51 protein-coding genes, 5 tRNA genes and 1 pseudogene are annotated in these 51,589 nt (G+C 67.6%); 31 read left to right on the forward strand and 26 right to left on the reverse strand.

Annotation, left to right across the window (positions count from 1 at the left end):
• Positions 1 to 39: 39 nt before the first annotated feature.
• The 7 genes from yhjD to UK23_RS20535 form a co-directional block, all read right to left on the reverse strand.
• Positions 40 to 1,026 (reverse strand): inner membrane protein YhjD, encoded by a 987-nt coding sequence (gene yhjD, locus UK23_RS20505; protein WP_045313195.1) that lies wholly within the window; start codon positions 1,024 to 1,026, stop codon positions 40 to 42.
• A 24-nt stretch (positions 1,027 to 1,050) separates the two neighbouring features.
• Positions 1,051 to 2,076 (reverse strand): tryptophan--tRNA ligase, encoded by a 1,026-nt coding sequence (gene trpS / locus UK23_RS20510; protein ID WP_045313196.1) that lies wholly within the window; start codon positions 2,074 to 2,076, stop codon positions 1,051 to 1,053.
• Between the two features lie 27 nt (positions 2,077 to 2,103).
• Entirely contained in the window at positions 2,104 to 2,295 is a 192-nt protein-coding gene (locus UK23_RS20515) for a hypothetical protein (protein ID WP_045313197.1), read from the reverse strand.
• Positions 2,296 to 2,418: 123 nt separating this feature from the next.
• A complete protein-coding gene (locus tag UK23_RS20520; RefSeq protein ID WP_082114825.1) occupies positions 2,419 to 4,941 on the reverse strand; it encodes a bifunctional FO biosynthesis protein CofGH in 2,523 nt (840 codons plus the stop codon).
• 62 nt (positions 4,942 to 5,003) lie between these two features.
• The gene (locus tag UK23_RS20525; protein WP_045313199.1) at positions 5,004 to 6,662 is read right to left on the reverse strand and encodes a TIGR03767 family metallophosphoesterase; all 1,659 of its coding nucleotides are present in this window, start codon (positions 6,660 to 6,662) and stop codon (positions 5,004 to 5,006) included.
• Positions 6,663 to 7,242: 580 nt separating this feature from the next.
• Positions 7,243 to 8,043: an exodeoxyribonuclease III gene (locus UK23_RS20530; RefSeq protein ID WP_045313200.1), complete on the reverse strand. Its 801-nt coding sequence runs from the start codon at positions 8,041 to 8,043 to the stop codon at positions 7,243 to 7,245.
• Between the two features lie 11 nt (positions 8,044 to 8,054).
• On the reverse strand, positions 8,055 to 8,261 hold the full coding sequence (locus UK23_RS20535) for a hypothetical protein (protein WP_156213256.1): 207 nt from the start codon (positions 8,259 to 8,261) through the stop codon (positions 8,055 to 8,057).
• Between the two features lie 180 nt (positions 8,262 to 8,441).
• Between UK23_RS20535 and UK23_RS20540 the strand changes: the two genes are divergently transcribed.
• Positions 8,442 to 8,756, forward strand: a complete 315-nt coding sequence (locus UK23_RS20540; RefSeq protein WP_045313202.1) for a hypothetical protein — start codon at positions 8,442 to 8,444, stop codon at positions 8,754 to 8,756.
• 22 nt (positions 8,757 to 8,778) lie between these two features.
• Here UK23_RS20540 and UK23_RS20545 read toward each other — a convergent pair whose 3' ends face one another.
• From UK23_RS20545 to UK23_RS20560, 4 genes are all read right to left on the reverse strand, one after another.
• Entirely contained in the window at positions 8,779 to 11,409 is a 2,631-nt protein-coding gene (locus UK23_RS20545) for a helix-turn-helix transcriptional regulator (protein ID WP_082114826.1), read from the reverse strand.
• A 153-nt stretch (positions 11,410 to 11,562) separates the two neighbouring features.
• A complete protein-coding gene (locus tag UK23_RS20550) occupies positions 11,563 to 11,844 on the reverse strand; it encodes an SH3 domain-containing protein (protein WP_156213257.1) in 282 nt (93 codons plus the stop codon).
• Between the two features lie 235 nt (positions 11,845 to 12,079).
• On the reverse strand, positions 12,080 to 13,303 hold the full coding sequence (locus UK23_RS20555; protein ID WP_045313205.1) for an NADP-dependent isocitrate dehydrogenase: 1,224 nt from the start codon (positions 13,301 to 13,303) through the stop codon (positions 12,080 to 12,082).
• A gap of 89 nt (positions 13,304 to 13,392) precedes the next feature.
• The gene (locus UK23_RS20560; RefSeq protein WP_045313206.1) at positions 13,393 to 14,235 is read right to left on the reverse strand and encodes an SDR family NAD(P)-dependent oxidoreductase; all 843 of its coding nucleotides are present in this window, start codon (positions 14,233 to 14,235) and stop codon (positions 13,393 to 13,395) included.
• Positions 14,236 to 14,349: 114 nt separating this feature from the next.
• Between UK23_RS20560 and UK23_RS20565 the strand changes: the two genes are divergently transcribed.
• The 4 genes from UK23_RS20565 (at position 14,350) to UK23_RS20580 (ending at position 18,190) form a co-directional block, all read left to right on the forward strand.
• Positions 14,350 to 15,156 carry a metal-dependent hydrolase gene (locus UK23_RS20565; RefSeq protein WP_045313207.1) on the forward strand — a complete coding sequence of 269 codons (807 nt, stop codon included), beginning with the start codon at positions 14,350 to 14,352 and terminating at the stop codon, positions 15,154 to 15,156.
• Between the two features lie 92 nt (positions 15,157 to 15,248).
• A complete protein-coding gene (locus UK23_RS20570; protein WP_045313208.1) occupies positions 15,249 to 16,757 on the forward strand; it encodes a PHP domain-containing protein in 1,509 nt (502 codons plus the stop codon).
• Positions 16,754 to 17,236, forward strand: a complete 483-nt coding sequence (locus UK23_RS20575) for a hypothetical protein (RefSeq protein ID WP_231114592.1) — start codon at positions 16,754 to 16,756, stop codon at positions 17,234 to 17,236. The genes UK23_RS20570 and UK23_RS20575 overlap by 4 nt, the downstream gene beginning before the upstream one ends.
• Positions 17,237 to 17,245: 9 nt before the next feature.
• Positions 17,246 to 18,190, forward strand: coding sequence for a ribose-phosphate diphosphokinase (locus UK23_RS20580; RefSeq protein WP_045313209.1), 945 nt, complete (start codon positions 17,246 to 17,248; stop codon positions 18,188 to 18,190).
• Here UK23_RS20580 and UK23_RS20585 read toward each other — a convergent pair.
• A complete protein-coding gene (locus UK23_RS20585; RefSeq protein WP_196777800.1) occupies positions 18,187 to 18,807 on the reverse strand; it encodes a TetR/AcrR family transcriptional regulator in 621 nt (206 codons plus the stop codon). The two genes, UK23_RS20580 and UK23_RS20585, sit on opposite strands and share 4 nt — an antisense overlap.
• A gap of 103 nt (positions 18,808 to 18,910) precedes the next feature.
• On the opposite strand from UK23_RS20585, the gene UK23_RS20590 reads away from it, so the two are divergent.
• The 3 genes from UK23_RS20590 to UK23_RS20600 are packed head-to-tail and all read left to right on the forward strand — an operon-like array spanning position 18,911 to position 20,903.
• Positions 18,911 to 19,954 carry a medium chain dehydrogenase/reductase family protein gene (locus tag UK23_RS20590; protein ID WP_045313211.1) on the forward strand — a complete coding sequence of 348 codons (1,044 nt, stop codon included), beginning with the start codon at positions 18,911 to 18,913 and terminating at the stop codon, positions 19,952 to 19,954.
• Positions 19,951 to 20,382: a TetR/AcrR family transcriptional regulator gene (locus UK23_RS51750; protein WP_052684853.1), complete on the forward strand. Its 432-nt coding sequence runs from the start codon at positions 19,951 to 19,953 to the stop codon at positions 20,380 to 20,382. The genes UK23_RS20590 and UK23_RS51750 overlap by 4 nt, the downstream gene beginning before the upstream one ends.
• On the forward strand, positions 20,379 to 20,903 hold the full coding sequence (locus UK23_RS20600) for a hypothetical protein (protein WP_045313212.1): 525 nt from the start codon (positions 20,379 to 20,381) through the stop codon (positions 20,901 to 20,903). Before UK23_RS51750 ends, UK23_RS20600 begins: the two co-directional genes overlap by 4 nt.
• A 6-nt stretch (positions 20,904 to 20,909) precedes the next feature.
• On the opposite strand, the gene UK23_RS20605 is transcribed toward UK23_RS20600, so the two are convergent.
• Complete coding sequence (locus UK23_RS20605; RefSeq protein WP_045313213.1) at positions 20,910 to 21,245, reverse strand: nitroreductase/quinone reductase family protein; 336 nt, start codon at positions 21,243 to 21,245, stop codon at positions 20,910 to 20,912.
• A 61-nt stretch (positions 21,246 to 21,306) separates the two neighbouring features.
• Here UK23_RS20605 and UK23_RS20610 point away from each other — a divergent pair, with 61 nt between their 5' ends.
• The gene (locus UK23_RS20610; protein WP_045313214.1) at positions 21,307 to 21,921 is read left to right on the forward strand and encodes a TetR/AcrR family transcriptional regulator; all 615 of its coding nucleotides are present in this window, start codon (positions 21,307 to 21,309) and stop codon (positions 21,919 to 21,921) included.
• 109 nt (positions 21,922 to 22,030) lie between these two features.
• The gene (locus UK23_RS20615; protein WP_156213258.1) at positions 22,031 to 24,088 is read left to right on the forward strand and encodes an AAA family ATPase; all 2,058 of its coding nucleotides are present in this window, start codon (positions 22,031 to 22,033) and stop codon (positions 24,086 to 24,088) included.
• Between the two features lie 39 nt (positions 24,089 to 24,127).
• Here the strand turns inward: UK23_RS20615 and UK23_RS20620 are convergent, their stop codons facing one another.
• The 4 genes and pseudogenes from UK23_RS20620 to UK23_RS20635 all read right to left on the reverse strand — a co-directional run bounded on the left by UK23_RS20620 (position 24,128) and on the right by UK23_RS20635 (position 26,239).
• A complete protein-coding gene (locus tag UK23_RS20620; RefSeq protein ID WP_045313216.1) occupies positions 24,128 to 24,388 on the reverse strand; it encodes a hypothetical protein in 261 nt (86 codons plus the stop codon).
• Positions 24,375 to 24,797, reverse strand: coding sequence for an MmcQ/YjbR family DNA-binding protein (locus UK23_RS20625; protein ID WP_156213259.1), 423 nt, complete (start codon positions 24,795 to 24,797; stop codon positions 24,375 to 24,377). Before UK23_RS20625 ends, UK23_RS20620 begins: the two co-directional genes overlap by 14 nt.
• Before the next feature lie 8 nt (positions 24,798 to 24,805).
• Entirely contained in the window at positions 24,806 to 26,026 is a 1,221-nt protein-coding gene (locus UK23_RS20630) for a glycoside hydrolase family 18 protein (protein ID WP_045313218.1), read from the reverse strand.
• A 138-nt stretch (positions 26,027 to 26,164) separates the two neighbouring features.
• Positions 26,165 to 26,239 (reverse strand): annotated as a pseudogene (locus UK23_RS20635).
• 106 nt (positions 26,240 to 26,345) lie between these two features.
• On the opposite strand from UK23_RS20635, the gene UK23_RS20640 reads away from it, so the two are divergent.
• The gene (locus tag UK23_RS20640) at positions 26,346 to 27,461 is read left to right on the forward strand and encodes a J domain-containing protein (protein ID WP_045313219.1); all 1,116 of its coding nucleotides are present in this window, start codon (positions 26,346 to 26,348) and stop codon (positions 27,459 to 27,461) included.
• On the opposite strand, the gene UK23_RS20645 is transcribed toward UK23_RS20640, so the two are convergent.
• Both UK23_RS20645 and UK23_RS20650 read right to left on the reverse strand, forming a co-directional pair.
• On the reverse strand, positions 27,458 to 27,859 hold the full coding sequence (locus tag UK23_RS20645) for a hypothetical protein (protein WP_045313220.1): 402 nt from the start codon (positions 27,857 to 27,859) through the stop codon (positions 27,458 to 27,460). The genes UK23_RS20640 and UK23_RS20645 overlap by 4 nt on opposite strands.
• A 23-nt stretch (positions 27,860 to 27,882) precedes the next feature.
• Positions 27,883 to 28,491 (reverse strand): rhomboid family intramembrane serine protease, encoded by a 609-nt coding sequence (locus UK23_RS20650; RefSeq protein WP_082114827.1) that lies wholly within the window; start codon positions 28,489 to 28,491, stop codon positions 27,883 to 27,885.
• An 85-nt stretch (positions 28,492 to 28,576) separates the two neighbouring features.
• On the opposite strand from UK23_RS20650, the gene UK23_RS20655 reads away from it, so the two are divergent.
• The 8 genes from UK23_RS20655 to UK23_RS20690 all read left to right on the forward strand — a co-directional run bounded on the left by UK23_RS20655 (position 28,577) and on the right by UK23_RS20690 (position 34,904).
• Entirely contained in the window at positions 28,577 to 29,146 is a 570-nt protein-coding gene (locus UK23_RS20655) for an HhH-GPD-type base excision DNA repair protein (RefSeq protein ID WP_045313221.1), read from the forward strand.
• A gap of 93 nt (positions 29,147 to 29,239) precedes the next feature.
• The gene (locus tag UK23_RS20660; RefSeq protein WP_156213260.1) at positions 29,240 to 30,166 is read left to right on the forward strand and encodes a hypothetical protein; all 927 of its coding nucleotides are present in this window, start codon (positions 29,240 to 29,242) and stop codon (positions 30,164 to 30,166) included.
• Positions 30,167 to 30,204: 38 nt separating this feature from the next.
• Entirely contained in the window at positions 30,205 to 31,575 is a 1,371-nt protein-coding gene (locus UK23_RS20665; RefSeq protein WP_052684858.1) for a serine/threonine-protein kinase, read from the forward strand.
• A 99-nt stretch (positions 31,576 to 31,674) separates the two neighbouring features.
• Complete coding sequence (locus tag UK23_RS20670) at positions 31,675 to 32,397, forward strand: ABC transporter permease (protein WP_231114593.1); 723 nt, start codon at positions 31,675 to 31,677, stop codon at positions 32,395 to 32,397.
• Positions 32,390 to 33,187, forward strand: a complete 798-nt coding sequence (locus UK23_RS20675; RefSeq protein WP_045313224.1) for an ABC transporter permease — start codon at positions 32,390 to 32,392, stop codon at positions 33,185 to 33,187. Before UK23_RS20670 ends, UK23_RS20675 begins: the two co-directional genes overlap by 8 nt.
• The gene (locus tag UK23_RS20680) at positions 33,184 to 34,155 is read left to right on the forward strand and encodes an ABC transporter ATP-binding protein (protein WP_045313225.1); all 972 of its coding nucleotides are present in this window, start codon (positions 33,184 to 33,186) and stop codon (positions 34,153 to 34,155) included. Before UK23_RS20675 ends, UK23_RS20680 begins: the two co-directional genes overlap by 4 nt.
• A 46-nt stretch (positions 34,156 to 34,201) precedes the next feature.
• Positions 34,202 to 34,549, forward strand: coding sequence for a hypothetical protein (locus tag UK23_RS20685; protein WP_045313226.1), 348 nt, complete (start codon positions 34,202 to 34,204; stop codon positions 34,547 to 34,549).
• Positions 34,550 to 34,712: 163 nt separating this feature from the next.
• Positions 34,713 to 34,904 (forward strand): DUF1918 domain-containing protein, encoded by a 192-nt coding sequence (locus UK23_RS20690; protein ID WP_045313227.1) that lies wholly within the window; start codon positions 34,713 to 34,715, stop codon positions 34,902 to 34,904.
• On the opposite strand, the gene UK23_RS20695 is transcribed toward UK23_RS20690, so the two are convergent.
• Both UK23_RS20695 and UK23_RS20700 read right to left on the reverse strand, forming a co-directional pair.
• The gene (locus tag UK23_RS20695; protein WP_231114594.1) at positions 34,901 to 35,713 is read right to left on the reverse strand and encodes an inositol monophosphatase family protein; all 813 of its coding nucleotides are present in this window, start codon (positions 35,711 to 35,713) and stop codon (positions 34,901 to 34,903) included. The genes UK23_RS20690 and UK23_RS20695 overlap by 4 nt on opposite strands.
• A 20-nt stretch (positions 35,714 to 35,733) precedes the next feature.
• Positions 35,734 to 36,714, reverse strand: coding sequence for a malate dehydrogenase (locus tag UK23_RS20700; protein WP_045313228.1), 981 nt, complete (start codon positions 36,712 to 36,714; stop codon positions 35,734 to 35,736).
• 140 nt (positions 36,715 to 36,854) lie between these two features.
• On the opposite strand from UK23_RS20700, the gene UK23_RS20705 reads away from it, so the two are divergent.
• Positions 36,855 to 37,406 (forward strand): pentapeptide repeat-containing protein, encoded by a 552-nt coding sequence (locus UK23_RS20705; protein WP_045313244.1) that lies wholly within the window; start codon positions 36,855 to 36,857, stop codon positions 37,404 to 37,406.
• On the opposite strand, the gene UK23_RS20710 is transcribed toward UK23_RS20705, so the two are convergent.
• Entirely contained in the window at positions 37,392 to 40,010 is a 2,619-nt protein-coding gene (locus UK23_RS20710; RefSeq protein WP_045313229.1) for a TNT domain-containing protein, read from the reverse strand. The genes UK23_RS20705 and UK23_RS20710 overlap by 15 nt on opposite strands.
• Positions 40,011 to 40,149: 139 nt before the next feature.
• Between UK23_RS20710 and UK23_RS20715 the strand changes: the two genes are divergently transcribed.
• Genes UK23_RS20715 through UK23_RS20725 form a run of 3 tightly spaced genes read left to right on the forward strand, consistent with a single transcriptional unit; the run spans position 40,150 to position 42,219 of the window.
• On the forward strand, positions 40,150 to 41,067 hold the full coding sequence (locus UK23_RS20715) for a DMT family transporter (protein WP_156213261.1): 918 nt from the start codon (positions 40,150 to 40,152) through the stop codon (positions 41,065 to 41,067).
• Positions 41,064 to 41,912 carry a bifunctional methylenetetrahydrofolate dehydrogenase/methenyltetrahydrofolate cyclohydrolase gene (locus UK23_RS20720; protein ID WP_045313231.1) on the forward strand — a complete coding sequence of 283 codons (849 nt, stop codon included), beginning with the start codon at positions 41,064 to 41,066 and terminating at the stop codon, positions 41,910 to 41,912. The genes UK23_RS20715 and UK23_RS20720 overlap by 4 nt, the downstream gene beginning before the upstream one ends.
• Positions 41,899 to 42,219 (forward strand): DUF3017 domain-containing protein, encoded by a 321-nt coding sequence (locus UK23_RS20725; RefSeq protein WP_330770165.1) that lies wholly within the window; start codon positions 41,899 to 41,901, stop codon positions 42,217 to 42,219. Before UK23_RS20720 ends, UK23_RS20725 begins: the two co-directional genes overlap by 14 nt.
• On the opposite strand, the gene UK23_RS20730 is transcribed toward UK23_RS20725, so the two are convergent.
• A complete protein-coding gene (locus tag UK23_RS20730) occupies positions 42,209 to 42,778 on the reverse strand; it encodes a TetR/AcrR family transcriptional regulator (RefSeq protein WP_045313233.1) in 570 nt (189 codons plus the stop codon). The genes UK23_RS20725 and UK23_RS20730 overlap by 11 nt on opposite strands.
• Before the next feature lie 128 nt (positions 42,779 to 42,906).
• Between UK23_RS20730 and UK23_RS20735 the strand changes: the two genes are divergently transcribed.
• From UK23_RS20735 to UK23_RS20760, 6 genes are all read left to right on the forward strand, one after another.
• Positions 42,907 to 43,470: a dihydrofolate reductase family protein gene (locus UK23_RS20735; RefSeq protein WP_045313245.1), complete on the forward strand. Its 564-nt coding sequence runs from the start codon at positions 42,907 to 42,909 to the stop codon at positions 43,468 to 43,470.
• Between the two features lie 228 nt (positions 43,471 to 43,698).
• A tRNA-Arg gene (locus UK23_RS20740) sits at positions 43,699 to 43,770 on the forward strand.
• Between the two features lie 106 nt (positions 43,771 to 43,876).
• Positions 43,877 to 43,948 (forward strand) — tRNA-Phe (locus tag UK23_RS20745).
• Between the two features lie 10 nt (positions 43,949 to 43,958).
• Positions 43,959 to 44,046 (forward strand) — tRNA-Ser (locus UK23_RS20750).
• A gap of 11 nt (positions 44,047 to 44,057) precedes the next feature.
• Positions 44,058 to 44,149 (forward strand) — tRNA-Ser (locus UK23_RS20755).
• 1 nt (position 44,150) lies between these two features.
• Positions 44,151 to 44,225: transfer RNA gene (locus UK23_RS20760), tRNA-Arg, on the forward strand.
• 2 nt (positions 44,226 to 44,227) lie between these two features.
• Here UK23_RS20760 and UK23_RS20765 read toward each other — a convergent pair.
• The 3 genes from UK23_RS20765 to UK23_RS20775 are packed head-to-tail and all read right to left on the reverse strand — an operon-like array spanning position 44,228 to position 49,818.
• Positions 44,228 to 47,515 carry an error-prone DNA polymerase gene (locus UK23_RS20765; protein ID WP_045313234.1) on the reverse strand — a complete coding sequence of 1,096 codons (3,288 nt, stop codon included), beginning with the start codon at positions 47,513 to 47,515 and terminating at the stop codon, positions 44,228 to 44,230.
• A gap of 60 nt (positions 47,516 to 47,575) precedes the next feature.
• Positions 47,576 to 49,078 (reverse strand): DNA polymerase Y family protein, encoded by a 1,503-nt coding sequence (locus UK23_RS20770; RefSeq protein WP_045313235.1) that lies wholly within the window; start codon positions 49,076 to 49,078, stop codon positions 47,576 to 47,578.
• The gene (locus UK23_RS20775; RefSeq protein ID WP_045313236.1) at positions 49,075 to 49,818 is read right to left on the reverse strand and encodes a hypothetical protein; all 744 of its coding nucleotides are present in this window, start codon (positions 49,816 to 49,818) and stop codon (positions 49,075 to 49,077) included. The genes UK23_RS20770 and UK23_RS20775 overlap by 4 nt, the downstream gene beginning before the upstream one ends.
• Positions 49,819 to 50,148: 330 nt before the next feature.
• Here UK23_RS20775 and UK23_RS20780 point away from each other — a divergent pair, with 330 nt between their 5' ends.
• Both UK23_RS20780 and UK23_RS20785 read left to right on the forward strand, forming a co-directional pair.
• Complete coding sequence (locus UK23_RS20780; RefSeq protein WP_045313237.1) at positions 50,149 to 50,856, forward strand: hypothetical protein; 708 nt, start codon at positions 50,149 to 50,151, stop codon at positions 50,854 to 50,856.
• Complete coding sequence (locus tag UK23_RS20785; RefSeq protein WP_045313238.1) at positions 50,853 to 51,560, forward strand: hypothetical protein; 708 nt, start codon at positions 50,853 to 50,855, stop codon at positions 51,558 to 51,560. The genes UK23_RS20780 and UK23_RS20785 overlap by 4 nt, the downstream gene beginning before the upstream one ends.
• Positions 51,561 to 51,589 lie beyond the last annotated feature (29 nt).

A 51,589-nucleotide genomic window follows, 5' to 3' on the forward strand; every position in this document is an offset into this window, starting at 1 on the left:
GGAGCGGCGATGAGATGAGCCGGCTCGTATCTCGGCGCCCTACCGCTTCCTCCACCGAAGCCCGAGCAATGCCCCGACCAAAGCCCCAGCCCCCAGCATCAACGAAGGCGAAGGCCCACTCCGCACCGAAACCACAGGGGAAATCACCGCGGGAGGCGGCGCCGGCACCACCTCGGGCTCCCGGTTCTCCCGAGCGGTGGCCGTCCAAGCCGTGATGAACAACAGGAACTGCGCCACCAGGTTCGCGAACACCAGAACACCGATGACCGACCCGAAAGCCGCCGACGTGGGCGACCGGGTCACGAACGACAAGAAGATCGTCGCCGCCTGCTTCAAGACCTCGAACCCGATGGCAGCGGCAAAAGCCCCGCGCAAGGCACTCCGCCACCCCACCGCCTTCCGGGGCAGCCGGGCCAGCACCCAGAGGAACACCATCCAGTTGGCCAGCAGCGAGAGGACGATCGACGCGATCCGCACCAGAACGTGCGCCCACCCGGCCTTCTCGAACCCGAGCCAGTCCAGCACGTCCTCGGCGAACCCCGACCCGGCCGCCGTGATGCCGAACGACAGCGCGATCGCGAGCCCGAGTCCGAGCAACGCGACCAGGTCGCGCCACAACGAGCCGAAGAACGGCAGGTTCTCCTTGTCGTGCCCCCATTGCGCCGTCAGGGCGTCGCGGAGGTTGCTCATCCACCCCAGGCCGGAGTAGGCGGCACCGAGCAGGCCGATGATGCCGACCGTGCCCTTGGAGTCCAGCGCGGTGTTCACGGCCTCGTTGATCTGGCCGCGCAGTTCCTTGTCCGGTACCGCCTCGGCGATGCTGTCGCGCAGCGACGCGAGCAGGTCCGGCTGCGACTGCAGCACGAAGCCGGCCACCGCGAAGCCGATCATCAGGATCGGCACCAGCGAGAGCACGCTGAAGTACGTGACCGCAGCCGCGTAGTGGGTGCCGTAGCGCTCCGTGTAGCGCTCGTAGGCCAGCATGATGTGGTCGAGCCACGCGTACTTCCGCCGCCACTTGTCCACGGTGCAGACGCTAGTGCAAGTGCACTACTCGGGCAGAATAAACCCGATCTTGTCGTACGTACGGCGCAACGTGCCGGCCGCGACCTCGCGGGCCCGCTCGGCACCACGAGCCAGGATCTTGTCCAGCGACGCCACGTCGTCGAGGTACATGCGGACGCGTTCCTGCACGGGCGTGACCCACTCGGTGAAGACCTCGCCGAGGTCCTTCTTCAGGTCGCCGTAGCCCTTGCCGTCGTAGTCGGCCACCAGCGACTCGACCGTGCGACCCGTCAGGGCCGAGTAGATCGTCAGCAGGTTCGAGACGCCGGGCTTGTTCTCGACGTCGAAGATGATCTCGCGGCCCGTGTCGGTGACGGCGGAGCGGATCTTCTTGGCCGAGCGCTTCGGGTCTTCCAGCAGCTCGACGACGCCGCCGGGGACCGACTTGCTCATCTTCGCCGTCGGGTCCTGCAGGTCGAAGATCTTGGCCGTGTCCTTGACGATGTACGCCTCCGGCAGCCGGAAGGTCTTGCCGTAGCGCGAGTTGAAGCGGGTCGCGAGGTCGCGGGTCAGCTCCAGGTGCTGGCGCTGGTCCTCGCCGACCGGGACGTAGTGCGCCTGGTACAGCAGGATGTCCGCGGCCTGCAGGATCGGGTAGGTGAACAGGCCCACGCCGACCGCTGCCTCTGAGCGCGAGGACTTGTCCTTGAACTGCGTCATCCGCGACGCCTCGCCGAAGCCGGTGAGGCACTGCATGACCCAGCCGAGCTGGGCGTGCTCCGGAACGTGCGACTGCACGAACAGGGTCGCCCGATCCGGGTCGATGCCCAGCGCGAGGAGCTGGGCGGCCGAGACGCGCGTGTTCTGACGCAGTTCCTTCGGGTTCTGCTCCACGGTGATCGCGTGCAGGTCGACGACGCAGTAGAACGCGTCGTGGGCCTCCTGCAGCGCGACCCACTGCCGCACCGCACCCAGGTAGTTGCCGAGGTGGAACGACCCGGCCGTCGGCTGGATGCCGGACAGGACGCGGGGGCGCTTGGCAGCCTCTACAGGCGCGTTCTCCGTGGACACGGACGAAATCTTCTCAGACCAGGTGAATCAGTTCTGCGCAGCGTCCTGCTGCACCAGGTCGATGCGCTGGTTCGCCGCCACGACCGGAGCGGGCTTGCGCCGCTTCACCAGGCCGTACACCAGACCGCCAATGCCCGCCGTGACCGCTACCAGACCGACAGGACCAGCCGCGGTGTTGGTCATGCTGCTCTCGACCGCCGCACTCAGTACCAGACTCATGCCGTGCACTTGCCGAGCCTCCCCAAGGCACAGATCCACCCCGGAACGGGTGAACCTTGCTGACTGATTGGCCGCCAAGCTACCGATCACCGGTAGCGTCGATGCGCCGAATCAGACTATCGGTCACCGGTGATCGGTTCGCACTCGCCCATATGTCGTAGTCCGCTGACGGGCGTTACGCCCTGCTAGTGAAGCCAGGGTCTCAAGCTCACTCACAGTGCGCGCCGACCCGTGCTCGGACCCTGCCATGCGACTGATGGTCTCCTCCATCAACGTGCCGCCGATGTCGTTCGCGCCGCCGTTGAGGATCTCCGCGGTGCCCTCGTCGCCGAGCTTGACCCACGAGCACTGGATGTTGTCGACGCGCCCGTGCAACGCCAGCCGCGCGAACGCGTGCACGGCGCGGTTGTCGCGGCGGGTGGGGCCGGGGCGGGCGACTCCTGCCAGGTAGATGGGGGCGTTGCGGTGCACGAACGGCAGCGCGACGAACTCCGTCAAGCCACCGGTCTGATCTTGCAGCTTGGCCAGCACGCGGAGGTGCGTGAGCCAGTGGCCGGGGTGGTCCACATGGCCGTACATCATCGTCGACGACGAGCGAATGCCCAGCTCATGAGCCGTGCCGACGACCTCGAGCCAGGTCGCGGTCGGCAGCTTGCCCTTGGTCAGCACCCAGCGGACGTCGTCGTCGAGGATCTCGGCCGCGGTACCGGGAATCGTGTCGAGCCCGGCTTCCTTCAGTTCGCCCAGCCACTCGCGGACGCTCACACCGGCCTTCGCGGCGGCCGAAACGATCTCCATCGGGCTGAACGCGTGCACGTGCATCCCGGGGATGCGCTTCTTGATCGCGCGCACGACGTCGGCGTAGTAGGTGACCGGCAGCTTGGGGTCGATCCCACCCTGCATGCAGACCTCGGTGGCGCCCGTGTCCCACGCCTCCTGCGCGCGGTCCGCGACCTCCTCCGCGGAGAGCCTGAACGCATCGGCGTCGCGTTCACGTTGCGCGAAGGCACAAAAACGGCAGCCGACGTAGCAGACGTTCGAGAAGTTGATGTTGCGGTTGACCACGTACGTGACGTCGTCGCCCACCACCTCTCGACGCAGGTCGTCGGCCAGCTTCACCATCTCTTCCAACGCCTTGCCGTCGGCGGTGAGGAGCGCCATCGCGGCGTCGGTGTCGTCGAGCAACGCGGCCGGGTCGTTCGCGGCGATCTTCAGCCCACGTTGGACGTCTTCGGAAAGCCGTTGGGGTGCAACGGGAATCTTCAGCTCGTCCCAGTCGCCGTAAACCTCGTCGAAGTCGCTGCGGCGGTCGCTCGTGCGGCCCTCCGTGTCGATCGCGGTGTGCAGGTCCGCGCGACCGTAGGTGTCGAGCCCGCCGTCCGGTTCCTGCCACTCGCGTCCGACGACCTCAGCTGATGGGTTCGCCAGGCCGTTTTCCAGTGCCAGCGCGGAAACGTGCGCGGTGAGCCGGGTGTCGATCCACTGCCCCGCCGCCGCGCGGACGTAGCGCGGGTAGACGTTCAGCCTCTCCTGCAACGAAAAACCGGCCTCGCGCGTGATGCCGACGAGCTTGTCGACCTGCGGCCACGGCTTCTCGGGGTTCACGTGATCGGGCGTGATCGGCGAGACGCCGCCCCAGTCGTCCACGCCCGCGCGCAGCATCAGGCCGAACTCCTCGCCGACCAGGTTCGGCGGCGCCTGCACGCTCACGGTCGACGGCATGACCAGGCGCGCAACGGCGATCGTCGCCGCGAGCTCGGTCAGGTCGGCATCGGGCATGCCGCGCATCGCCGTGTCCGGCTTGGCGCGGAAGTTCTGGATGATCACTTCCTGGATGTGCCCGTACTGCTTGGCGACCTGGCGCATCGCGAGCAACGACTCGGCGCGCTCGGTCAGGTTCTCGCCGATCCCGATCAGGATTCCGGTGGTGAACGGCACGTTCACGCGCCCGGCGTCGGTCAGCACCCGCAGGCGAACCGCGGGGTCCTTGTCCGGGCTGCCGTAGTGCGGGCCGCCCTTCTCGCTCCACAACCGCTCGGCCGTGGTCTCCAGCATCATGCCCATGCTGGACGCGACGGGCCGCAGCCGCTGCAGCTCCTCCCAGCTCAGCACGCCGGGGTTGAGGTGCGGCAGCAGACCCGTTTCCTCGAGCACCGCGATGGCGCTGGCCCGCACGTAGTCCAAAGTGGACTCGTAGCCGCGAGCCTCCAGCCACTCCTTCGCCTGGGGCCAGCGGTCCTCCGGCCGGTCACCGAGCGTGAACAGAGCTTCCTTGCAGCCTTGTTCGGCGCCTGCTTTCGCGATCGCCAGCACCTCGTCGCGTTCGAGGAACGCGGCGGGCAGCTTGTGCGGCACGGTCGCGAACGTGCAGTAGTGACACCTGTCGCGGCACAGCCGGGTCAGCGGGATGAACACCGACCGGCTGTACGTGACGACTCCGGGACGCCCCTCGGCGAGCAGATGCGCGTCACGCACGTTGCCGGCCGCGGCTAACAGCGCGTCCAGGTCCTCGCCGCGCGCGTGCAGCAGCACGGCCGCCTCAGTCGCGTCGAGCAAGGCACCGTCAGCCGCCCGGCGCAGCGCACGCCGCATGGCCGCCGCGCTCGGACGGGGCTGCGGTGGGGTTAGCGAGATGTCCACTGCCACGTCAACGACCTTAGGCCGCCGAAATTCCTGATCACCTCGATCAGGGTGTGGGAAGGATCTCCTCAGCGCACGCTGACCAGCAGTTCCGTGTTCCGGTCGAGCGGCGTGCCCAGCGGGTTCGTCCGCGCGTGGATGTCGTTGTAGGTGAACTCCCGGCACAGGCTCGCCAGTGCCGTGTCGGTGCGGTCGTCGTAGTCCACCTGATACGGCGCGTCGGCCTCCAACAGCGTCGTGAACAGCGACAACGTGCCGTCCCCGTTGTCCGCGACCTCGATGACGCGGGCGTGCTGCGGGTAGTCGACGTGCGCGGCGGTGTTGATCTCCCAGAAGCTCCTGGACGCGGTGTCGTGCCGGTGTGGCGTGATCACGTTGCGGTGCGTGTGCCCGTTGACCCACGCCAGCACGTTCGGGAACCGGTGCAGCAGGTTGACGAGCGCGTCGCCGTTCATGCGCGGGTCGAGCGGCCTGCGGCGGTCCGGCAGCACGTTGCCCATCGTCGCGGACGTGTGGTGGCTGAACAGTACGAACAGCTCGTCGGTGACGTTCTGCCTCGTGGCGCGGCCGAGCCAGTCGTAGTAGAGCGAGCTGTTGCGCTTGAGGATCTTCTCGATCCAGTTGAGCTGGTGCAGCCCGATCGAGCCTTCGGAGAAGCCGGCGAGGTTCGTGGTGTCCATGCTGATGCCGGTCACGCCAGGCGCCATCCGGAACGTGTAGAAGACATCCGTGCCGTCCGCGTTGGCGTCCGTGTAGCCGTGGCCGCCCGTTGGCAAGTGCTTGCGCACGAACTCGCCGGTGTCGAACAGGCGTCGCCGTGCGTCTGGCGTGACGGTGCGGATTACGCCGCTGTTGGTGAGGATGGCGAGTGCTTCGGGGATCGCTTTGGCGTCCGTGAAGGCCTGCGCGACCTTGGCGTTCTGCACGGGGTCGCCGAAGCCGACGATCTTCTTGCGGCCGGTGTACCAGTTGTCGAGCAGCCCGTCCGGCAGCGCGCCGACCACGCTGTCGTCGTGGTTGCCGATCGTGGAGAACCACGGGATGTCCAGCCCAGGACTGGTGAAGGTGCGTACTGCCGCGTCGAGCAGTCCGCTGAGCTGCGGGAAGCCTGCTTTCTTGTAGTCGTCCCGGCCGGTCAGGTCCGGCTGCCAGAACGTGCTGATGCCCGCGTTCTGCACGCCCTCGTACCGCGCGTCGCCGGTGTTGGGCGTGATGCGGCCGCCGTTGAGGATCGTGAGGAACCAGTCGAGCTCGATGTTCTCGTGGTTATCCGTGTTGTCGCCGGTCGTCATGAGGAAGTCGAACGGCCTGCCGGTGAGTGGCCCTCTCTTGACGGCGTTCACGCGCTTCACGAGCGACGTCGAACCCTGCGTGGTGAGGGCTTCCTGCGGCCGGTGCGCGCTCGATCCCATGATCGGGTGGAGGTACTCGAAGCGGAGCGGGCTCTGGGCGTCGCAGATGTGCATGTCCGAGAACTGCACGAAGCTGGTCAACGCCTGCCTGCGCGCTTCCCTGTTGGCTTTGGCCTGGATCAGGTCGTTGCGCACGACCGTGGGCCAGCCCGGACCTGCTGCCAGCCTGCGGTAACCGCTGGTGCCGATCGGCGCGGCCGTGACGTCGAGCGTGGTGCCCGCGGTGAACGCAAACGCTTGGCTGTCAAGGAGGGGCACGCCTGCCATGCCCACGCCCACGGCTGTCAGGAAGGTGCGCCGGTTGAACCCCGTCATGAGCCGCCCCCGAATCTCATCGATGGTGAATCATGTTCAGATTCGGGGAGCCGGCAGGCGAAATCGAGCCGTCAGGTGGGGGACAAGAGCGATAAAGGCTGGTCGGGCTGGGTCAGTCGGCGTACTGGAACGACGAATCGGCGATGAGGCTGAGACGTCGCCGGCCATGAGGACGACGATCAAGCCACGGCCGACGACGAGAAGACGTTCGTGTTCCCCGCCGTCAGGCGATCAGGCAGCACCCGCGAGACGCCCAGCTGGCCTTTCCAGGTCCGAGAAGGCAGAACCGCGACAAGTACCGGCCGGGCGCAAGGATGATCGAACCCAAGCCCGAGCAGCCAGCCCGTCCGTCGCCACCTGGTAGTCGATCCGCCACCCGATCGCCGCTTCACACGGCTGTCATGGCGTCTGCAAGTACCACCAACAACTGATCAACAGGCCTGTAACTACTACCAACTCGCCCCGAACCGCGTGCAGCGCGGCGCCGTCCAACTAGGCGCCAGCGAACGAGTTGGTAGTAGCAAGGTGCTCGATGATCTTGGGTTGGTGGTACTTGCAGACGCCAGAACCAGAAGGCGAGTTAGTGGGGCCAGTCGAAGGTGACGGTGACCGGGGCGTGGTCCGACCAGCGTTCCGCGTAGGTGGTGGCTCGTTCGACCACGGCGGACGTCGCTGAAGCAGCCAGGCGGTCGGTTGTGACAACGTAGTCGATGCGCCAGCCCGAGTCGTTGTCGAAGGCCTTACCGCGGTACGACCACCACGAGTACGGGCCGACCGCTTCCGGGTGCAGCGAGCGCATCACGTCGGTGTAGCCCGAGGAGAACACCGAGGACATCCACTCGCGCTCGTAGGGCAGGAAGCCGGACGACTTCTGGTTCGTCTTCCAGGCCTTCAGGTCCTCCGCACGGTGCGCGATGTTCCAGTCACCACACACGAGCACCTCACGGCCCGAGACGGCCGCCTTTTCCCGCAACGACACCAGGTACGGCAGGAAGGCCGCCATGAAACGGTCCTTCTCGTCCTGCTTCTCGGTGCCGACGTCGCCGGAGGGCAGGTACAGGGAGGCCACGACGACGCCCGGGAGTTCGATCTCCACGTAGCGGCCCGACGACTCGAACTCCGCGGTACCGAAACCGATGCGCACAGACGAAGGCTCAACGCGCGACATGATGCCCACGCCCGCGCGGCCCTTCACCGACGACGGGGCGTAGACGCCGTGCCAGCCGGAGGGCGAGTGGACGTCCGCGGGCAGTTCGTCAGGTTCCGCGCGGACTTCCTGCAGACACACCACATCCGCGGAAGAAGCGGCAAGCCAGGAGAGGTAGCCCTTCTTGGCGGCAGCGCGCAGACCGTTGACGTTGATCGTGGAGACCGTGAGCACGACCGAACAGCCTACTGGGACGCCAATCCCCACGCCTTCGGGTACTCCGCGCCGCAGCCGGCACACCTGGCCGTCAGGTCGAGATAGCCGACGATCGTGGCCATCTCGTCGCGGGGCAGCGCAAGTTGGCGCTGGCCGTCGATCTCGGTGTAGAGGCCCTGCCACTCGGGTTCGCAGGAGCACGGGACGAGGTCCTTGCCCCGGCCCCACCGAAACATGTTCCGAAACATGGCCACAAGTTTGCCATACGCCACCGAAGTCGTTGACCAATGCAAACCGGCACTTCGGCGCGAACGAACAGTTCAAACACACCACTTGAGCGTGCGGATCGACATGAGCCAGATTTCCGGTGGGCCCAGGAAATCTCCCCAAAGCAGCGAAAGCGTCAAGGAGAAGAAATGAACGCGATCAAGGGTGTTCTCGTCGGTCTCGCCGCCACCGCCGTGCTCTTCGGTGGCGCTGCCCAGGCCATCGCCGCGCCGGCCACGAGCCAGTCGGCCGAGGCGTCGAGCAACGTGACCGGCGAGGTCGTCGCGGTCGTCAAGGGCAAGTCCATCAAGGTGCGCGTCGACGCCTCCACGACGGTGGACGTGGACTACGACCTCAAGAAGACCGTCATCTCCGGCGAGCTGAAGGTCGGCGGCTCGGTCGACGTGAACGGCAAGAAGGTCGGCGGCAGGATCGTCGCGTCGGGCATCATCGTCATCAAGTAGCAGGAAACGGAAAAGGCCGGCCTCACGCGCCGGCCTTTTCCAATGCCGCGGCCAGATCACGCCGGCCGGTAATTCCCAGTTTTCGATAGGCACGCGTCAGATGAAGTTCGACGGCGCGGGGCGTGACGAACAGCTCCGCCGCGATTTGCCGGTTGGTCAGGCCGAGCACGGCGCGGCGCACGATGTGGTCCTCCTGCGCGGTCAGCACCGTGCCCGACGGCGTGCGGGCCGGACGTCCTCCCGCCGCACGCAACTCCCGTGCCGCCATGCCCATCAACGGGATCGCGCCGCACCTCTTCGCCACGTCGTGCCCCTGCCGCAACGCCGCCAGCGCTTCCGGGCCGCGGCCGCACGCACGCAGGGCCACGCCCCAGTCGACCAACGCCCGCGCGAGCTCCAGACGTGCCGAAGAGGTCCGCAACGTCGACACGGCCTCCTCCAGCAGCGGCACACTCCCTGACACGGCACCGGAAACGCGCAGAGCGACACCGATCGGCACGGCGAGTCCCCAGTCGCGCGCCAGTTCCAGTTCCTGCGCCGCCAACCTCAAAGCCTGATCCCGCTCCCCCAATGCCAAGTGTGCCAACGCCGCGTGCGAACGCCACGGTTGCAAGGCCGGGTTGCGCGCGCCACGGCGTTCCATCCGCCAACCGCAGTCGAGATGGTCACGCAATGACGACACTGGATTGCCGAGAGCCATGTGCAGACGGCCGCGCTGATGCAGAAGCGCGTGGTAGTGCGCGTATTCCGGCAGATCGCCGTCCAGCTCCCGTTCGCGCACCAGGCGAAGCGCCGACGCCGTGGCGCCCGTGTCGACCCATGCGCCGACCAGTCCGGCAACAGCGATCACCACGTTGCCGTCCTGGTTGGCCCCCAACGCATCCAGCTTCTCCAGCGCGGTCATGCCGTGCTGTTCCGCAGCGGGCAACGCCCCGAGCCGCCGCGCCACATGACATCGCAGGCCCTGCACCAAAGCCGCGCACACGGCGAGATCCCGCTCGGCCGTCACCCGCAACGCCTCGTCGCACTGCCGGTCGGCCAGCTCGTACTCGTCGATGCCGATCAACGCCACGATCAGGTGCGCGAACGAGAACTGGTCGATCAGGTCGCGCCCGATGTGCAGCGGCAACGACGCCTGCACCCGCCGCCGCGTCTCCCCAGGAGAAACACCGATCGTCGCGCCCCGGTAAGCCAGCAACGTGTTCAGGAACCGCTCGTTGCGCGCCGAGGTCATCCGCGAACCGCTCAGCCGGGCGATCCGCGTCTCGACCTCACCGGAGAAGTACGACTCCTCCAGCCCCAAGGACAACGCGTACAAATCCAGCCGCTGAGCCAGATCCGCGTCAACTCCGGACACCCGCGCGACCACCGACTCGACCTTCGCGACCGCGTCCCGGTACATCCGCCGCCCGGCGAGGTCGTAGGCGAGCAGCAACGCCATCCGTCCCTCCGCGAGCACGTCCATCGACGCCGAAGCCGCCTTGTTCAGCGAGGCGAGAGCAGCGCCCGGATCGACCAGCGCCTGCGCCTCGCTCAGCTCGACCAGCACCTCGCCGCGCAGGTCGTCCGGCAGCGGTTCGCGCAAGAGCCTGCGCAGACAGGCAATCGCTCTGTCCGAACTGGACCGTCGCGCCGCGTTCCGCAGAACGTCCCGCACCCAGTCCTCACCGATCGGCGCGGCCTCCAGCAGATGCGCCGCCACGTCGTCGACCGGCGCCTGGTCGTCGTGCCGGAACCGCGCCGCCCGAGCGTGGATCGCCGCCTTGTCCAACGCGGTCGTGCTCTGCGCCAACGTCGTCAGCACCATCGGCACACCCGCGAAACCCAAGCCGCTCAACGCGCGCGAGGCGTCCACGGCCTCCTCAGGACCGAGACCGGCCGCCGCACCCGCCAATGCCAGATCAGCATCACCGAGCACCGCGAACGACCGGGCCAGCGCCACCACCTGCGGACCCGCGGAAGCAAGCCGCGCGACCAGCTCACCCGAGCGTTCCCCGAGATCGCGAGGGCGCAGCCCCAGGAGATACGGGTTGCCGCAAGTCGCCACCCGCCAGTCGGCGACGACCTCGTCCGTGACACCGCTCGAAAAGATCGTTCGCAGGAACCGGCCACAAGCCGCCTGATCAAGACCGGTCAGCCGAACGCGGACGGCATCTCCGACCACCTCGCGCAGCAACGGCGTCGCGTCCTGAGCGAGCCCCCGCGTCACCACCACCGCGACGGGCAGCTCGCCCAACCGCCTTCGCAGGTACGACAGGAAGTTCAACGACTGCACGTCGGCCTGCTCGAGATCGTCCACCGCCAGCAGCACCGGCGAACCGGCGGACACGTCCCGCACCAGCCGGTGCAGCCGGTGCAGCGCGGCCTGATCAGCATCCCCGAAGAGGATCTCTTCGGCTTCGCTCTCGAAGAGCTGCGCGACCACCCCGAACCGGAACCGCGACTCCGACACAGAGCACTGCGCGCGGAACACCTCGAAACCCAGCGAACGAGCCATTCGCACGGTCTCGGCCAGCACCGTGGTCTTGCCCATGCCCACGCGACCCTCAACGCACACCACCGAAGGCGCGCCCGAGGCGGCTTCCTCCAGCACACGTCGCAGAGCCGTCAGCTCACGCTTGCGGTCAGACGCCACAGAACTCGCGACCGCCACCTGGATACGCCCCTTCGCCGCAACGCAGTTCGAACACGTGGCGGCGCGTTCTGGGCCGTCCTGCCTAGTCCGCCCGGAACCATCCTAGGAACGGCCACGCGAGGTGGAAAGGGCTTTCCAGACCGGGAAACACCTGGAATTTCGGAGCGTCCCTCACGTGCAGGTCGAGTCGCTGGTCAGTGCCACGAACTGCGTGCTCACCCAACGCCGGTCGCTCAGCATCCGGTAGCCGCTCTCGACGCGCGGCTGGGCGTCGGCCACCGCGTCGCGCTGCATCGTCGACACGATCGGCTGCATGTCACCCGGCCCGGACCGGACGTTGAGGATGTCCGCGGTCACCGTGATCTTGCAGATCCCCGACCCCTTGTCGCTGCCGATCGGCTTGCCGCCGTTGACCAGGAACATCACCCCGGCGACGCCGAGCACACCAATCACGATCAGACCCCTGACCGGAATACCCAACATCGCCGCCTCCGAGCTACCACAACTGCCTGGACCAGCAGATATAGCGGCTCAGCGTCCACAGCGGCGGCCTCGGCACAGCAACCACCCGCAAGAGAAACCAACCGGGTGACGCCCAACGCTCGCAGTGACCACCAAACGCCACGCGGGGCGCTTTCGTTCGGCACGACCGAACGAAGGCGCCCCGCGTGGGGTCAAGCAACGAGCGTCAGAACGACGCCATCTTCTTCTTGAGGTTCTCGTCGAGTGCACCGAGGAAGTCCTCGGTGGTCAGCCACGCCTGGTCCTTGCTGATCAGCAGGGCCAGGTCCTTGGTCATCTGACCGGCCTCGACCGTCTCGATCACGACCTCCTCGAGCGCCTCGGCGAAGCGGATCACCTCGGGGGTGTTGTCCAGCTTGCCGCGGTGCATGAGGCCACGGGTCCACGCGTAGATCGACGCGATGGGGTTCGTGGAGGTCGGCTTGCCGGCCTGGTGCTGGCGGAAGTGACGCGTCACGGTGCCGTGCGCGGCCTCGGCCTCGACCGTCTTGCCGTCCGGCGTCATCAGGACCGAGGTCATCAGGCCGAGCGAGCCGAAGCCCTGCGCGACCGTGTCGGACTGGACGTCACCGTCGTAGTTCTTGCACGCCCAGACGTAGCCGCCCTCCCACTTCATGGCAGCGGCGACCATGTCGTCGATCAGGCGGTGCTCGTAGGTGAGGCCCTTGGCGTCGAACTCCGCCTTGAACTCCTCGTTGAACACGCGCTCGAAGATGTCCTTGAAGGCGCCGTCGTAGGCCTTCAGGATCGTGTTCTTCGTGGACATGTAGACGGGGTAGCCCCGCTGCAGGCCGTAGGAGAACGAGGCGCGGGCGAAGTCCTCGATGGACTTGTTGTAGTTGTACATGCCCATCGCCACACCGCCCTCCGCCGGGAACTCGGTGACGACGTGCTCGATCGGCTCCGAGCCGTCTTCCGGCTGGAACGTGATCGTGAGCTTGCCGGCGCCGGGCACCTTGAAGTTGGTGGCCTTGTACTGGTCACCGTGCGCGTGACGGCCGATGATGATCGGCTTGGTCCAGCCGGGGACGAGGCGCGGGACGTTCGAGATGATGATCGGCTCGCGGAAGACGACACCGCCGAGGATGTTGCGGATCGTGCCGTTCGGCGAGACCCACATCTTCTTCAGGCCGAACTCCTCGACGCGGGCCTCGTCGGGGGTGATGGTCGCGCACTTGACGCCGACGCCGTGCTTCTTGATGGCGTTGGCGGCGTCGATCGTGACCTGGTCGTCCGTGGCGTCCCGGTGCTCGATGCCCAGGTCGTAGTACTCAAGGGTGACGTCCAGGTACGGGTGGATCAGCTTGTCCTTGATGAACTGCCAGATGATCCGGGTCATCTCGTCGCCGTCGAGCTCGACGACGGTGCCCTGAACCTTGATCTTGCCCATAACTCCGGGCGCTCCTCTCGCGACGATGCAAGCAAGACAAGCGTACTGGTAAACCGCCGAGGTGTGCCTGCGACCCTGGTTACACCGATTCAGGCGTCTTCAAGATCGAAGTCCGTCGAGCGGCTCACGTGCTCCCACTTGTCGATTTCAGCGTTTCGTGCCTGGTCCGCCATGCGCACCATGTCCACCGCGTCGCCACCCAGCAACAGGCTCAGCGGAGGTTCGTCCATGGCTACCACGTCGAGCATGACCCGCGCCGCCCTGGCCGGATCACCAGGCATGTTGCCGTGCGCGCCACGCATCATGTCGAGGAGTGCCCCGACAGACGGAACGTAGTCCTCTCCCGGCTCGGTCACCACCAGAGAGGGGCCGGTCCAGTCCGTCTGGAACCCACCGCACTCGACGATCGTCGCCCTGACCCCGAACGGCGCGCACTCGGCGGCCAGCGACTCGGTGAAGCCGCGCAGCGCGAACTTCGCCATCACGTACGGCGCGAGCCCACCGCCGAGCGCCGTGTGGCCCGCGGTCGAGCCGATCTGCAGGAAGTGGCCGGAGCGTTGGGCGCGCAGGACCGGCAGCGCGGCCTTGGTGACGTTGACGACGCCCATGAGGTTGATCTCCAGCTGGTCCCGGAAGTCGGCCTCGGAGCACTCCTCGATCGATGTGACGCGACCGGCGCCCGCGTTGTTCACGACGACGTCGAGCCGGCCGAACTCGTCGACCGCGGTCGCGACGGCGTGTCTCGCCTGGGACGCGTCACGCACGTCCAGTGCAACAGATCTGACCCTGTCGCCGTGTTGAGAGACGAGGTCGTCGAGATCGTGCGGGTTGCGTGCGGTCGCGACGAGCTGGTGCCCGGCGGCGAGCACGGCTTCCGCGGTCTTGCGTCCGATACCGCGGGAACTGCCTGTGATGAGCCAAACCTGCGCCATGTCCGTGCTCCATTCGTCAGGGATCAGTTGTCCGGACATATGGAGTTTCGGCACAGGCGCCTGATACCTACGGCTACTGTTCCAACTATCGGGTGATCATCAGAAGGGGCGTAAGTGTCAACTGGGCCAACACATGCGATGAGCGGGCTGCTCGCCTGGAGCGCCGTCACCGCACTCGCTTCGAGTCACCCGATCGGCCACCTTTCGCCGCAGAGCTGGGCTGTTGGAGCCGTTCTCGCTACCGGAGCGGCACTTCTGCCCGACCTCGACCACCCCGGATCGACCATCTCGCGCACGTTCGGAGCATTGAGCGGCGGGCTGTCGGCAGGCATCAACGTGGTGAGCAGCTTCGTTTATCGGACGACACGGCTGAAGAAGGATTCCAAGCGAGACGGCGGACATCGCGGTCTCACACACACGCTCGTCTTCGCGTTGCTCGCCGCCGTCTTCACCACCGCCGTCGTGCAGAACAGCCAGAAGTGGGCGCTGCCGGTGCTGATGTTCGTGTTCGCCGGCCTCGCGGTGCGCGGGATCCTGAACGACTGGAACCCCAAGCAGGACGCGCTGATGATCACCGTGGTGTCCGCGGGGATCACCTGGGCGATGATCGCGTGGACGTCGCAGACGAACGCATCCGCGGCGGCGTGCGGAATCGCGGTCGGCGTCGGGTGCTTCGCGCACTACGTCGGCGACGCGATCACCGAGCAGGGCTGCCCGATGCTGTGGCCGATCCCGATCATGGGCAAGACGTGGTTCCCGGTGGCGCCGCCGAAGATCATGCGGATGAAGACCGGCGGAGTCGTCGAGCTGGCGATCGTCGGTCCGGTCGTCACGATCCTGTCGGTGTGGCTGGGACTCGCCGCGTTGCAGGCCACGGGCGCGTTGCCGTTCCTGGACTGGGTGGACCTGCTCCCGATCTAGGTGTTCTTCCGCCAGCCATTCAACGGCTACCTGCGTCTCACCCGATCGGTCTAGCCTCCACGAACCCCGACCAGTCGCGTGGAGGATCAGCCGTGTCCGAAGTAGCCCGCAGACGTTTCTTGCAGGGCGCGAGTGTGCTGGGTGTGGCGGGGGTGCTGGGCACGGGGCAAGCCTCCGCGTCTTCCCGCTATCACTGGCTTTCCGGCGACCACCACACGCACACGCAGTACTCGTACGACGGCATGTACACGATCGAGCAGCAGATCCGCGGTGCGTTGCGGCACGGCACGGACTGGCTCGTGATCACCGACCACGGCCACGCGTCGCACGAGGCGCACTCGGTCGAGGCGACGGCCGCGGACATCAAGCGGGCGCAGCGGAAGTTCCCGCAACTGCTGCTGTGGCACGGCATGGAGTGGAACGTGCCCGGCGCCGAGCACGCGACCCTCTTCCTCGAGGACTGCCGGGACGAGGCCGGTGTGCTGCGCGACTTCGAGCGGCAGTTCGACTGGCGGCTGAACGGGCAGGAAGCGTCCAGCCCCGCCAACGAGAAGAAGGCGCTGGACGCCGTTCGCTGGCTCCAGACCAAGATCCGCAACGGCACGATGAAGTCCGCTCTGGTGTTCGTGAACCACCCGATGCGCAACGGCCGCGTGGCTCCCCACGAGCTGCGGAACATGCGCGACCTGGCTCCGGACATCGTTGTCGGCATGGAGGGCGCGCCCGGTGCGCAGGGCGACGGCGACCCGTTGCGCGGCCCCGGCGGCCACCGCGGTGGTTACGCGAACAGCCCGGGCTCGAACTCGTACGCGCCGTATCCGGCCGAGGCCTACAAGACGTACGGCGGCTTCGACTGGATGACGGCGCAGCTCGGCGGTGTCTGGGACTCGCTGCTCGCCGAGGGTCTCGGCTGGTGGATCACGTCGAACTCCGACTCGCACTTCAACTCGCGCGACACGGTCGTCCGCGTGCCGGAGCCGGGCGACCAGTTCGACCTCACCGGCAAGCACCTCGACCCGCTCGACGCCGGCCCGCCCCAGGTCCTGCCGCCGTACGTCGACTTCTACCCGTGCGAATTTTCGCGGACCGTCGTGGGCGCCTCGCGGCGGACGCGCGGCGCCGTGATGGAGGGTCTGCGGGCCGGTCGGGCATGGGTTTCGCACGGCGGGCTGGTCGATGATCTGCAATTCGGTGTTTACGCATCCGGCGGATCCGCGACGCTCGGCGAGCGGCTGCGTGTGAGGCGTGGATCCGACGTGACCGTGCTGGTCAAGGCACGTTTGGCGACCCGGCCGAACAGCGCCGGGTTCATCCCCCGGTTGCGCCGTTTGGACCTCATCAAGGGTGCGGTAACCGGTCTAGCGTCACTTGAAACGTTGTCCACGCCACATGTGAAGGTCGAGCGATCTTACGAGCCGCGCTGGCACTATGCGGTCTTCACGCACACGTTCCGCAACGTCCGGGAGCCTTTTTACCTCCGGTTGCGCGGAACCGACGGCAACCGCGGCGCGTTCGAACCGCAGGCGGACACTCCGGGAGCCGCGAACCCGTGGGAGGACCTGTGGTGCTACACCAACCCGATCTTCGTGGAGGTCAGGTGACCAGCACCTTCATCGGCGTCGACGCCGGCTACGAAAACCGCTGGGAAGCGGAGAAGATCGCACTCGAGCTGCACGACACGTTGCTGACCACGGCGCGAACCGTCGTGGTGCACGAGGTCGAGCAGCACCACGCGATGTCCTTCCTGGTGCCTGTCCCCCCGTCGGACGCAGTGGTGAACTCGCTGGTCCAGCAGGGTTTCGGCGTGGCGGTACGCGGTGCGTCATCAGGGCGTTTGGTAGGACCGGAGGCGCTGCGAGTCGGCGCCTCCGTTGCTGCCGAGGCCCACCAATACCGCCGCGAGGGGCGCGCTCTGCGGTACCAGGGCCAACGGTCGTTGCGCGGCCGTCACGGCGTGTCGGACATCCTCGCGTTCACGGCCATAGAGGCCGTTTTACCGCGTGGCACGCACACGGTCGACACGCGCGGGAACCTCACCCCGTTCTTCCAGGACGGCAAGCTGGTCCTGCTGGTCGAGTAGGTTTCGGGTGTGCGTGACATCGCTGTCTTCACCGGTTCCGCCCACCCTCAACTCGCCGCCGAGATCTGTGGTCATCTCGGAGTCGACCTCTCACCCAGCCGCCTGACCCGGTTCGCCAACGACTGCCTCGAGGTGCAGCTGCAGGCGAACTGCCGGGAACGGGACGTGTTCCTGATCCAGCCACTGGTGCCGCCGGTGCAGGAACACCTCGTCGAACTGCTGCTGATGCTGGACGCTGCCCGTGGCGCCTCGGCCGCGCGCACGACCGTGGTGCTACCGCACTACGCGTATGCGCGCTCGGACAAGAAGGACGCGCCGCGGATCTCGATCGGCGGGCGGCTGGTCGCCGACCTGATGGTGGCTGCGGGGGCGTCGCGGGTGCTGGCGATGACGTTGCACTCGCCGCAGGTGCACGGGTTCTTCTCGGTGCCTGTGGATCATCTGCACGCTTTGCGGGAGCTGGCGGCGCACTTCTCCCAGTACGACCTGTCGAACACCGTGGTGGTGTCGCCGGACCTGGGGAACGCCAAGGAGGCCGCGCACTTCGCTCGGATTCTCGGGCTGCCCGTTGCGGCTGGCGCGAAGCAGCGGTTCGCGGACGACAAGGTGCAGATCCAGACGGTGATCGGCGAGGTCGCCGGGCGCGATGTGATCGTGCTGGACGACGAGATCGCCAAGGGCTCGACCGTGATCGAGTTGCTGGACAAGCTGCGCGAGCGCGGGGCTGGGCCGATTCGGGTCGCTTGTACGCACGGGCTGTTTTCCTCTGGCGCCTTGGAGCGGCTCCAAGCGTTCGACGACGTGTTGGAGATCGTCGCGACGAACACCGTGCCGATCCCGGACGAGAAGGTCGTGCCGAAGTTGAAGGTGCTGTCGATCGCGCCGGCGATGGCCGAGGCGATGCGGCGGATCAACGTCGGTGAGTCGGTGTCGACGCTGTTCGAGGCGCCCTAACGCTTCAGGTGCGCCAGCGCGGTGATCAGCCGGTCCGCCACGTCGGACGGGCCTGGCATCTTGCGCACCACGGCTCGTTGGTGCGCAAGGCCGTGCAACCCCAGCCACAACGCCACCGCGTCGCCGTAGAGGTCGTCGCTGCCGTGCGCGATTCCGGCTTCCACACAGGCCTTGAGCACGTCGGCGAGCAGGGTGAGGGCCTCGGCGCCCAGTGAGTCCAGGTCGGCGTCGGTGATCGAGGAGTCGACCGACGGCGTCCACAGGCCGCCGAACATGATCCGGTAGCGCTGCGGATGTTCCTGGGCGAGGTCCAGGTAGGCGTTGCAGACGGAGAAGAGCCGTTCCCGCGCGTCCGAGCCCTTGTCGGCCTCGCGCAGGGCTGCGGCCAGGCGGTCCATCTCCTGCTGGACGACCGCCAGCATGATCGACGGCTGGTCCGCGAAGTGCGCGTAGATCGACGGCGCGGCGATTCCGGCCTTGCGCGCGACCGAACGCAGCGTGACCGCGCGTTCGTCGCCGCCCTCGTCCAGCAGTGCCACGGCCGCGGCGATGATCTCTTCCCGCAGTTTGCCGCCTTCGCCCCGGCGGTTGCGCTTGCGCGGTTCGGTGCTCGTCACACGCGTAACCATACACCTGAAAGTTTATTGGTGTTAGGTCTTGCGTTCCTAGACTTACGATCGTTAGCTTACGTCTGTCAGCACAGCGAAGAGGAGCCAGCAGATGAACGCCACCATCGCCACCACCACCGAGATCGTCCTGCCGGGCATCGTCGAGCCCGACGGCCTTCAGGTGCAGGTCAGGGAGCTGCCCGCGCCGGCTGAGGGCCAGGTCGTCCTGCGAATGGACGCGACCGGCGTCTCGTTCGCCGAGCAGCAGATGCGCCTCGGCAAGTACTTCGACCAGCCGCCGTTCCCGTTCGTGCCCGGCTACGACGTGGTGGGCACGGTCGTCGCCACCGGCCCTGGGGTCGACGCGGGTCTGAAGCTGCACCGGTTCGCCGCGGTCACCAAGGTCGGCGGGTGGGCCAGCCACCTGATCGTCGAGGCCGCCGACCTGGTGCCGGTGCCGGACGGCGTGGACGCGGCCGCGGCGGAAACCGTTGTGGTCAACGGAGTCACGGCGTGGCAGATGATGTACCGGACCGCGAAGGTCAAGCGCGGCGACACGATCGTCGTGCTGGGCGCGAACGGTGGCGTGGGCTCGACGTTGGTGCAGCTTGCCCGCCACGCCGGCATCAGGGTGATCGGCACGGCCTCAGCCCGCCACCACGACGCGGTGCGCGAACTGGGCGCGATTCCCGTCGACTACCGAGACCCGAACATGTACGACCGGATCCGCGAGATCGCGCCCGACGGGGTGGACGCGGTGTTCGACCACGTTGGTGGCGCGGCTCTGCAGGAGTCGTGGAAGCTGCTGCGGAAGGGCGGCTGCCTGGTCAACTACGGCTCGGCCGCGACGAAGGACGAGCCCGGCAACGCGATGCTGCCGGTGCTCAAGCTCTTCGGCCAGCTGATGCTGTGGAACCTGCTGCCCAACAGCAAGCGCGCGGGCTTCTACAACTTCTGGGCCGGCAAGCGCTTCCGTCCCGCCGCGTTCCGCGCGCGTCTTCGTGACGACCTCTCCGCCGTGCTGCGGCTGGTCGGCCAGGGTGTGCTCACGCCGCAGATCGCCGCGCGGATTCCGTTGTCCGAAGCCGCTTCCGCGCTGGCGCTGGCCGAGTCGCGCACCGTTCTGGGCAAGGTCGTCATCGTCCCGGAGCCGTGAGGCAGCTCATCGTCGCGGCGGCGACCGCCCTGGTCGACCGGGACGACGCCGTGACGCTGCGAGCCGTGTCCCGCGAGGCGGATCTCCCCACCTCGTCGATCTACCAGCACTTCCCCGATGCACCGGCGATCCTGCTGGCCGTGTGCCACAAGGCTTTCGCCGAACTCTCCGCCGTTGTTCTCGGTGCTCCCGACGTCCGCACGGCAGGCCTCGCCTACCTGGACTTCGCGGTGCGACACCCTCGCCGCTACCGCGTGATGTTCGGTGCGGCCGACCTCGCCGAACCGGCGGTCCGGTTGTTCGAAGGCAACACCGCGCTCTGGCTGGGCCTGCACGGCCTCGCCCACCAGCGGGCCTCCAGCCGCCGCACAGCTCAGCTCTCCGCAGTCACCACACGCCTGCTCACGTCTCTGGAGGTCTCGCCATGATCGCCGCCTACCTCGGCTTCGCGTTCGCCTACGTCTTCGGCCACGGTTCCGCGCTGCTGTCCAGGTCCGGAGCCCTGGTCATGCCGCCGTGGCTCCCGATCGGGCTTCTCGGCGGCGGCCTCCTCGCCGGCACGATCCTGGCCACGAGGGTGTCGTTGCACGTCCAACGCACAGCGTCACCGGCAGAGCGCCGTGCCGAGAAGCTCGTCGGCACGGCCTGGGTGACCGGGTTCGTGGCGCTGGGGCTGGCGATCACGGGGCTGAGCACCGTGTTCGACGAACCCGAGCTGCAGGCCGTCCTCTGGCCGGCCGGGTCGACGATCGTGGTCGGCCTGATCTACATCGCCGAAGGAGCGGTGCGCCGCAACGCGTTGCACTACAACCTGGGTACGTGGCTGGCGTTGGTCGCCGCGGCTTCCCTGTTCGTGCCCGCCCCCGGCTTGTTCGGCGTGCTGGCGGTGCTGGGCGGCGGTGCCTACCTGGTGGCGGCGATGCTGGAACGTCGCCGCCTTGCCACGTAAGGGTTTCTACAGCTGCACTCGCACCGTGACCTTGCCCTTGTCGTCACGGTGCGATGTCGCGTGTCCGGTCTGCTCGGCGCCGTCGAGCTCAAGCGTCAGCGGACCGCCCTCGCCGTTGAAGTTGCGCCACCACGTCTTGTCGTCCGGCATCATCACCTCGATGCTGACGACATCGCCTTTCCGTTGGTAGCCAACGGGTGTGGAGAAGGTCTTGCCGGAGCGCCGTCCGGTGTAGGACACGACGGTGATCCCCTTGCGCACGAGCTTGCCGACCAGCGGCGCGTTGCGCAGCCCGACGATCGCCTTGTTCATGGTGCGAGCGAATGGCCCCTGGAAGTTCATGCCCTCCAACGTAGCCTGACAAGTGGAGACCCCCGTCCGCTTGGCTCGAAAGTGAGATGAAGTGAGCGCCTCACAGTCTCAGTTGCGCGCCGACGCGGCGGAAAACCGTGCGCGCGTGCTGGCCGTCTCACGGGAACTGTTCGCCGAACGCGGCCTGGAGGTGCCGATGGCCGCGATCGCCCGTCGTGCGGGTGTCGGCGTGGCGACGTTGTACCGGCGCTTCCCCACCAAGGAGTCGCTGGTGATGGAGGCGTTCACCGAGCAGTTCGCGGTGTGCCAGGCCGTGATCGACGAGGCGCTGGCGGATCCGGACCCGTGGCGCGGCTTCCGCACGGTGATCGAGAAGGTCTGCCTGCTGCAGGCGACCGACCGCGGGTTCACGGCCGCGTTCGTCGCGACGTTCCCCGAGATGCACTCCGAGGTGCGGGAACGGACGTGGCACTGCTTCGGCGAGCTGGTGGACCGGGCCAAGGCCAGTGGGCAGCTGCGGGCCGACTTCTCGCCGCACGACCTGACGCTGGTGCTCATGGCCAACAACGGTCTCGCGGGCGTGCCGGTGGAGGTGGCGGTGGCCGCGTCGCAGCGCCTTGTCGCCTACCTGCTGGAGTCGTTCCGAACCGGCACGGACGCACTTCCGCCGCCCGTGCCGCTCAGTTTGGACCTCGTGCTCAGTTGACCCACATTGCTCCGCATGGGTGAACAACCACCAGAGGTGTAATCCTTGCCATCGTCGCCTCGATTGCATAACCGCATGACTGCGGCAGCGCGGCAACAATGTGCCAGCCATGCCAAATGACCGCGCTCAAACAATGTCCTCGCCAAGTTTCGACCGGGCGTCACGAAAGGACAAGAAGGCGATGACTCCACTAGCGAAGCTCATCAACGTCCACGAAGACGTCCGCAGTCAGGTTAGCCAGGACACGATCGCATCCGACTTGGCGCGGTCACTCGAAGGCCTCTTCGAAATAACGAACTACAAACGCTTTCGCGCACTAAAAGGCGAGTACGCCAGCATGTACGCGAAACCGACGAAGACCATTCGGAACTCACTTTCAGTCGAACGCGAAGTACTCGTCCTGATCGCCAACTACAACGCACTGCAGGCAAAGACAATACAGGTCTGTCTCGACAGCATTCAACGCAAGCAGCCTCGACTCCAACCAGATCTGGCGATCGTGCTGCACGCCGATGCCGACGGGGACGAGAACCTGCGCATCTGGGGCAGAGAGTCCAACCTGGTCATCCTTCCAATCTTCCGTCCAATAGCCGGCGCGATGCCTCCCGCCGCGATCGTGCGACAGCGCCTTGCTCGGGAGTTGTTTTCCACCGACAGCTTCCAGATCACCGGACCGGTCAGCGATGACAACGAGTTCTTCGGACGCAGAGAAAAAGCGAACGACCTAGTCCGCCAACTCCAGCACGGACGCATCTCCGCACTGTTCGGCCTGCGCAAAGTGGGAAAGACGTCGATGCTGAATCGAGTGATCGAACTGGCTCGCAGTTCCGGATCTCCACGTGTCGCAATGGTCGACTGTTCCATTCACGGGTTCAACGCGATGAACGCGAGCGACGCACTTCGAGCACTCGCCCGACTGCTCAGACTGGCAAGCCAGCAGGGCTACGCTCACATAAGCCAGACACTCGGCCGCTCCGACCACGACCTTATGACGACGTTCGAAGGACTCTGGCAGGACCCGAACCGCGCGCCGTTGCTCGTCGTGCTGGACGAGGTCGACTACATCACCCCCGACTCACCCACCAGCCCTCATTGGGCCACGGAGTTCAACAACTTCTGGCGCGAGTTCAGGGCCTTGGTTCAGGAATGTCATCGGCATGACTTCTCCCTGAGCGTACTGGTGAGTGGTGTCAGCAGCAAAAGCTTTCGCGTTGCCGAGATCGCGGGGGTGGAGAACTCCGTCCTTCATTTCGTCCCCGAAGACTACCTGAGCCCGTTCGAACTGGGGGCCGCCGATGCCATGATCAAAGCCTTGGCCAGGAGGTGCGGGCTCAACTTCAGCAATGATGCGCGGAACTACTTAGCAGCCTACGCGGCATACCTTCCCTATTGGATACGTATGGCAGGTTCGTACGTCCACCGGCACGTGGAACTGGAGGAGCGACCTGTCGATATCGACCTCGAGGTGACCAAGTCGCTTTGCCGAGAATTTGGCGAGACGGAAGGCGCCGAGATTGCACGCATCGCCTTGCAGAACCTCAAGCGCGTGGACCAACCGATGTACGACCTCTTGGTTCGCTGCAAGGACCGGGGAACGGTCCCGCTTGCTGAGGCGCGCCCCCTTCTTCGTTACGGACTAGTACGTCAGATCGGACTGGATGTTGCAATCACGAGCGACATCGTTCGACTCGGTCTCGATCTGCTGCGAACCGCAAGAAACTCGACCGATTCTAATGCCTCACCGGCGAGCGGCACCGACCTGGATGAGAGCGAGTGGGCGGAAGAGCTGGCCGCAATCAGTCGACGGAGGAACATTCTCGAGCGCAAAACCAGGGAGTTCGTTCGCATCGTGCTCAAGATGACGCTGCCAGCAGGGCGCGACTGGGCAGAGACGGTCACATCGGCGTTGACCGCTCACAGACGCGAAGAATGCGCCAAACTCGCGCCAGACGCCCTCATGGGAAAGCTTTACTGGTTGGAACTGAGCTCCGTGATCAGCCGCGAGTGGAGCAGCTTTTCTCGTTTCTTCAACGACAAGAAGCGCGTGCAGCACGCGTTCGAAATCCTGAACGAGCGCCCGGACGCACACGCAAAGGACGTGGACCTCGCCGATGTCGCACTGCAACGACGTGAACTGACCTGGCTGGAGACTCGCATCGCTCAATGAGTCTGCGATCGTCGAGCCGCCAGCCCAGGTCCGAACGACTCAGCCCGGATGGGCTCCGACGGTGTCGCGGATCTGCGCGCCCAGGTCGTTGGACGCCGAGCGGGCGCAGTGGGCGCAGCAGAAGAAGCGACCCTCCACCTCCACGCCGTGCCCGATCACGCGGCAGTCGCAGTGCTCGCAGCGCGGGGCGAGGCGCTGGATCGCGCACTCGAAGCTGTCGAACGTGTGCACGCCGCCGCCGACGGTGCGCACCTCGAAGGCCATCCAGTACTCGTTGCCACAGACGTCACAGGTCGCCATGCGCGGAAGACTGCGGCAGGTCAGCCGGGTCGGCAACTCGATCGTCGAGTTGCGCGACCAGCGTCTTCGGGGCAATCACCCGATAGGCGTCCTCGACGAGGTCTGCGATCACGTCCCAGTCGACGGGCACGTCGAGCCACACGCCGAGCCAGCCGCGGTGGCCGACATAGGGCGGGCGGAAGTAACTGTCCGGGGCCTGGGCGACGAGGGTTGCCTGTGTGTCGGGACCCGCCGCGCACCAGAATGCGCGCCGGTCGTCGTGGTGGTGGTCGGCGAACATCACGAACGTCTTCTTGTCGCGGACGAACCACGTCGGCTCGCCGTGGCTCAGCCGTTCGGTGACCTCGGGAAGCGCCAAGCAGAGGCGGCGCAGGTGTTCGAGTGCGTCCACCCGAACATCCTGCGCCATTTCGGCTGTCAGCCGATACCGGAACGGATCGCGCTCACCAGCTCGCCGTTGGACGTGTCACCGGAGAGCTCCCAGAAGAACACGCCACCCATGTTCTGCCCGCTCGCCCACGAGATCTTGCTGCGGATCGTGGCCGGGGTGTCGTAGCTCCACCACTGGCTGCCGCACTTGGCGTAGGCGGTACCGGCGACCGTGCCGTTGGCCGGGCAGCGGCCCTTCAGGACCTTGTAGTCCTCGATGCCGGCCTCGTAGGTGCCAGGCGCCGCACCGGTTGCCGTGCCACCGGGCGCCGCCTGGGTGACGCCGGTCCAGCCGCGGCCGTAGAAACCGAGGCCCAGCAGCATCTTGCTGGCCGGGACGCCCTTGCTCTTGAGCTTCTGGATCGCCGCGTCGGTCCAGAAACCCTGCTGCGGGATGCCGCTGTAGGACGTGAGCGGCGAGTGCGGGGCCGTTGGGCCCTGTGCTGCCCAGGCGCCGAAGAAGTCGTACGTCATCGGGTTGTACCAGTTCACGTACTGCGCGGCGCCGGCGTAGTCCGCCTTGTCGATCTTGCCGCCGGTGGACGCGTCCGCGGTGATCGCGGCAGTCACGAGGTTGCCGCTGCCGAAGCGGGAACGCACGGCGGACATCAGGTTCTTGAACGCGTTGGGACCGCTGGTGTCACAGCTCAGACCGCACGCGTTGGGGTACTCCCAGTCGATGTCGATGCCGTCGAACACGTCCGCCCAGCGCGGGTCCTCGACGAGCTTGTAGCAGGAGTCCGCGAACGCGGCCGGGTTCGCCGCGGCCTGGGTGAAGCCGCTCGACCAGGTCCAGCCGCCGAAGGAGAAGAGCACCTTGAGGCCGGGGTTCAGCTTCTTGAGCTTGCGCAGCTGGTTGAAGTTGCCGCGCAACGCACCCGCGTCCCAGGTGTCGCTCGTACCGTCCACAGAGGACGCGGCGTCGTAGAACTTGTCGTAGTCGGCGTAGGTGTCGCCGAGAACGCAACGGCCGCCGGAGACGTTGCCGAACGCGTAGTTGATGTGCGTCAGCTTGCTCGCCGAGCCGGACGTGCGGATGTTCTTCACGTGGTAGTTGCGTGCGTAGACGCCCCACTGCACGAAGTAGCCGACGACTCGGCTGGTGATCGCCTGCGCGCCGACGTCTTGTGCTGCTTGGGATGCGGGTGCCGCGATGGTCGCTGCCGTTAAGAGAGCTGTCGCGGCCGCGATGATTCTGCGCCTGAACATGCGGTCTCCTCTGGGGGTGACGGCGCGGCGGCGCTTGCTCTCAAGCTAGGTGGACTAGACCACTGCCGTCAATGGGTGAACCGGGAACACGGCCGGTCCGTAGAGGAGAAACGGGAGAGCCAGGGAGGTGGACTCTCGCGGGACCGGCCGGATTCGAACCGGCGTGTTCCCTCTCATCTGGGAGGGCGCGACAACCACTGCGCTACAGGCCCCTTCGCACTGCGTAGGAACACACTAGACCGCATATGACGGGCCGTATGCCCTGCGAAAGTGTTGGACCCAATAAGGTTCATGCACCAACCTCGGACTGGACGGTGTCGTGCCAGGGATCGACTACTACGAGTTGCTCGGTGTCAGCCGGGGCGCCAGCGCCTCGGAGATCAAGTCGGCCTACCGGTCGCTCGCCAAGGTCATGCACCCCGACGCGGGTGGGACGTCTGGCGGCTTCCGCCTGCTCCAGGAGGCCTACGAGACGCTGAAGGACCCGGTCCGCCGCGCCGACTACGACCGCCCCACGGTCGTCGTGCCGCCGGTCGTGCGTCCACAGGCACGCCCGCGACCTCGTCGAACAGGCCGCACGGGCAGGCTGCGCGACTTCGGCGACGACCCGAACTACACGGCGCCGCGCCCCCGCGTCGACCTCGGTTCGATGGACTGGTGGCACCGCATCGATCTGGGCGCACGGGTCCGCTACGTCCCCGCAGCAGGTCTCGGTCACGCCCCCGCGGCCGCCGCGATCGGCGGATGGTTCGTCCTGCTGATCCCGTTGACGCTGCCGTTGTCGCCACTGTTGATCGCCGTCTGGCTGCCCCTGGTGGCGGCCGCCGGTTACGGCGCGTTCCGACTGGCACGCCGGTATCTCGCCGTCGCGAGGGCCGAACGGGCGTTCGCCGGTGAGTACGACGGGAACACGATTTTCGGCCGTCCGGGTGAAAACAGACGCGAACGGCTGACCGCCGGACTGCTGACCGAGTACCTGACGCAGCTACCGGGCGTACGCATCTTCCACGGCCTCGCCTGGCCCGGCTCCGTCTTCACCGACGTCGACCACGCATTGCTGTGCGGCAGGCGGCTCGTGCTGATCGAATCGAAGTCGTGGCTGCCCGGCCACTACTACTGCGACGAGGACGGCGAGCTCTGGCGCAACGGCCACCCGTTCCGCGGCGGCGGCTCCCAGCTGCTCGACGGCGTCGAACGCTTCGCCGAGCTCCTGCCGTGGCTGGAGATCCGCGGCGCCCTGATCATCTACCCGAGCCGGGCCGGCGAGGTCACGTGCGACGACGACCTCGACTTCGAGATCCCGCCGATGACCCCCGACCAGTTCGTGCGCGAGATCGGCGACTGGCTGGCCGACGACCCGGCCACCGTCGACCGCGAGGCACTCCGCGTGCTGGTGCGCCAGGTGGTCTCCGAAGTCCGGGTCGCCGGGGCCTAGTGGCGACAGCTCGGCGGCGCCGCGTTCTCCTGCCGTGTGCCGCTGCACAGGTTCGTGTCGACCTTCCCGTCCGACGAGTCACCGGTGGCGTAGATCAGGTAGTCCTTGCCCACGGCCAGGTCGACCCCGCACATCCCGCCGTTGTCGTAGGTGACGACCCCGACCTCGTCCGGCACGTCCCCTTTGCGCTCCTCCGCGACCGCGACCCGGTACCGCACCTTCTGCGGCGCCTCCACGACCTTCTCCAGCACCCGCCCCTGGAACACGTGGTCCGCCCGGGCCAGCAACTGCTCCTCGGTCGCGGGCGCACAACTGCAGGCGTGCGCGGTGCCGGCCGCCACGGTGGTCATCCCTGCCGTGAGCACAACCGCCGCGGCCATCCTCACGATGCGTTTCATTGCTTTACCCCCTGTTCAGCCCCTTACGGTGCTGAGGAGACGGGTTCCGTGCCGGACGAGGTTGCACCCCGTTCCGTTGAGCGGCACAGCAGGAACCCGGTGATGGCACCGGCCAGAATCGCGGGCCCGTGGATGTCCGTGAACACGCACAGCACCACCGCACCGGCGAGCACGATCCAGGCCGCGATGAAGTGCTTCTTGATTCGCGCGATCAACACGTAGACCGCCACCGCACCAACCGGCCCGCAGAAAGCGACGGACACACCACCCGAATAGGGCTGCCACCACTCGCCGATGATGTGTCCGGCAAGACCACCCGCGAGCAGCATCACCAGAAAACGACCGGTGCCGAACGTCCGCTCGGCGTGAAATCCCAGCAGCGCCGCGCACACCCCGAGCACGACCACCGCGAACACCGAGTCCGGCTGCACCAGGACCGGCGAGATCACCCGCCAGAACTGGCCTGCCGCCAGCGCTTCCGGGTCCCGGCGCACCGCGAGGAACAACCTCTCCGCACCAAGGTGGTACAACGCGGTGCAAATCGCCCAGGAAGCGAGAACGACAATCGTGGCGATCGGTACGCGAGTTCGCACACCGGGCAACGGCGGAAGAACAGCAGGCTTTTCCGGCATGCCGCGATCATAAAAACAGGCGCTGACGTATCGCTGGCTTTGCCAGAAGTCGTGCCACAGCGCCGGTCATGTCAGGATTGCCGCCATGACCCGCACGGTTTGCCTCGCGCAGAACCCCGACGCCGACGCCCTGCTGGCGAAGGACAGGTTCGCGTTGTTGCTCGGCATGATGCTGGACCAGCAGATCCCGATGGAGAAGGCGTTCTCCGGCCCCAAGGTGCTCGCCGACCGCATGGGCGGCCTGGACGTCCACCGCATCGCCGAGGCGAACCCCGAGGAGTTCGCCTCGATCATGGCCACTCCGCCCGCCGTGCACCGGTTCCCCGGCTCGATGGCCAAGCGAGTGCAAGCCCTGTCCCAGTTCGTCGTCGAGCACTACGACGGGGACGTCACCAGGATCTGGAGCGACGGGGACGGCGCCGCGGTGTTCAAGCGACTCAAGGCGTTGCCCGGGTTCGGCGAGCAGAAGGCCAAGATCTTCCTGGCCCTTTTGGGCAAACAGTTCGGTGTCAGGCCCGACGGCTGGCGCGAGGCCGCCGGGCACTACGGCGAGGACGGAAGCCGACGTAGCGTCGCTGATGTGACCGACCAGAAGTCGTTGCTCGAGGTGCGCGACTTCAAGAAGGCCGCCAAGGCCGCGGCGAAAGAGAAGTAGCGCCTGCTGTTCATCGTCTGGTCCACTGGATGAACGCCGCCAGCCCGAACGAGGTGCGATCTTGACCACCTCGTGCGAGAAGGGGCGGTTGCGTTGCGCATCAAGGCGATTGGCGTTTTCACGGTCCTCGCGCTGAGCCTGGCGATCACGCCGGCTCATGCTGCTTCTGCTTGGCCTGGCGATTCGGCCACCAAGACGGCTGACGGGTCGAACGTCTTCGGGACGAACCTCAGCGGGTTGTCCTTCGAGAGCGCGAACGTCGTGTGGGCGGTGAAGAACGGGCCCTCGACGCTCTACCGGCTCGTGCCCAGCGGTGGCACGTGGAAGGTGGATCAGAAGCGGTCGTTGAAGTTCGCGGACGGGCAGGGCGATCCTGACGCCGAGGGTGTGGTCTACACACCGGACGGGATCTTCGTCGCCGTCGAGCGGGACAACGACGACGGTGACGTGAGCAGGCCGATGATCCTGAAGTACGGCAGCGGCAGCAACGCGGTCGCGGAGTGGGATCTCGGTGGTATGCCCGAGGTCGACCCCAACGACGGGCCCGAGGCCATTTCCTGGGTGCCTGACTCGTACCTCACGAAGAACGGCTTCAAGGACAGCAGCGGGAGGACCTACGACCCGGCTGCGTACCCCGGTCACGGCAGCGGGTTGTTCTTCGTCGGTCTCGAGGCCACCGGCGAGATCTACGTGTACGCCCTGCAGGGCGGGGAGGCCAAGCTGCTCAGGAAGTTCGCGAGCGGGCAGGCACAGGTGATGGACCTGGAGTTCGACGGCAGCAAGCTGTGGGCGATCTGTGACAACCACTGCAGCGGGCGGACGACCACGCTTGCCATCAGCAGCGGGAACTTCAAGGTCACCGCCACGTACAACCGGCCGTCCGGGCTGCCGAACGTGAACCTCGAAGGGTTCGCGATCTCGCCGAGCTGCGTCAGTGGCAAGAAGACCGTGTTGTGGTCGGATGACGACAACAAGAACAGCCACGCGCTGCACAGCGGGTCGCTGAACTGCACGGTCTGACCGAGGAACTGTCGGGGTGCGGAACTAAGCTGCCGCGCGTGACCGCACCCCGCATTCCCGGCCTGACCGACCTGAGACCGTTGGGCGCAGGCGGATTCGCCACCGTCTACCGCGCCCACCAGGCACAGTTGGGCCGCGACGTCGCGGTCAAGATCGACAACCGGGTGCTCGCCGACGAGCGCGACCGGCGGCGGTTCCTCCGGGAAGCCCATGCGGCGGCCAAGCTGTCCGGGCACCCGCACGTTGTTGGTGTGCACGACGCGAACATCACCGCCCAAGGCACGCCGTACATGGTCATGGAGCTGTGCACGGGCGGGTCGCTCGCGGACCAGCTGGACCAGCGCGGACCGTTGCCGCACGAGCAGGTCCGCGATCTCGGCGTGAAGCTCGCCGACGCACTCGCCGCGGCACATGCGGAAGGCGTGCTGCACCGCGACATCAAGCCCGGCAACATCCTCGTCGACCGCTACGGCACGCCGAAGCTCGCCGACTTCGGGCTCGCGGCGCTGCTGGACGCGCAGGGTGGCAGCACGGTCACGCGGGACGCCCTGAGCCCCAGCTACGCGCCGCCGGAAGCGTTCGCGATGGCCGAACCCACGCCGCAGGCCGACGTCTACTCACTCGCCGCGACGCTCTACACGTTGCTCGCCGGCAAACCGCCACGTCCGGTGCCGTGGCCGATCACCAGCTTCGACCAGCTCGGCGAGATCCTGCGCAGGCCGGTGGCCGCGGTCAACGGTGTGCCGCCGGCCCTGCACGAGACCTTGGCGCGGGCCCTGCACCCCGACGCCAACCTGCGCACGCCGAGTGCGGCGCAGCTGCGTGACGAGCTGCTCGACCCGATGCGCCAGCCGACCGTGCCGGTGTCTCCCCCGCCGAAGCGCAAGCAGTGGCCGCTGGTGGCCGCGGCTGGACTCGTCGTGCTGGTCGTCGCCGGTGTGCTCGTGTGGAACCTCCTGGACAAGGAACAGGCGACCGCCCAGGGGCCTGGACCGGCCACGACGCAGCAGGGCGGCGCCGAGGACATCCCGCCGTTCCTGAAGAAGTGCGACAACAAGTTCTGCATCGACAAGTCGACCTGTTTCCGCGGCATCAACGAGACCGGCGGCCAGCCCGCCACTGCGCGAAAGGTCGGCAGCTGCGCGGACGAGCACTACTGGGAGGCGTACGCCGGAGGCTGGCTCTCCGGTGACATCCCCGCGGTCAGCTCGGAGGAGATGCTGACGTCGGCCGAGATCGTCAACGTCTGCACGCCCGCGGTGATGAAGGCGAACACGCGGCCCACCGTCGACACCACCGGCTGGGAGATGGCCGCCGTCGGGTTCAAGGACGGCACGCGCAACTACTTCCTCTGTCTCGGGTCCGATCCCGAGGAGGGCGAGGTCGTGAACAGCGCTTTCGGGGCGTAGAAAATCCACTTGCGACGGTCGGTAACGTAGAACGACGTGCGTGTCCACGCCGATTTGATCATTGCTGGATTTCGAAGGTACTCGACCTACCGACAAGCGATGCTGGCCGGAGCAACCACCAACGTGGTCTTCGGCCTGCTGCGCCTCGCCATCATCTCCGCCGCGGTCACGGCGGCGCACGGCGAGATCGCGGACTACGACATCGCTGCCACCAACACGTACGTCTGGATCGGGCAGGGGCTGCTCGGGTTTGTCCTGCTGTGGGGCAACAACGAGCTCGCCGAGCGCGTGCGATCTGGTGACGTCGTAGTAGACCTTTATCGGCCATGGCACCTGCAGGGCGCTCTGCTCGCGCAGGACGTCGGGCGCGGCGGCTATGCGCTCCTGACGAGGCTCGCGCCGCCGATGGTGTTCGGCATGCTGCTGTTCCCGTTCCAGTTCCCCGAGAACCCCGCGCGGTGGCCGCTCTTCCTGCTCAGCGCCACGATCGCGCTGGTGATCAGCTTCGGGGTGCGGTTCCTGGTGGAGCTCAGCGCGTTCTGGCTGCTCGACAACCGCGGGCTGTACGGGTTCTGGAACGTCTCCTCCGGCCTGCTGTGCGGGCTGACCGTGCCCATCGCGTTCTTCCCGGAGTGGGCGAGAAACGCGCTGTGGGCCTCACCGTTCCCGGCGTTGCTGCAGGCACCGATCGACGTGTTCCTCGGGCACGGGAACGTCGTGAAACTCCTGCTGTACCAAGCGTTTTGGGCTGCGGCAATACTTGCGATCGGCCACTTCGCGCTGCAGCGAGCGGTGCGCAAGGTGGTGGTCCAGGGTGGCTGAGTTCATCTACCCCAAGCTCATCGGCGCGAAGATCCGCAGCCAGCTGGCCTACCGGGCCTCGTTCGCGGTGGACTTCGTCTCGCAGGTGCTGGCGCAGTGCTACGAGCTGATCGTGATCCTGGTGCTGTTCAGCCAGGTCGACGCGCTCGGCGGCTTCTCCAGGGACGAAGTGCTGCTGATGTACGCGTTCGCGGGCGCGGCGTTCGGGGTCGCGGACCTCTTCGCCGGGCAGCTCGACAACCTGCCGACCTACATCCGCACGGGCAGCTTCGACGTGTTGCTGATGCGGCCACTCCGCGTGTTGCCGCAGATCATGTGCTCGGACATCCGCCTCAGGAGGATCGGCCGCATCACGAGCGCGGTCGGCGTGATGATCTACGCGCTGACGCACGTGCCGATCGACTGGTCACCGGCGAAGATCTTGCTGACGGTGCTGACGCCGGTGGCGGGCGCGGTCATCTACAGCGCGGTCTGGGTGGTCGCCTGCTCGGTCTGCTTCTGGATCGTCGAGGGGCGCGAGTTCGCGAACGCGGTCACCTACGGCAGCAACGCCTTCACGTCGTACCCGATCAACGTCTACTCCCGGCCGCTGCGTTGGGTGATGGCGTACGTCGTGCCGGGGGCGTTCGTCGCGTACTACCCGAGCCTCGCGCTGCTCGGGAAAGAAGATCCGCTCGGGTTGCCGGGCTGGGTCGGTTGGACATCACCGCTCGTGGCGGCACTGGCGGCAGGAGTCGCCGGGCTCGTGTGGCGGTTCGCGGTCAGGCACTACCGGGGAACGGGATCATGATCGAGGTCAGGGAGCTCCGCAGGGAGTTCAAGGTCGCCACGTCCAAAGGCTTGCGACGCAACTACAAGACCGTCACGGCGGTCGACGACGTCACGTTCGACGTGCGAGAGGGCGAGGCCGTCGGGTACGTCGGGCCGAACGGCGCCGGCAAGTCCACCACGATCAAGATGCTGACCGGGATCCTGGTGCCGACCAGCGGGCACATCCGGGTGGGCGGCGTGGATCCGTCGAAGCAGCGCCGCGATCTCGCCAGGCGCATCGGCGTCGTGTTCGGCCAGCGCAGCCAGCTGTGGTGGGACCTGCCGCTCAAGGACAGCTTCGACCTGCTGAAGTCGATCTACCGCGTGTCGGCCCCGGACTACCGGACCCGCCTCGACGAGTGCGTAGAACTCCTTGGCCTGCAAGAGTTCCTGGTCACGCCGGTACGTCAGCTCTCGCTGGGCCAACGGATGCGCGGCGAGATCACGGCGGCTCTCCTGCACGCGCCCGAACTCCTGGTGCTGGACGAACCGACGATCGGCCTGGACCTGGAGTCGAAGGAACGCCTCAGGGAGTTCCTCCAGGACATCAACACCCGCCGCGGCACCACACTCCTGCTCACCACGCACGACCTGGACGACATCGAACGCCTCTGCCCGCGGCTGATGGTGATCGACCACGGCAAGGTGCTCGCCGACGGACCGCTGGACGAGCTGCGCGCCGAGGTCACCCCGGAGCGCGTGCTGGTCATCGACCTGACGGAACCCGGCCCAGCTCCGGACGTCCCTGGAGTAACGGCGGTGCGCAGCGAGGCGGGAGGGCTGCGGCACCACCTCACGTTCAGGAGAGCGGAGACGACGGCGGCTGCGTTGATCACCCAGGTGGTGCGGCAGGTGGAGGTCCACGACCTCGCCGTCGTGGAGCCGGAAATCGACGACGTTATTCGGAAGCTCTACCAGCGTCAGGTCGCACAAGACGCCAATCGGTAGAGTCATAAGCAACGCAACCGGACACATCGGGCATGAGGGAGAGCGAATGCGCCTAGTTGGAACGCTGGCAGCAGCCGTCATCGCGTTGGGCAGCCTGACGGCCTGCGACACGATCCAGGGAGTCAGCGACACCGCGGACAAGGTGAAGCTGTGCGCCGACGCGATCCAGCTGGTGGGCTTCTCCCCGGACCTGAGCGACCCGCAGAAGGCGCTGGAGGAGACCCAGGCCAAGGCGAAGGAGCTCGAGAACCTCGCCAACTCCTCGCCGGACGAGCAGGTGAAGAAGGCTCTCACGGAAGCCGCCAACGGCATGCAGAACGTCGGATCCGCGGCGGACTGGGTGCAGCAGAAGGCCGACCTCGTCTCGAAGGTCTCCTCAGCCTGCGGCGGATGAGCACCGGGTCTGTGTTGAAATCTGGGTTCGATGGCCCGGCTGTCGCGGACCCGGACTTCAACACAGGCCCTGGAGCCCTGTTGCGCACCTCCGGTGTCGGCCTAGGCTTTAGCGCGTTTAGCGCGCCATGCCTCACGCCGCACACCGGAGGTGTCGCAGCATCATGCAAGCAACCGTTGGTGACAGGCTCCACGTCCACAGCCGCTCCATAGGACTCGAGGAGCGCCTGGGCGAGATCCTCGAAGTGCGCGGGACCGACGGCCAGCCGCCGTACCTGGTCCGCTTCAACGACGGCCACGAGGGCCTGGTCTTCCCCGGACCCGACTGCATCGTCGAACCTCGCGGAGAGATCTAACCGAGCACGGTCGCGATCAGCTCCTCGGCCAGCTGAGGAGTCGCTGCCGCCACCCCTGACCACCGGTGGGTCAGGTCGGGTTCGAACGTGAACGGCCGGCCCTTCAAGTCGACCAGCACCCCACCCGCGGCAGGCACGGTGACCAGCGCCGTCGCGAGGTCCATGATCCGGTGCGTGTCGCTGCCCGGATCGATGAAGGCGTCGACGGTGCCCTCCGCGACCAGCATGGTCTCCAGGCAGGTCGTGCACAGCACCCGGATGCGGTCGGCGCGGTTCGCGATGCGCAGCCACGCGTCCTGCGTGCCGGTCTTGGGGCGCATCATGCACACGGAAGCGCCGTCCAACGACGTGCGGCCGGTCGTGCGGAACGACGTCGGCACTCCTGCGCGCGCATGCCACGCACGGCCCGTGTCGAACCACGTCGTGAGAGCTTCTTTGGCCGTGCCGTCCTCGACGAGAGCACCGGCGAAGCAAGAGAGAGGAACGCCGAACGCGGCGTTCGCGGACCCGTCGACCGGGTCGATGACGAGGGTGATCGAGGAGCCGTTGTCGACGAACCCGGCTTCTTCGGAAAGCAGGTTCACGCGACTGCGGTGGATGGACTCCAGGATCGCGTCCTCGACGATGCGATCGACGCGCATCGTCGGTGTTCCGTCGGCGCCGTCCGCCACTTCTTCGCGGAGTTCGAGGCGCGTGTGCAGAGATCGGGCGCGTCCGTACGCCGCCGACGCCGCACGGGCGGCGTCAGCGAGCGCAGGATGCACGTCATCGGAAAGCTGTGGCTGGGGCACGTCCCATGGAATGCGCACGTGCCCCACAGTGCCACGATTTAGATCAGGCCGAGGCCCTTCACGGCGTCGCGCTCCTCGACCAGCTCGGCCACGGAGGCGTCGATGCGGCCGCGGGAGAACTCGTCGATCTCCAGGCCCTGGATGATCTCGTACGAACCACCCGAGCACTTGACCGGGAACGACGAGATGATGCCCTCGGGCACGCCGTACGAACCGTCCGACGGGATGGCCATCGAGGTCCACTCGGTGCCGTTGACCCAGTCGTAGATGTGGTCGATGGCGGCGTTCGCGGCCGAAGCAGCAGACGACGCGCCACGGGCCTCGATGATCGCCGCACCGCGCTTGGCGACGGTCGGGATGAAGTCGTTCTCCAGCCACGCCTGGTCGTTCACGGCCTCGGCGGCGGTCTTGTCGCCCACCTTGGCGTGGAACAGGTCCGGGTACTGGGTGGCCGAGTGGTTGCCCCAGATCGTCATGTTCTGGATGTCGGTGACCGCGACGCCCAGCTTCTTGGCGAGCTGCGACAGGGCGCGGTTGTGGTCCAGGCGCGTCATCGCGGTGAAGCGCTCGCGCGGGACGTCCGGCGCGTGCTGCTGGGCGATGAGGGCGTTGGTGTTGGCCGGGTTGCCGACCACGAGGACCTTCACGTCGTCAGCGGCACCGGCGTTGATCGCCTCGCCCTGCGGCTTGAAGATGCCGCCGTTGGCCTCGAGCAGGTCGCCGCGCTCCATGCCCTTGGTGCGGGGGCGGGCGCCGACGAGCAGGGCCACGTTCACGCCGTCGAACGCGGTCTTCGCGTCGTCGGTGATCGTGATGCCCTTGAGCAGCGGGAAGGCGCAGTCGTCGAGCTCCATCGCGGTGCCCTCGGCGGCCTTCAGCGCGGGGGTGATCTCCAGCAGCCGCAGGTTGACCGGGGTGTCCGGGCCCAGCAGGTGGCCGGAAGCGATGCGGAAGAGCAGTGCGTAGCCGATCTGGCCGGCTGCACCGGTGACAGTGACGTTCACGGGCGTGCGGGTCATGAGCCTTCCCGAATGACGGTCCTCGTTGACGTCGGGCAGGTCGCCCGGCGTCCCGCACGTTACCAACACGTGGCCAATGGCAGAGTGTGAGAGTGGACAACCTGGTCGAAGAGGTTGGCGAGGATTACGCCGACGCCAACATGCCAAGTCAGCACTGGGAGAAGCGGTCTTTCACCGACTGCGACTTCACCGAAGCCGATCTCCGCGAACTCGTCACGACGGGGTGCACGTTCACCCGCTGCGACTTCACCCGGACGGACCTCGGTGAGTCGAAGCACCAGGCGACGGCGTTCCGGCAGTGCACCTTCGACCGCACGGTGCTGACGCGGTCCTCGTTCAACTCGTGCAGCCTCATGGGGTCGAACTTCGTCGACTGCGTGCTGCGGCCGGTCACCTTCACCGAGGTGGACTTCACGCTTGCGTCTTTCGTGAAGGCACCGCTGTACGACCTGAAGCTGGGCGGCCAGCGGTTCCGCGAGACGAACCTCAGCGAGGCCGACCTCCGCAACACCGACCTGAGTCAAGCGGACCTGATGGGCGCACGACTGCTCGACGCCAAGCTCGACGGCGCCGACCTGCGCGGGGCGAAGATCGACGCGAACGGGCTCCGGCAAGCCAAGCTCGCCGGAGCCCTGATCGACATCGACACGGCAATCGCGTTCGCCGCGGCCTACGGCCTAGTTGTCAGCTGAGATCTCCACCAGGACGCCGTCGGCGACCATCTCCTCGACCGCCTTCGGCAGCAGGTAGGCGGTACCGCCGCCGGGCTGCTCGAACCACGGCACCGCGACACCCGTCAGCACCTCGAGCGGGCGGCGCAACCGGTACACGCGGTACGGGCGGTTGATCCACGACGGCACGAGGCTGCGTTCCGGGAACGGGGTGCCCGCCACGTAGACGAGGTTGCCGCTCTGGTCGCCGTAGCGGTCGACCTCCGTGCCCGCCGGCAGCTCGAACATCTGCTTGTGGCGGAACAACGTCAGCGGCGGCTCGCCCGCGAGCGGCGTGATCGGGAACTTCCGCTTCGACGGTTCCTCCTGGGCCACGGCGGCCGCCACCGGCGAGGGTGCCGGAGCCGGTGCCGGGACCAGAGGTGGCGGGGGCGGAGGTGCCTGCTGCGCCTGCGGTTGCGGCATCGGCGGGCGCTGCGGCGGAACCGGGCGGCGCGGCTCCTCGCGGAAGCCGTTGGTCATCGGCCGCTGCGGCGGGGGCGGCGGCTGGGGTACCCGCGGGACCGTGCGGAAGTTGCCCAGCACCAGCTTGCCGACCAGGTACGCCGACGCGTCCTCGACCTTGTCGAACCGCACCGGGCTCTTCGGGCCGTGGTCGAACCAGCACACCTCCCAGCTGTCGCCGTCGAGGTGCAACGTCCAGGTGCGGTCGGCCGGCTCGCCGATCCGGAACACGCCGTGCGGCACGTTGAGGTCGTCGAGCGCGCGACGGGTGCCCGCCAGCTCGCGGTCTTCCTCGGGTGTGACCGTGCGCGGCGGCTTCACCGGCTCCGGCTCGGGTTCCGGTTCGGGCTCCGGCTCGTTGAACAGCGCCGCGTCGAACTGGGTCGTCTCCTCGACCGGAGCGGGCGCGGGGACCGGCACCGGCACGACCGGCACCACGGCAGGCGGCATCGGCGAGGACTCGGCGACGGCCTCCGGTTCGAAGTGGACGTCGAGCTGGGACTCGAACGGCTGGGACTCGAACGGCTGCTGCTCGAACGACTGCTCGAAGGCCTGGGGCTCGAACGAGGTGGTGGACTCGATCTCCTCCTCGGCCAGGTCCGGCTCGTCCTCTGCGACCGTGACGACCGGGTGCTCCTCGGTCACCTCGGCCGGGCTCTCCAGCGGCTCGTCGAGGACCGGGCTCCACGCCATCGTGTCCTGCATGGCGTCGCGCGGGCGTTCCTCGGTCTCGGCTTCGATGGCGTCCGTGAGCTCCGCCTCGCGGTGGTGCGTGAGGAGCTCGGGCTCGTCCGGTCCTGCGGTCGGGATCTCGGGTTCGTCGACGGCGTCCACGACATCGTGTTCGTCTTCGTGGCCCAGTTCGGTTTCGACCGGTTCCTCGGCGACGGGCTCCGGGTCGGGGACGGCCTTGACGACGGGCTCCGGTTCCTCGACCTCGCTCGGGTGCGGGGCGAAGAGGTCCATGCCGGCGCCGTACGTCTCGCGCAGGCGCCGCTCGTCGACGTGGTCCGGCACGCCGTCGGAGTCGAAGACCACCCGGTAGGGCGGGCCGTCGGCGGCCGGCAGCGGCACGGGCACGGCGACCGTCGCGCCGATGTCGTCGGACTCGGGCTCGGGCTCGGTCACGACCTGCGGCTGCTCGGTCGTGACCTCGGCCGCCTGCGGGTCGGGGTACATCGGCTCGAAGTCGTACTCCTCCGGCTCCACCTCGGCCGCGAACTTCGGCGCCTGCACGAACTGCGTGGCGTCGGCCTGGGGTTCCGGTTCGGGCTCGGGTTCCGGCTCCGGCTGGAGCAGCTGGGTGCCGGCGGGCGCGGCGGGCGCACCGAGGTTCGCGGCGGCGGCGAGCCTCGACTCCTCGGACACCTCCGGCAGGCTGAACCCGGCGGCACGCGCCCGTTCGACCAGCTCGGGCTCGGGCGGCACGCCGTACTTGCGCAGGTAGTAGGAGACTCCGGCGGGCCAGATCCAGGCACCGTCGGTCTGGAACCCGGACGGCACGACCTGCGGCGCGTCCGGTGCCAGCACGTCCGCGTCGAAGCCACGCCCGGCCACGGCGACCGGAGCGTTCGACAGGTACGTCAGCAGCGGCGCGACCTCGGGTTCCGGCACCGGCGGGCGGTTGACCGACGGACGACCGTTCGGCCCGGCCCCGTCGAACACCCGGACCGTGCGGAACACCGGCGTCGGCGGGTTCAGCCTGCGGCGCAGCCAGTCCGGCAGGTTCTCGTCGGCACGCGGGAAGAACCGCATCTCGTCGAAGTACGCCTGCTGCGGAGGAGGCGTCTGCCAGCTCGGTTCGGCCCGGTCGAAGTCGAGGTTGTAGCTCGACGGGTGGTCGAGCTGGTAGCGGGCGTTCGTCCAGCTGCCCCTGCCCTCGCGGTGCATGCCGGCCCGCAACCGGGCGAACAAGGACGCGACGTCCTGCGGCGGCGCCCAGGAGTGCGAGGAGCCGTCCTGCAGCCGCATCTCGGCTTCCAGCTCGAAGTACCGGCCGGTGGCTCGGTACTGCGCGATCACACTGCGCCAGTCCTCTGGAGCGGCCCGCATGAGAGTCAGGCCGATCTGCTTAACCAGAGCGTCCTGCTCGGTAGGGTTCAACGGCTTCGGCTCGGACACGCCAACATCTTCCCCTGCAAATCGCCGGATCGCACACGTCCCCCGCCGCTGCGCCGAACGGTGGAGGCCCGACCATAACGCGGTGAACCCGCCGGGTTAAAGCTGATCAAGAACACGTCCGACCCCGCTGGAGGAGCCGTTGTCCCGGTCCGCGCAGGTGACCGGCGGTGTGCTGGCCGCGATCGGCGGGCTGGCCATCGCCGTCCAAGGTCGGGTGAACGGATCGCTCGCCGCGTCGTTGCAGAACGGATTCCTCGCCGCGCTCATCTCATTTGGCGGCGGCTGGCTGGTGCTGGTGGTGGCGGTCCTGTCCCGACAGTCCGGGCGGCACGGTCTGCTGCGGCTGCGAGACGCGCTGGTGCACCGGCGGATCCGGTGGTGGGAGTGCGTCGGCGGACTCGCGGGCGCGTTCCTGGTGACTTCGCAGGGCATCGCGATCGCGACGATCGGTGTGGCCGTGTTCACGGTCGCGGTGGTCGTCGGGCAGGTGGTGAGCAGCCTGGTCGTGGACCGGCGCGGCATCGGGCCGGGTGAGCCGAAGCCGTTGACGGTGACGCGTGTGCTCGGCGCGGCGGTCGGTGTCGTCGCCGTGGTGGTCGCGGTGTCCGCTCGGTTCACGTCGCCGGGCGCGTTGTGGCTCGCGGTGCTGCCGCTGGTCGCCGGGCTGCTGATGGGCTGGCAGCAGGCGGTGAACGGGCTGGTGCGCGAGGCCGCGGGGCACTCGGTGGCGACGATCTTGGTGAACTTCACCACGGGCACGGTCGCGTTGCTGGTCGTCAACCTGGTGGCGGCCCGCGGGGTGGCCTCGTTCCCCTCGGAGTGGTGGCTGTACCTCGGCGGGTTGCTCGGCATCGTCGGCGTGGGCGGCGCGATCGTGTCCGTGCGGTTCATCGGCGTGTTGATGGTGGGGCTGTGCACGGTGTGCGGGCAGCTCATCGGGGCCGTGCTGCTGGACGCGCTGGCCGGGCACCTCGCGTTGCCGACGATCATCGGCGTGGTGCTGACGCTGGTGTCGGTGGGCGTCGCCGCGTTGCCCAGTGGGAGGATGACCAGGTGACTGCGACGCTGCTCAACGGCAACGAAACCCGGAACGCGCTGTTCGAGGACCTCAAGGCGCGGGTCGCCGCACTGCCCGTGCCGGTGGGCCTGGCCACCGTGCTGGTCGGTGACGACCCCGGCTCGCACTCGTACGTCAAGGGCAAGCACCGGGCGTGCGAGAAGGTCGGCATCTCCTCGATCAGGCGTGACCTGCCCGAGTCGATCACGCAGCAGGAGCTCGAGGCCGTCATCGACGAGCTGAACGCGAACCCCGAGGTCACCGCGTACATCGTCCAGCTGCCGCTGCCCAAGCACCTCAACGCGAACGCGATCCTGGAGCGCATCGACCCGGCGAAGGACGGCGACGGCCTGCACCCGGTCAACCTCGGCAAGCTCGTGCTCGGTGAGGAAGCCGCGCTGCCCGCGACCCCGCGCGGCATCGTGGAGCTGCTGCGCCGCTACGACGTGCCGATCGCGGGCGCGAACGTCACCGTCGTCGGCCGCGGCGTCACCGTCGGCCGCCCGATCGGCCTGCTGCTGACCCGCCGCTCCGAGAACGCCACCGTGACGCTGTGCCACACCGGCACCAAGGACCTGGCCGCGGAGGTGCGCCGCGCGGACATCGTGATCGCCGGCGCCGGCAGCCCCGGCCTGATCACCGCGGACATGGTCAAGCCGGGCGCGGCCGTGGTCGACGTCGGCATCACCCGCACCGAGGCCGGTCTCGTCGGCGACGTGGCCCCCGAGGTCCGCGAGGTGGCCGGCTGGCTCGCCCCGATCCCCGGTGGTGCCGGTCCGATGACCGTCGCGATGCTGCTGACCAACACCGTCGAAGCCGCCGAGCGCGCCCATGCGACGGTCTGACGCAGAGGCGCTCATGCCGGAACAGCGCTGGCGCTCGGGCCCCGGGAAGCACCTGCCGTTCGCGCTGGTGCTCGGGGTCGGCGTGCTCGGGCTGGTGCGGATCTTCCAGTACCACTGGCGGCAGGGTGCAGTCCTTCTGGGCGTGTCGCTGCTGGTGGCGGCCGTGCTGCGGATCCTGGTGACCGACGAGCAGGCCGGTCTGATCAAGATCCGCGGTCGTGGCATGGACGCGTTTCTCTACTCCACGTTGGGCGTCGTGGTGATCGCCGTGTCGTTGACGATCACCGGCGGCCCGCTCAGCCGATAGCGCGGTCGACGAGGACCTCGATGAGCTCGTCGAGGTCCATCGGCTCGACGATGTCGGGCAGCGTCAGCCGTTCGTAGATCAACCCCGTCATCGCGAAGTACAGCGAGATGACGGTCATCCGGTCGCCGGGCAGCTTCGAGTCCTCGTTGAACGAGATGTTGAACTCGAGGTTGTCGGCGACCGTTTTCGTGAGCGCGGTCCTGAGGTCCGGCCTTCGGGTCGCCTCCAGCCGCAGCTCCATCATCGCCAGGTAGCAGGCCCTGTCGGCGTCCGCGCGCCTGATGATGTCGTGCATGAACTTGAGCGTGAGCGCCTTGTCGCGCGGCATGGCGAGCGACTCCGCGATCGACTCGTCGGACGGCATGAGCCGCTGGTTGACCCTGATCGCCACCTCCGACATGAGGTCGTCGCGGCTGGCGAAGTAGTTCGACGCCGTACCCGCGGGCACTGCCGCCTTGGCGTCGATCGCGCGGTAGGTCAGGCCTCGCGCGCCTTCCTCCGACAGGACGTCGATCGCCGCGTCCAGCAGCTGGGTTCTGCGCGCTTCGTTGCGGACCACGTTTCCTCCTTGACAACCACTACAGACATAGTACTACAGTTGTCGTGGTTCGAGACCCGAGTTCGTGTCCAGACGAACTCGCCGCCGTCTGCGGAGCAGCGGCAATCAAACACAGGGGGATGATCTGCATGCGAAAGCTCGTCTACTACGTGGCAGTGACGCTGGACGGGTTCATCGCGGCCGAGGACGGGACCTTCGACGGGTTCATCTTCGAAGGCGACCACATGGCCGGCATCAACGCCGAGTACCCGGACACGCTGCCCACCCAGTTCCGCTCGGCGCTCGGCCTGTCGGACGCGCCGAACCGGCACTTCGACACGGTGCTGATGGGCCGCCACACCTACCAGGTGCCGGGCGGCCTGCCGTCGCCCTACGCACACCTGAGGCAGTTCGTCGTGTCGTCATCGTTGATCGACACCCCGCCCGACGTCGCCGTGATCCGCCAGGACGTCGTCGGCCGCGTGCGGGAGTTGAAGGAAGAGGACGGCCTCGACATCTGGCTGTGCGGCGGCGGCAAGCTGGCGGCCGAACTGCTGCCGCTGATCGACACGTTGTTGTTGAAGATCCACCCGGTGGTGTTCGGGCGCGGGATCCCGCTGTTCGACGGAAAAGCCGACATCACGACGTTCGCGCGCACCAACGCGCAGCTGTTCGAGAGCGGGGTTTCGTTCATGACTTACGAACGCTCCTGATAAATCATTGACGTGCGGCGGGTTCGCCCGTAATACTTGGTCCAACATCGAGACGGAAGGGGAACGCCATGAGCAGCCGATTTAGCTCACGTCGACCGTCCCCGCGACCGTTTTCGCAGGTGAGCGACACTGGCTCCCCACCATGACCTGGTAGTACGTCATGTTCAGGGAGCCGCCCCTCGGGAGACCGAGCAGGGCGGCTTCTTCTATTCAGTGTGCTTTTATTTCGCCCTTGTAGCCCAATGGAAAAGGCGCGGCGCTACGAACGCCGAGATTCAGGTTCGACTCCTGGCAGGGGTACTCGCGGATGCGAGGGAGACGGCTAACCCGCCTCATTTGGGATGAGGACATACCGCGTTCGACTCGCGGGCATCCGACTTTGTAAGGCGCTCTTCGGAGCGCGCAAGGCTCTTTAGCTCAACTGGTAGAGCACCGGGGTGAAGACCCGGCGGTCAGGGTTCGACTCCCTGGGGAGCCACGCAGGACGGGGAGGGCTGGCCGAGTGGTAAGGCACCGGTTTGCTAAGCCGTGGTCCGGGCATCACGCCCGGCGCGCGTTCGATCCGCGCGCCCTCCGTCCCTGTGCTTGGAGGATTGGCCGAGCCCGGTAAGGCAGCTGTCTCGAAAACAGTGGTCAGCGCGCGAGCGCTGCGCAGGTTCGAATCCTGCATCCTCCGCCACACCCTCGTGGTCCAACGGACACGACACCGGCGTCCGAAGCCGGAGACGCAGGTTCGACTCCTGCCGGGGGTACCAGTTCAGCGGAAGTCCCGTGACTTCGACGGGATCCGCAGGTCCAGGTGCTGCAACCGGTCCGCCATCACGCTGACCACGCCCTCCGCCGACTCCACCACGCCCCGCACGAGCATCGCCCCGCTGCTGCGCGCCACCCGCCGGTACCGCGCCCACAAACCCGGCGAGCACACGACGTTCACCATGCCCGTCTCGTCCTCGATGTTGAGGAACGTGACACCGCCCGCGGTCGCCGGGCGTTGGCGGTGGGTGACCGCGCCGCCGATGAGCACGCGGGTACCAGGCTCCACAGAGGACAGTGCGGTGGTGGGCAGCGCGCCCATCGCATCCAGTTTGGAGCGGACGAACTGGGTCGGGAAGCTGTCCGGCGACAGGCCGGTGGCCCAGACGTCCGCCACCGCCAGCTCGACTTCGTCCATGCCGGGCAACGACGGCGCGTCCACCCCGACCGTGGTGCCGGGCAGGCGGTCCGGCCGGATCGCGGCGACCGCGCCGGCTGCCCACAGTGCCTCGCGGCGTGCCAAGCCAAAACACGAGAAGGCTCCGGCGGTGGCCAGGGCTTCCACCTGGGCCGTGGTCAGCTGCACGCGGGAACCGAAGTCCTCCATGTCGCGGAACGGTTGCGCCTCAACGATTCGCGCGGCATCCGCGTCCCCGATGCCGCGCACCGCGGTCAGGCCGATGCGGACGGCGTTCGCTCCCTCGAAAAGCTCCAAACCCGCCCAGGGCAGTGACCGGTTCACGCACGGGCCGTGCACCGTCACGCCGTGGCGGCGGGCGTCGATCACCAGGGACTGCGGCGAGTAGAAGCCCATCGGCTGGGCGCGGAGCAGGGCCGCGCAGAACGCCGCCGGGTAGTAGAGCTTGAACCACGCGCTCACGAACACCAGGTGTGCGAACGACAGGGCGTGCGACTCCGGGAAGCCGAAGTTCGCGAACGCCAGCAGTTTCGCGTAGATGCGGCCGGCCAACTCGGAGTCGATCCCTTGTGCCGCACAGCCTTCGTAGAAGCGGTCGCGCAGCCGTTCCATGCGAGCCGTCGAACGCTTGGCACCCATCGCCCGGCGCAGCTCGTCGGCCTCGGCGGCGGTGAAGCCGGCCACGTCGACCGCGATCTGCATGAGCTGTTCCTGGAACAACGGCACGCCGTAGGTCTTGCGAAGAGCGTTCTCCAGCAACGGGTGGTCGTAGTCCCACTCCTCGACCTTGTTGCGGCGCCGGATGTACGGGTGCACCGAGCCGCCCTGGATCGGACCCGGCCTGATCAACGCCACCTCCACCACCAGGTCGTAGAACTCGCGCGGCTTCAGGCGCGGCAACGTCGCCATCTGCGCACGGCTCTCCACCTGGAAAACCCCGACAGAATCGGCTTTCTGCAGCATCTCGTAGACGCGTTGATCGTCCAGCGGAACCTTTCCCATGTCGACCTCGACGCCCTCGTGGTCGCGGACCAGGTCGATCGCGTAGTGCAGGGCCGAGAGCATGCCGAGGCCCAGCAGGTCGAACTTCACCAGCCCGATCGAGGCGCAGTCGTCCTTGTCCCACTGCAGCACCGTGCGGTTGGGCATGCGCGCCTTCTCCACCGGACACACCTCGCTGACCGGGCGGTGGCAGATCACCATGCCGCCGGAGTGGATGCCGAGGTGCCGCGGGAAGTTCTCCAGCTGCGCGGACAGCTCCAGCACGTCGCGCGGGATGTCGCAGTCGTCGGTGGTCGTCGTGAGCGGGCCCCATCTGTCTATCTGCTTGCTCCACGCGTCCTGCTGGCCCGGCGAGTGGCCGAGCGCGCGGGCCATGTCGCGCACGGCGGAACGCGCGCGGTAGGTGATGACGTTCGCGACCTGCGCGGCGTGCCGGCGGCCGTACTTGGAGTAGACGTGCTGGATGACCTCCTCGCGCCGGTCGGACTCGATGTCGACGTCGATGTCGGGAGGGCCGTCGCGGGCGGGCGCGAGGAAACGTTCGAAGAGCAGGTCGTAGCTGACCGCGTCGACGTTGGTGATGCCGAGCGCGAAGCACACCGCGGAGTTCGCGGCACTGCCCCGGCCCTGACAGAGGATGTCGTTGTCCTTGCAGAACTTCACGATGTCGTGCACGACCAGGAAGTAGCCGGGGAAACCGAGCTGCTCGATGATCTTCAGCTCGTGCTCGATCTGCCGGAGCGCCTTCTCGTTGTCGTCTCCGTACCGCCGCCGCGCGCCCTCGTAGGTGAGCTTGCGCAGCCAGCTGCTCTCGGTGTGGCCGGGCGGCACGTCGAACGGCGGCAGCTGCGGCGCGACGAGCCTGAGGTCGAACGCCAGCTGCATGCCGAGCAACGCGGCGTTGTGCACGGCACCGGGATAACGGCGGAACCGGTGGAACATCTCCTCACCGCTGCGCAGGAACGCGGCGGGCGACGGCGGCAGCCAGCCGGCCATGTCGTCGAGGCTGCTCCTGGCTCGCACGGCAGCCATCGCGGCGGCCAACCGGCCGCGGCCCGGCGTGGCGTAGTGCACGGCATTCGTTGCCACGACCGGGAGTTTGAGGTCCTGCGCCATCTTGAACAGGAGGTCGTTGCGCTTGCTGTCCTCCGGCAGCCCGTGGTCGGTCAGCTCGACGTGGACACGTCCCGTGCCGAACAGGTCGGTGAGCCGGACGATCTCCTGGTACGCCGCCGCCGGCCCCTCCCTGGTCAACGCTCTGCGGACGGTTCCCTTGCGACAGCCCGTCAGCACCACGACCTCGCCTCGGGTGTCCGCGACGATCTGGTCGATGTCGTAGACCGGTTTGCCCTTCTCCGCATCGTCCTGGAGGTGACCGGTCGTGAGGGTGCGGCACAACCGGTGGTAACCCTCCTGTTGGCGCGCAAGAAGAAGCAGGTGATCGCCTTCAGGATCCGGTTCGCCGTTGGCTGGCTTCGAGAGCCCGACGCTCAGCTCGGCGCCGAACACCGTGTGCATGCCGAGCTCCTTGGCGGCCTCGGCGAACCGGACCACGCCGTACATGCCGTCGTGGTCGGTGATCGCGATGGCGTCGAGCTTGAGCCGTTGCGCCTCCTCGACCAGCTCCTCGGGGTGACTCGCGCCGTCGAGCCAGCTGAAGTTGCTGTGGCAGTGCAGCTCCGCGTACGGCACGCGCTTGCGGGTGACCGCGAGCTCGTCCACGCGCAGCTCGAACCCCGGCGGCGCGGTGTACCGGTCGCGGTGGCGTGACCAGCCGGGACCGTCGCCGCCGTCGGGTTTCTGCTCGACGGGCTTGCCGGAAAGAGCGCGCTCCAGCTCCTTCCAGCGGACCGGTGGGTTATTCCAGCCCACCGGATTCCTTGCGCGGCAACGGGATCAAGGTCTCCAGCAGATCCCAGTACTCGTCCTGCATCAGTCGTACACCCCTTCCAGAAACCACCTCTGGTCCCTGCGGATCAGCAGGAACGCCTGGTCCGGCGTCTGCACCTGGATGCGCGCGGCCCGGTGCGGATCCGGCGCCCACCAGCGCTCGTCGACCGGCCACGGTCCGGCCCACGCGGTCACCTCCTGCGTTCTTCCTTTCACAGCAAGGCTTTTGGGTTGCGCGGTGAGTTCGAGACGGCCGGTCACGCCGACCTCGTTGCCGTCTGCGTCTTTCAGGACGGCCGGGTCGTCCGCGAGCGTCGCCGGTGCTCTGCTGAGCCGGCCGGGCCACGGGTGGTCCGGATTCCGGGCCGGCACGCGTTCGTCGCCCCACGGCACGAGCTTGACCCGCTCCTTCGGGCCGCGGCCGCCGTCGAGCACCGGCGTGAGCACGCCGTCCGGGCCGAGCAAGCCCTGGACGTGCAACAACGCCCGCACCGCGCGTTCGTCGTCGTGGCCCCACAACCCGAGCTGCAGCGCCGTGCCGTTGACGACCTCGACCGGTTCGAGGGTGAGCGTCCTGATGCCGGACGTGAGGCGCTCGCGGGTGAGCCAGCCGTCGAGCTGCCAGCGCACGCGGTCCGCGATTCCCCGTGGTGTCAACGGTTCCGCGGCGCGCCACACCCGGTGCAGCTCCTCGTCGTTCTCGGTGCGGGCGTGGATGCCGAGCCTGGTGCAGGCGAGACCGCGGTTCGCGAGGTTCTCGTGCAGCCGCTCAGAGAGGATCTTCGCGGCGAACGCGGCCGCGTCGATGCGCTCGACCGGGTCGTCGAACGTCTCCGCGACAGCCAGCTCCGGCGCGGGTTTGCGCTTGTCGAGCGGGCGTTCGGGCAGGCCGCGGGCCAGGCGGTGCTGGCGCGTCGCCGGGCCGCCGAACCGGGACGCGACCGCGTTCTCCGGGACGTCCGCGAACGCGCCGAGGGTCTTGAGACCGAGTCTGCGCAACAGATCGACCAGCTCCGGGGCGTCGAGCTCGTGCACGCCCAACGGCCGGAGGAACTCCGCGGTCCGGCTCGGCGGGACGATCACGTTGCAGTGCGCGGCTTTCGTGGCCGCGAAGAGGCTGTCGGCCACGCCCACCTGGGCTTCCGCGCCGGTGCGGGTCGCGATGTGGTCGACGATGCGTTCAGCTGCCTGCTCGGCGGAGGAGAAGTAGCTGACCGGGCCCTGGGCCGGCACCGCGACCAGTCCCGGTTGCACGACCTCGATGCCGGGTGCGAGCTCCTCCACGGCCTCGGCAACCGGCTCGAAGAACCTGGCGTCGCGCTGCGGGTCGTGCTCGAACGTGACGAGCTCCGGGCACATCGACTCGGCCAGGCGTTTGCGCATGGCCCTGCGGATGCCCTCGGCACGCGCGACGGCCGAGGTGGAGACGATCTCGTTGCCGTCCAGAACGGCCACCGGCACGTGCTGGCCGGTGCCGGTGGCGGTGCAGGCGGCGACGACGGGCCAGTCGGGGCACCAGATCGCGAGGAGACGGGTGTCCTTCACGCAGGACGATCCCGGGTTGTAGCCCGCTTGGCGGCCAGCTCGTCGACCTCGTCCGGACCGGCATCAACCGGCTCGTCGGACTCGGCCGGTTCGCCGGCCACCAGCGGGAGCTCGATCTCTTCTTCACCGAACGTCAGCAACACGTGCTTGGGCTTGCCCGCCGAGCCGCGGCCACCGCTGCGCACGCTGATCTCCTGACGCCGCAACGTCTCCGCGCCGTCGTCGAGCGGGTTCCAGCGCACGGACTCCGCGGTCAGCTCCACGTCGGCCGAGGGCCAGGAACCGAAGGCGATCAGGACGGCACGGCGTTGGCGAGCACGAGCCGTGAGCCGCCGAGCGAGGGAAGGAGGGAGTGGACAGGCGACGGCGACGAGGTCGATGCCGTCCAGCAGGGCCGCGATGACAGGACCGGGGTCAGCTCCGGGACGTGGGACGAGCGCCAGCCGCTGCACCGAGACCCCGAGCTCGGCCGCGGCCAGCACGCCCACCTGCGGCAGGCCGACCACGGCGGCCCAGCAGCCGTCCGCGGTCGCACCCGCGAGCAGGGCGAGCAGCAGCGATGTCGATCCGCCCACCGACACCGTGCTGCCTCGCCGCAAGCCGCCCCACGGCAGCAGGTCCGCCAGTTCCCCGCGAACCGGCAGCACCCGCCCCGTGGTGTGGTCGGTGGTGGTGCTGGTCAGCTCGCTGGCCCGGTTCACCCCGAACGCAGCCAGCGACGCCGTTGCCGACCTGGACACTCCACCCACCTCCCTTCTCGGACCGTGCGCACCCCTGTGCACGGCCGCCGAGGGAAGTTCGGCGACTTGCTTATTCGAACTCCTGTTCGAACGAACGGGATGATCGTAGCGCGCGAGCACACCCTTGTGTCAATGCCAGAGCGTCACCCTTTTGGTGGACATGCGGACCGCCTGCCGCGGGGAGATCTCGCGGTGCCGACCAGGCTTTGGCTCACCCTTTCGGCGGACCGGCCCACACGCGTCCGCCAGGTCCTCTACGGTGCCTTCAGTCACTGGGGAGTGACGGTCCGCGCACGACCGAACTCGTCATCAAGCAGTACTGGAGAAGCTGTGAACCAACCGCCACAGGGATGGCACCAGCAACCGCAGCAGCAGGGCTGGCCGCAACCACCTCAGCAGGGCGGTTACCCGCCGCCGGGGTACCCGCCCCAGCAGCAACAGCAGCAGAAGAAGGGCAAGGGCCCGGTCATCGCGATCGTGATCGTCGCGGTGGTCGTGCTGCTCGGCGGGCTCGGCACCGGAGCTTTCTTCTTCTTCAACGCCCGCAAGGACCACGGCTACCCGCAGCGCAACGACGCGCTGCCCGAGAAGTGCGGCAGCGTCTCCGCCGAGACGCTCGCCAAGGCCCGCACCACGAATCCGGACGGATCGATGTCGAGCCAGCCGGACGACGACACCACGAACTGCCACTGGCAGCAGACCGAAGGGCGCGACAGCCCCGGCCACCGGGCTTTGTTCGTCAAGATCTGGCAGGGCGACGGCAAGTTCAAGGCCATGGGCGAAATGGTGATGGCCGACAGCACCACCAGGGAGATCGGCGCGGTCAACGGCTTGGGCGACGAGGCCAAGGCGTACGAACGAGGCCGGCCGAGCGAGTCCAGCGCCGAGTACGCCCTCGTGGTGCGCAAGGGCGACCACGCCGTCCTGGTCGAGTACTCGGGTGCGGACCCCGGCCTGTTCAGCCTGGGCAAACCCGACATGAACCAACTCAGGGAGACGGCGACCGCTGTCATGAACGACGTTCTGGGCAAGCTGTGACCTGGCCACAGCACCCGCAGCAACCACAGCACCCGCGGCAGGGCTGGCAGCAGCAGGGCTGGCAGCAGCCGCCACCGGGCTGGCAGCCGTACCCGCAGCAGCCGCCGAAGAAGAGCAAGGCACCGCTGATCATCGCCATCATCGCCGGAGTGCTGCTGCTCGGCGGGGTCGGCACCGCGCTCACGGTCTACCTCAACGTCAACAAGGACGGCGGCGAGCCCAAGCGTGCCGACCAGCTGCCCGCGTTGTGCGGCAACATCTCCGAGGCCGCGCTGGCCAAGGCGCGCACCACGAACCCGAACGGGCTCGGCTCGCACGAGTCGGAGATGTCCGGCGGCAAGAGCACGATCTGCTCGTGGCACCAGACCAAGGGTGTCGACGGCAGCGGCTACCGCGGCGTCGACGTGTACGTCCAGACCGCGAGCAAGATGAGCGTCGACGAGATGCTGGCACAGCACAAGGACGCCGTGGGTGTGCCCAAGCAGAAGCCGCTCGACGGGCTCGGTGACCAGGCCGCGGCGGTGCTGGTGCAGGGCAACTCCGCGATCACGGACATCTGGATCCTCGTGCGCAAGGGCGACACGACCGTCCAGGTCGACTACACCGGCTGGGACGCGGGCATCTTCAGCAACAAGAAGCCGGACGTCGCGGAGTTCGAGGCCGCCGCGAAGGGCCTGGCCGAAGAGATGGTCGCCAAGCTCTAGGCGAAAACGATGAAGGGAACCTTCATCCA

Source organism: Lentzea aerocolonigenes, from assembly GCF_000955955.1.
GTDB lineage: Bacteria > Actinomycetota > Actinomycetes > Mycobacteriales > Pseudonocardiaceae > Lentzea > Lentzea aerocolonigenes_A.

Bases quoted from the DNA above. Each gene is read 5' to 3' on its own strand.
- UK23_RS20515 (WP_045313197.1), bottom strand. From the start codon at position 2,295: ATGAGTCTGGTACTGAGTGCGGCGGTCGAGAGCAGCATGACCAACACC.
- UK23_RS20525 (WP_045313199.1), bottom strand. From the start codon at position 6,662: ATGACGGGGTTCAACCGGCGCACCTTCCTGACAGCCGTGGGCGTGGGC.
- UK23_RS20535 (WP_156213256.1), bottom strand. From the start codon at position 8,261: ATGTTTCGGTGGGGCCGGGGCAAGGACCTCGTCCCGTGCTCCTGCGAA.
- UK23_RS20540 (WP_045313202.1), top strand. From the start codon at position 8,442: ATGAACGCGATCAAGGGTGTTCTCGTCGGTCTCGCCGCCACCGCCGTG.
- UK23_RS20555 (WP_045313205.1), bottom strand. From the start codon at position 13,303: ATGGGCAAGATCAAGGTTCAGGGCACCGTCGTCGAGCTCGACGGCGAC.
- UK23_RS20560 (WP_045313206.1), bottom strand. From the start codon at position 14,235: ATGGCGCAGGTTTGGCTCATCACAGGCAGTTCCCGCGGTATCGGACGC.
- UK23_RS20590 (WP_045313211.1), top strand. From the start codon at position 18,911: ATGAACGCCACCATCGCCACCACCACCGAGATCGTCCTGCCGGGCATC.
- UK23_RS20600 (WP_045313212.1), top strand. From the start codon at position 20,379: ATGATCGCCGCCTACCTCGGCTTCGCGTTCGCCTACGTCTTCGGCCAC.
- UK23_RS20605 (WP_045313213.1), bottom strand. From the start codon at position 21,245: ATGAACTTCCAGGGGCCATTCGCTCGCACCATGAACAAGGCGATCGTC.
- UK23_RS20615 (WP_156213258.1), top strand. From the start codon at position 22,031: ATGCCAAATGACCGCGCTCAAACAATGTCCTCGCCAAGTTTCGACCGG.
- UK23_RS20620 (WP_045313216.1), bottom strand. From the start codon at position 24,388: ATGGCGACCTGTGACGTCTGTGGCAACGAGTACTGGATGGCCTTCGAG.
- UK23_RS20625 (WP_156213259.1), bottom strand. From the start codon at position 24,797: ATGGCGCAGGATGTTCGGGTGGACGCACTCGAACACCTGCGCCGCCTC.
- UK23_RS20630 (WP_045313218.1), bottom strand. From the start codon at position 26,026: ATGTTCAGGCGCAGAATCATCGCGGCCGCGACAGCTCTCTTAACGGCA.
- UK23_RS20645 (WP_045313220.1), bottom strand. From the start codon at position 27,859: ATGAAACGCATCGTGAGGATGGCCGCGGCGGTTGTGCTCACGGCAGGG.
- UK23_RS20650 (WP_082114827.1), bottom strand. From the start codon at position 28,491: ATGCCGGAAAAGCCTGCTGTTCTTCCGCCGTTGCCCGGTGTGCGAACT.
- UK23_RS20655 (WP_045313221.1), top strand. From the start codon at position 28,577: ATGACCCGCACGGTTTGCCTCGCGCAGAACCCCGACGCCGACGCCCTG.
- UK23_RS20670 (WP_231114593.1), top strand. From the start codon at position 31,675: ATGCTGGCCGGAGCAACCACCAACGTGGTCTTCGGCCTGCTGCGCCTC.
- UK23_RS20680 (WP_045313225.1), top strand. From the start codon at position 33,184: ATGATCGAGGTCAGGGAGCTCCGCAGGGAGTTCAAGGTCGCCACGTCC.
- UK23_RS20685 (WP_045313226.1), top strand. From the start codon at position 34,202: ATGCGCCTAGTTGGAACGCTGGCAGCAGCCGTCATCGCGTTGGGCAGC.
- UK23_RS20690 (WP_045313227.1), top strand. From the start codon at position 34,713: ATGCAAGCAACCGTTGGTGACAGGCTCCACGTCCACAGCCGCTCCATA.
- UK23_RS20700 (WP_045313228.1), bottom strand. From the start codon at position 36,714: ATGACCCGCACGCCCGTGAACGTCACTGTCACCGGTGCAGCCGGCCAG.
- UK23_RS20705 (WP_045313244.1), top strand. From the start codon at position 36,855: ATGCCAAGTCAGCACTGGGAGAAGCGGTCTTTCACCGACTGCGACTTC.
- UK23_RS20725 (WP_330770165.1), top strand. From the start codon at position 41,899: ATGCGACGGTCTGACGCAGAGGCGCTCATGCCGGAACAGCGCTGGCGC.
- UK23_RS20735 (WP_045313245.1), top strand. From the start codon at position 42,907: ATGCGAAAGCTCGTCTACTACGTGGCAGTGACGCTGGACGGGTTCATC.